At 35.1% G+C, this 54,551-nt stretch carries 46 protein-coding genes and 1 pseudogene; 16 read left to right on the forward strand and 31 right to left on the reverse strand.

What is annotated here, in order from left to right; genetic code table 11:
• Positions 1 to 218 precede the first annotated feature (218 nt).
• From BT1A1_RS13890 to BT1A1_RS19110, 3 genes are all read right to left on the reverse strand, one after another.
• Entirely contained in the window at positions 219 to 710 is a 492-nt protein-coding gene (locus BT1A1_RS13890) for a GNAT family N-acetyltransferase (RefSeq protein ID WP_034772327.1), read from the reverse strand.
• Between the two features lie 95 nt (positions 711 to 805).
• Positions 806 to 1,087, reverse strand: a complete 282-nt coding sequence (locus tag BT1A1_RS13895; protein WP_156103247.1) for a hypothetical protein — start codon at positions 1,085 to 1,087, stop codon at positions 806 to 808.
• A 5-nt stretch (positions 1,088 to 1,092) separates the two neighbouring features.
• Entirely contained in the window at positions 1,093 to 1,257 is a 165-nt protein-coding gene (locus BT1A1_RS19110; RefSeq protein WP_162835741.1) for a hypothetical protein, read from the reverse strand.
• A 343-nt stretch (positions 1,258 to 1,600) separates the two neighbouring features.
• On the opposite strand from BT1A1_RS19110, the gene BT1A1_RS13900 reads away from it, so the two are divergent.
• From BT1A1_RS13900 to BT1A1_RS13910, 3 genes are read left to right on the forward strand one after another with little or no spacing between them, the layout of a single operon-like run.
• Positions 1,601 to 1,975 (forward strand): GntR family transcriptional regulator, encoded by a 375-nt coding sequence (locus BT1A1_RS13900; RefSeq protein ID WP_034772329.1) that lies wholly within the window; start codon positions 1,601 to 1,603, stop codon positions 1,973 to 1,975.
• Positions 1,972 to 2,844, forward strand: coding sequence for an ATP-binding cassette domain-containing protein (locus BT1A1_RS13905; protein ID WP_034772331.1), 873 nt, complete (start codon positions 1,972 to 1,974; stop codon positions 2,842 to 2,844). The genes BT1A1_RS13900 and BT1A1_RS13905 overlap by 4 nt, the downstream gene beginning before the upstream one ends.
• Positions 2,845 to 3,621: a hypothetical protein gene (locus BT1A1_RS13910; RefSeq protein ID WP_034772333.1), complete on the forward strand. Its 777-nt coding sequence runs from the start codon at positions 2,845 to 2,847 to the stop codon at positions 3,619 to 3,621.
• A gap of 145 nt (positions 3,622 to 3,766) precedes the next feature.
• On the opposite strand, the pseudogene BT1A1_RS13915 reads toward BT1A1_RS13910, so the two are convergent.
• Positions 3,767 to 4,401: pseudogene (locus BT1A1_RS13915) on the reverse strand (LysE family translocator).
• A gap of 293 nt (positions 4,402 to 4,694) precedes the next feature.
• Here BT1A1_RS13915 and BT1A1_RS13925 point away from each other — a divergent pair.
• From BT1A1_RS13925 to BT1A1_RS13940, 4 genes are all read left to right on the forward strand, one after another.
• Entirely contained in the window at positions 4,695 to 6,149 is a 1,455-nt protein-coding gene (locus BT1A1_RS13925) for a MocR-like pyridoxine biosynthesis transcription factor PdxR (protein WP_034772337.1), read from the forward strand.
• A gap of 279 nt (positions 6,150 to 6,428) precedes the next feature.
• Positions 6,429 to 6,746, forward strand: a complete 318-nt coding sequence (locus BT1A1_RS13930; RefSeq protein WP_034772338.1) for a DUF6442 family protein — start codon at positions 6,429 to 6,431, stop codon at positions 6,744 to 6,746.
• A gap of 5 nt (positions 6,747 to 6,751) precedes the next feature.
• Positions 6,752 to 6,961, forward strand: coding sequence for a helix-turn-helix transcriptional regulator (locus BT1A1_RS13935; RefSeq protein ID WP_034772340.1), 210 nt, complete (start codon positions 6,752 to 6,754; stop codon positions 6,959 to 6,961).
• Positions 6,962 to 7,985: 1,024 nt separating this feature from the next.
• A complete protein-coding gene (locus tag BT1A1_RS13940; protein WP_034772342.1) occupies positions 7,986 to 8,861 on the forward strand; it encodes a DMT family transporter in 876 nt (291 codons plus the stop codon).
• A 159-nt stretch (positions 8,862 to 9,020) separates the two neighbouring features.
• Here the strand turns inward: BT1A1_RS13940 and BT1A1_RS13945 are convergent, their stop codons facing one another.
• From BT1A1_RS13945 to BT1A1_RS13975, 8 genes are all read right to left on the reverse strand, one after another.
• A complete protein-coding gene (locus BT1A1_RS13945) occupies positions 9,021 to 10,157 on the reverse strand; it encodes an ABC transporter permease (RefSeq protein ID WP_051989151.1) in 1,137 nt (378 codons plus the stop codon).
• A 58-nt stretch (positions 10,158 to 10,215) separates the two neighbouring features.
• On the reverse strand, positions 10,216 to 10,389 hold the full coding sequence (locus BT1A1_RS18775; RefSeq protein WP_141227971.1) for a response regulator: 174 nt from the start codon (positions 10,387 to 10,389) through the stop codon (positions 10,216 to 10,218).
• 142 nt (positions 10,390 to 10,531) lie between these two features.
• Positions 10,532 to 11,149, reverse strand: a complete 618-nt coding sequence (locus BT1A1_RS13950) for an NUDIX hydrolase (protein ID WP_034772343.1) — start codon at positions 11,147 to 11,149, stop codon at positions 10,532 to 10,534.
• Between the two features lie 76 nt (positions 11,150 to 11,225).
• Entirely contained in the window at positions 11,226 to 11,513 is a 288-nt protein-coding gene (locus BT1A1_RS13955; protein ID WP_034772392.1) for a nucleotidyltransferase domain-containing protein, read from the reverse strand.
• Positions 11,500 to 11,958, reverse strand: coding sequence for an HI0074 family nucleotidyltransferase substrate-binding subunit (locus BT1A1_RS13960; RefSeq protein WP_034772345.1), 459 nt, complete (start codon positions 11,956 to 11,958; stop codon positions 11,500 to 11,502). Before BT1A1_RS13960 ends, BT1A1_RS13955 begins: the two co-directional genes overlap by 14 nt.
• A 194-nt stretch (positions 11,959 to 12,152) precedes the next feature.
• A complete protein-coding gene (locus tag BT1A1_RS13965) occupies positions 12,153 to 12,641 on the reverse strand; it encodes a hypothetical protein (protein ID WP_034772348.1) in 489 nt (162 codons plus the stop codon).
• A gap of 98 nt (positions 12,642 to 12,739) precedes the next feature.
• On the reverse strand, positions 12,740 to 13,501 hold the full coding sequence (locus BT1A1_RS13970) for an HAD-IIB family hydrolase (protein WP_034772350.1): 762 nt from the start codon (positions 13,499 to 13,501) through the stop codon (positions 12,740 to 12,742).
• Positions 13,502 to 13,799: 298 nt separating this feature from the next.
• A complete protein-coding gene (locus BT1A1_RS13975) occupies positions 13,800 to 14,255 on the reverse strand; it encodes a hypothetical protein (protein WP_034772351.1) in 456 nt (151 codons plus the stop codon).
• Positions 14,256 to 14,720: 465 nt separating this feature from the next.
• On the opposite strand from BT1A1_RS13975, the gene BT1A1_RS13980 reads away from it, so the two are divergent.
• The 5 genes from BT1A1_RS13980 to BT1A1_RS14000 all read left to right on the forward strand — a co-directional run bounded on the left by BT1A1_RS13980 (position 14,721) and on the right by BT1A1_RS14000 (position 21,487).
• The gene (locus BT1A1_RS13980; RefSeq protein ID WP_034772353.1) at positions 14,721 to 15,392 is read left to right on the forward strand and encodes a response regulator transcription factor; all 672 of its coding nucleotides are present in this window, start codon (positions 14,721 to 14,723) and stop codon (positions 15,390 to 15,392) included.
• Position 15,393: 1 nt separating this feature from the next.
• A complete protein-coding gene (locus BT1A1_RS13985; RefSeq protein WP_034772355.1) occupies positions 15,394 to 16,395 on the forward strand; it encodes a sensor histidine kinase in 1,002 nt (333 codons plus the stop codon).
• 233 nt (positions 16,396 to 16,628) lie between these two features.
• Positions 16,629 to 17,396: an ABC transporter ATP-binding protein gene (locus BT1A1_RS13990; protein WP_034772358.1), complete on the forward strand. Its 768-nt coding sequence runs from the start codon at positions 16,629 to 16,631 to the stop codon at positions 17,394 to 17,396.
• Complete coding sequence (locus BT1A1_RS13995; protein WP_034772361.1) at positions 17,389 to 19,365, forward strand: FtsX-like permease family protein; 1,977 nt, start codon at positions 17,389 to 17,391, stop codon at positions 19,363 to 19,365. Before BT1A1_RS13990 ends, BT1A1_RS13995 begins: the two co-directional genes overlap by 8 nt.
• A gap of 373 nt (positions 19,366 to 19,738) precedes the next feature.
• Entirely contained in the window at positions 19,739 to 21,487 is a 1,749-nt protein-coding gene (locus BT1A1_RS14000; RefSeq protein WP_034772363.1) for a methyl-accepting chemotaxis protein, read from the forward strand.
• 252 nt (positions 21,488 to 21,739) lie between these two features.
• Here BT1A1_RS14000 and cas7c read toward each other — a convergent pair whose 3' ends face one another.
• From cas7c to BT1A1_RS18780, 12 genes are all read right to left on the reverse strand, one after another.
• Entirely contained in the window at positions 21,740 to 22,663 is a 924-nt protein-coding gene (gene cas7c / locus BT1A1_RS14005; RefSeq protein WP_034772365.1) for a type I-C CRISPR-associated protein Cas7/Csd2, read from the reverse strand.
• Between the two features lie 3 nt (positions 22,664 to 22,666).
• Positions 22,667 to 24,343, reverse strand: coding sequence for a type I-C CRISPR-associated protein Cas8c/Csd1 (gene cas8c, locus BT1A1_RS14010; RefSeq protein WP_034772367.1), 1,677 nt, complete (start codon positions 24,341 to 24,343; stop codon positions 22,667 to 22,669).
• Entirely contained in the window at positions 24,344 to 24,991 is a 648-nt protein-coding gene (gene cas5c, locus BT1A1_RS14015) for a type I-C CRISPR-associated protein Cas5c (RefSeq protein WP_034772393.1), read from the reverse strand. It abuts the gene before it with no gap.
• A 3-nt stretch (positions 24,992 to 24,994) separates the two neighbouring features.
• Positions 24,995 to 27,130, reverse strand: a complete 2,136-nt coding sequence (gene cas3, locus BT1A1_RS14020; protein WP_231553341.1) for a CRISPR-associated helicase Cas3' — start codon at positions 27,128 to 27,130, stop codon at positions 24,995 to 24,997.
• Between the two features lie 812 nt (positions 27,131 to 27,942).
• Positions 27,943 to 29,856, reverse strand: coding sequence for a BglG family transcription antiterminator (locus tag BT1A1_RS14025; protein ID WP_034772395.1), 1,914 nt, complete (start codon positions 29,854 to 29,856; stop codon positions 27,943 to 27,945).
• A 233-nt stretch (positions 29,857 to 30,089) separates the two neighbouring features.
• Entirely contained in the window at positions 30,090 to 31,526 is a 1,437-nt protein-coding gene (locus BT1A1_RS14030) for a 6-phospho-beta-glucosidase (RefSeq protein WP_034772372.1), read from the reverse strand.
• A 151-nt stretch (positions 31,527 to 31,677) separates the two neighbouring features.
• Positions 31,678 to 33,033 carry a PTS cellobiose transporter subunit IIC gene (gene celB / locus BT1A1_RS14035; protein ID WP_034772373.1) on the reverse strand — a complete coding sequence of 452 codons (1,356 nt, stop codon included), beginning with the start codon at positions 33,031 to 33,033 and terminating at the stop codon, positions 31,678 to 31,680.
• A gap of 21 nt (positions 33,034 to 33,054) precedes the next feature.
• Entirely contained in the window at positions 33,055 to 33,558 is a 504-nt protein-coding gene (locus tag BT1A1_RS14040) for a hypothetical protein (protein WP_034772375.1), read from the reverse strand.
• Positions 33,559 to 33,905: 347 nt separating this feature from the next.
• Positions 33,906 to 34,229, reverse strand: a complete 324-nt coding sequence (locus BT1A1_RS14045) for a PTS cellobiose transporter subunit IIB (protein WP_034772377.1) — start codon at positions 34,227 to 34,229, stop codon at positions 33,906 to 33,908.
• Positions 34,230 to 34,393: 164 nt separating this feature from the next.
• Complete coding sequence (locus tag BT1A1_RS14050; RefSeq protein WP_034772378.1) at positions 34,394 to 34,729, reverse strand: PTS lactose/cellobiose transporter subunit IIA; 336 nt, start codon at positions 34,727 to 34,729, stop codon at positions 34,394 to 34,396.
• Positions 34,730 to 35,535: 806 nt separating this feature from the next.
• Entirely contained in the window at positions 35,536 to 36,948 is a 1,413-nt protein-coding gene (gene pepV, locus BT1A1_RS14055; protein WP_034772381.1) for a dipeptidase PepV, read from the reverse strand.
• A 266-nt stretch (positions 36,949 to 37,214) separates the two neighbouring features.
• Positions 37,215 to 37,367 (reverse strand): hypothetical protein, encoded by a 153-nt coding sequence (locus tag BT1A1_RS18780; RefSeq protein WP_156103248.1) that lies wholly within the window; start codon positions 37,365 to 37,367, stop codon positions 37,215 to 37,217.
• Between the two features lie 689 nt (positions 37,368 to 38,056).
• On the opposite strand from BT1A1_RS18780, the gene BT1A1_RS18785 reads away from it, so the two are divergent.
• From BT1A1_RS18785 to BT1A1_RS14060, 3 genes are all read left to right on the forward strand, one after another.
• The gene (locus BT1A1_RS18785) at positions 38,057 to 38,299 is read left to right on the forward strand and encodes a hypothetical protein (protein ID WP_156103249.1); all 243 of its coding nucleotides are present in this window, start codon (positions 38,057 to 38,059) and stop codon (positions 38,297 to 38,299) included.
• On the forward strand, positions 38,265 to 38,423 hold the full coding sequence (locus tag BT1A1_RS18790; RefSeq protein ID WP_156103250.1) for a hypothetical protein: 159 nt from the start codon (positions 38,265 to 38,267) through the stop codon (positions 38,421 to 38,423). The genes BT1A1_RS18785 and BT1A1_RS18790 overlap by 35 nt, the downstream gene beginning before the upstream one ends.
• Positions 38,424 to 38,688: 265 nt before the next feature.
• Positions 38,689 to 39,531 (forward strand): aldo/keto reductase, encoded by an 843-nt coding sequence (locus BT1A1_RS14060; RefSeq protein WP_034772382.1) that lies wholly within the window; start codon positions 38,689 to 38,691, stop codon positions 39,529 to 39,531.
• Positions 39,532 to 40,118: 587 nt separating this feature from the next.
• On the opposite strand, the gene BT1A1_RS17480 is transcribed toward BT1A1_RS14060, so the two are convergent.
• From BT1A1_RS17480 to BT1A1_RS14095, 7 genes are all read right to left on the reverse strand, one after another.
• Entirely contained in the window at positions 40,119 to 42,107 is a 1,989-nt protein-coding gene (locus BT1A1_RS17480) for an SEC-C metal-binding domain-containing protein (protein ID WP_072012704.1), read from the reverse strand.
• A 921-nt stretch (positions 42,108 to 43,028) separates the two neighbouring features.
• Positions 43,029 to 44,543: a TniQ family protein gene (locus BT1A1_RS14070; protein WP_034772384.1), complete on the reverse strand. Its 1,515-nt coding sequence runs from the start codon at positions 44,541 to 44,543 to the stop codon at positions 43,029 to 43,031.
• Positions 44,544 to 44,641: 98 nt separating this feature from the next.
• Positions 44,642 to 45,760 carry a TniB family NTP-binding protein gene (locus BT1A1_RS14075; RefSeq protein WP_034772385.1) on the reverse strand — a complete coding sequence of 373 codons (1,119 nt, stop codon included), beginning with the start codon at positions 45,758 to 45,760 and terminating at the stop codon, positions 44,642 to 44,644.
• Complete coding sequence (locus BT1A1_RS14080) at positions 45,757 to 48,423, reverse strand: TnsA endonuclease N-terminal domain-containing protein (RefSeq protein WP_156103251.1); 2,667 nt, start codon at positions 48,421 to 48,423, stop codon at positions 45,757 to 45,759. The genes BT1A1_RS14075 and BT1A1_RS14080 overlap by 4 nt, the downstream gene beginning before the upstream one ends.
• Positions 48,410 to 49,774: a TniQ family protein gene (locus BT1A1_RS14085; protein WP_051989153.1), complete on the reverse strand. Its 1,365-nt coding sequence runs from the start codon at positions 49,772 to 49,774 to the stop codon at positions 48,410 to 48,412. The genes BT1A1_RS14080 and BT1A1_RS14085 overlap by 14 nt, the downstream gene beginning before the upstream one ends.
• Before the next feature lie 606 nt (positions 49,775 to 50,380).
• Positions 50,381 to 52,204 (reverse strand): ATP-dependent helicase, encoded by a 1,824-nt coding sequence (locus BT1A1_RS14090; protein WP_034772388.1) that lies wholly within the window; start codon positions 52,202 to 52,204, stop codon positions 50,381 to 50,383.
• Positions 52,197 to 54,203 carry an ATP-dependent nuclease gene (locus tag BT1A1_RS14095; protein WP_197057106.1) on the reverse strand — a complete coding sequence of 669 codons (2,007 nt, stop codon included), beginning with the start codon at positions 54,201 to 54,203 and terminating at the stop codon, positions 52,197 to 52,199. The genes BT1A1_RS14090 and BT1A1_RS14095 overlap by 8 nt, the downstream gene beginning before the upstream one ends.
• A 111-nt stretch (positions 54,204 to 54,314) precedes the next feature.
• Here BT1A1_RS14095 and BT1A1_RS14100 point away from each other — a divergent pair.
• Positions 54,315 to 54,551 (forward strand): UPF0236 family transposase-like protein (locus tag BT1A1_RS14100; protein ID WP_034772389.1); only part of this gene is annotated, 237 nt, incomplete at its 3' end.

Here is a 54,551-nt window from a genome sequence, read left to right on the forward strand (position 1 = left end):
ATGAAACAAGATATAACAGAAATGAAACAGGAGCAGCAACAAATTAAATTAGCCGTTCTTGAAACGAATGAACGGACAAAGGAAATTGCAGCGAAACAAGATGAACATGAGCAACTCATTCATTTATTAGGAATGAGATCCCTTAAACAGGAAGCAGAATTAAATCGGATGAAGTAATCGTCATTTGACGGTTTTTTTTGTAGTTTTTATAGAGTTAATTATAAACCCATATACAAAATCTCCCCTGGTAGGCCATCAATTTCACATAACTTTTCTGATTGGAAGCCGCTGTTAATTAATATTTTTCTAGAAGGAATATTTTTCGGATCGATTATGGCGGTTAACCTTTCTATGAAGTTATTTTTCGCTTTTTCGATTAATATTTTGGCAATCTCAGATCCGTAGCCTTTCCCCCAATGTTCCGGAAGCAGCATATAGCCGAGTTCCGCTTCAGAGGTTTTTTCTTCATTTAAAATTAAACTTCCCAGCCCGATGAATTCATTTACATTGTTACTTGAATGGTAAACTTTAAAAGTACCAAATTGGTCAAATTTCTCATTTCTCCGTAATACCTTTGCAAAATTAACATATGCTTCTTCCAATGGAATCGATCGTTCCGTAATCATCGCCATCACTGCTTCATTTGACACAAGCCTAAAATAATCATGAAAATCTGTCGCCATGAACTTTCTCAAAATTAGGTTATACACTCCGGGCCCCCCTTATATTTTTACAACCATAATCATACCATTTAAAATAGACCTTATCAAAATGTTAGAGCATCTGCTTTCTTTTTAATAAAAATTTAGCCAATAAGACCTTTTATCAGTTCCGATAATCGGATCATTCCCTTTTCAAGATCTGCCAATGAGGCATAGGAATAAGACAACCGAAGATGCACTTGATCATTTTTGTCATAGATACTTCCGGGATTAATTAAAATGCCTTCCTGAAGGGCTAAATCAAATAGTTTTCTTGTGGATATACCGTCCCGCAATTCAAGCCAAATATAAAATCCGCCGGCAGGGATATTCCATGATGCAATGTCAGAAAAATACTTCGCTAATAATGCCAGTGCAAGATCCATGGTTCCTACTTATTCAGTTTTTTCAGCAGCTCAATTATTTCTTCGTTTTGCTTGACCTGAATCTCACTGTTGATTTTAATTTCGCGAATCCAAATTAACATAAAAGCAATGACGACCGGTATTACGATATACTTAATCACAAATGCAAAAGTCCCAAAAATACTTATCATCATATTCCACCCTTTCATTTATTTTTACACAACTTCAACCTTTTGAAAATTAACGCCCAATCCTTTTCAGCATTCTAGTATAGAACCTTATCATTGATGGAACCAAACAAAACTCCTACCTTATATGAAAAATACGAATGACCAATAACAAAGTTTCACAACATGTTTAAAAAGTTTGTTATAACATTTTGAAAAAGAGCTTTTAGGTACAAACCATTTTTTATTAAATTTATTGACAGAAAATTATTTTCCATATATACTTATATACATAGGTATATAACTATATTAGCAGTAAACTAATCATGGCATTGAAAAATCCCGGCAATTTAAGGTGGTGAAATGGGTGAATAACTTAGATAACAATAAGCCGATTTATTTACAAATACGGGAAAAAATTGAAGATCAAATCGTAACCGGCTTGCTGAAAGAAGGAGATCAAGCACCTTCTACAAATCAGCTTGTGAATTTTTATAAAGTCAATCATGTTACGGTAGCAAAAGGTGTTAACCAGTTAGTGGATGAAGGAATCCTTTTTAAAAAGAGGGGTGTAGGGATGTTTGTTGCTGAAGGAGCGAAAGAAAAATTGATTCAACAACGGAAGGAAAAATTTATCGAAGACCATTTAATTAAATTAGTTGAAGAAGCTAATATTTTAGGAATTACCGAAGATGAGTTAATTGATTTAATAAAAAGAGTGAAGGGAAGGGGAATGAAGTGAACAAATTTATAGAGGTTAATAACCTATGCCTTTCATACAAAAACCAGCAAGTCATAAAAAATATCTCATTTTCATTAGAACAAGGGAAAATATATGGGTTAATAGGACGGAATGGAGCGGGAAAAACCTCGCTTTTATCACTGCTTGCCTCTTTTAACCAACCGACAGCCGGGACAATTAAAATTGATGGCGAGGTTCCGTTTGAAAATGCACGGATTATGCAAGAGGTTGCCTTTATTTATGATCGTGACTTTAAAGATGAGAGCAGTCCAGTAAAAGAAATGTTTGATACATTAAAACGTTATCGACCAAATTTTGATGAAGAATATGCAAAATATTTATTGGACCGTTTTGAACTACCGTTAAAAAAACCGGTTAATAAATTATCAAAAGGAAAGAAAGCGGCCTTAAATGTGACAATAGGGCTTTCCAGTCGGGCGCCAATTACGATATTTGACGAAGCTTATTTAGGAATGGATGCGCCAACAAGGACATTTTTTTACAAAGAATTATTAGAAGACCAAGCAAGGTATCCGAGAACGTTTATTTTATCTACTCATCTTGTGTCGGAAATGGATTATTTATTTGAAGAAGTCCTCATTATTCATCGTGGTGAGCTTGTTTTTCATGATGATTTTGAAACTTTAATATCAAGGGGAGCTGCCATTACGGGGGATTTTTCTAAAGTAGATCAATTTGTCCAAGGAAAGAAGAAATTAAGTGAACAAACTTTAGGGCGGACAAAATCTGTTATGATATACGGAAATTTAACGGAAGAGGAAAAGGAAAAAGCTCGTTCCATTGGTTTGGATATCGGACCGGTAAATTTACAAGATTTATTTATTTATCTAACGGAGGAGGGGAAATAAATGAAGAAAAAATCAATTCGAACGAAACTTGCTATCGATTTATTTACACTGCAAGGAAAATGGACAGTATGGTTTCTTAAAATCATGTTTGTCGTTTATATCGCTCATATTCTTTATCCATTAATACATAATGGGGAATCGGTAAGAGCGGTAGATGATTTTTATGCGAGAAGTTACATTTTCGGTAATATTTATATGTTAGTTATCGGGATTATCACGTCAATCAGTTGTCTTCCCTATTACGTTCAAAATGGGATTACGAGAAGGGACTATTTTTTCGGTGCAACGATAGGTACATTAGGATTAGCCATTATTATTCCACTCGTTGCATTAATCATTCATTTTCTTACAAAGGGAATGATTGATTGGACAAACTTGCCGATTGACTTAAAAGGACTAACGGAAGCCAGCGCTGCAGAAGAAGATCCATTCATTGCTCAAATGATTTTGGCAGTGATTTATGCACCATCTGTGGTAGAAATAAGTGGTTTATCAATTCTAGTATTTACGGTAAATCTATTCTTTTATTATGTAATCGGTTGGATGATTGGGGCAGGGTTTTATCGATTTGGTGGCATAAAAGGTATGATGTTTATTGTCCTTGCCCTTGCGATTTTCTTAATAAATTCCGGTATTTGGGGAAACCCTGTACCCGCTTGGCTGCCAATTCCGGATTTAACCCTGTCCTTCTATGCAATCATTGGTACAGTTTCACTAATTTTCATTGTACTTGGAATTATTAGGCTGGTAACAAGAAATATGCGAATCAAATTATAAGTGATATTGCTTGAAGGTACGTACCTGTTTCCCATGATTCAAAAGATGTCCCTTTCCCTTTAGTCGCTTAGAACCGCTAGCATTTTCGCCATTTTTGGCGTTAACGCTAGCGGTTCTTTCCATCAATTTATGATCATAGAACTTTCTATCCTATCTCAAAGACACTTTTAAAAAATTCAACAGCAAAATAAACGGCAAAACCAATTAACAGAAACCCAGCGGTAACAGAAATCCACTTTATGATCGTCCGATTTAAGAAGACTCGTGTTTTTGCGATAATCGTCATTAAGATTAAATCATGCATTAAGATACCTGCCAAAATTCCAGCTGCGACCACAAAAAACCGGAATTTCCAGTTGACTTAAAAGAGTTTGCCAATACGGTTCCAAAAACTCCAAGCCAAAATACGACACTTCCCGGTGAGATGGCAACAACAAATCCGTTTAAATAGGATGACTTTAATGATTTCTCCGGTTTCTCATGTCCCAAGTGAATGTCTTTTTCAGCATTTTTTATACTGTCCCACCCGATAAAAAATAAAAAGAGACTTCCTATTAGCCACATCAAGCTTTGGACAACAGGCAAGGATAAAATTGGTGCAAGCCCAAAATACAGTAACATAATTAATATAAAATCGACCGTCATCCCGCCCAAACCGACAAACCAACCATGCAAAAAGCCATTTTTTAACCCCTGCTTTGTCATTTCAATCGTAATCGCTCCAACGGGCAAAGCAATGGATAACCCTAAAAATACATATGTAAAGAAAAGAGAAACCATGATTTTCCTCCTTGTTAGTGGATTTCAAATGATATTAAGAAAGCTGTGAAGAAGGGGTTCCCCTTGCTAATTGATGTCATACTGCTTCCATTTCAATTGTTTGGCCCCCATTTTATAAAAAAACCTTTGTGCGACATATCTATATCAAGGCAAAATAATGTCATAAAGCCACAAGCTTTCTCATTTCATCCACCCCTTTATCATGTTATAATCTATCATAATCACAAATTGACCCTAGTAAAAGGGACAATTTTTTATAATTATATAGGGACAGATATTTTGGAGGGATCAAAATGTTTGAAATAACCCCGAATTTGAATCCAAATGACCAAACACCACTTTACATACAGCTTTACCAATACTTATTAAAAGAAATTGAAACAGGAAGAATCCCTCAAGGAACACGATTGCCGTCCATCCGCAAATTGGCCGACCATTTGGGAATTGGCAAAAATACGGTTGACGCCGCTTACCAACAACTGATTGCAGAAGGGTTTATCCTTAGTAAACCGAAAAGTGGGTTGTACGTCGCCGAATTTGATGAACAATTTTTTACGCCATCCCAAGATTCCGGCTCCCAATTTTCTTGTTTGGAAGCAGTTCAACCTTTGGAATCAAATTACCCCTTTGATTTTCGACACGGACACATCGACAAAGATCATTTTCCAGTTACCATTTGGAGGAAATTAACCAATCAAGTCTTGTATGATCAAGCAATTTTTTCATATGGAGACAGACAAGGCGAACCTGAACTGCGGGTGGAATTAGCAAAATATTTGTACCAATCAAGGGGTGTTTCCTGTTTACCGGAGCAAATTATTATTGGCGGCGGCATCCAGCAACTACTCAGCTTACTTTGTTTCATAATCAAATTAGAGAATCCGGAATGTGATGGTAAGAAGTCCGGTCAACAGCAATTAAACCATTATGGAAATGTTGCAGTTGAAAATCCGGGATATGATGGTGCAAGAGAAGTTTTTCGTCAGCACGGTTTTTCAATCATACCAATAGAACTAAATACTGGTGGAATAGATTTAAAAAAATTAGCTAAAAGCAATGCCCGTATCGTTTATGTTACGCCATCCCATCAATTTCCAATGGGAATGATTATGCCGATTGCGAATCGAATGAAACTAATCCAATGGGCCGACCGCGTAGACGGATACATCATTGAAGATGATTATGACAGTGAGTTTCGATATAAAGGTAAACCCATTCCTACTTTGCAAGGAATTGACTCGTTTGGTAAGGTCATTTATTTGGGAACTTTTTCTAAAGCATTATTACCTTCCATTCGATTGGCATATATGGTTTTACCGGAGCAACTTCTCAAAAGCTTTCAAACAAATTTTCAATCCTATGAGCAACCTGTTTCGAAAATTTTGCAAAAAACGGTTGCCTTATTTATGCAAGAAGGTTATTGGCAAAAACATTTGCGAAGAATGAGGCATATTTACCAGAAAAAGCATGAAACCTTGCACCAGTCCATTCGCAAATTTATGGGCGAAAATGTAAAGATCATTGGCGAGGAATCCGGCCTACATTTACTCATAGAAGTGAAAAATGGGGATACCGAGGATACGTTAATTGAAAAAGCAAAATCCTCGGGGGTAAAGATATATCCGACAGCTAAGTACTGGATGAATCAAAATCAGGCAAAAGACCCTCTATTATTGGTCGGGTTCGGCGGTTTAAGTGAAACAGAAATTACCGAGGGAATCAGGCGATTGAGTGAGTCTTGGTTTTAGGAAGAAAATTGCATGGAACCCACTTAAGTGGCGAAAAAAACCGGTCGTCAAAAAGAAGGTGTTCTGTTGCAAAGCCGCCATGACCACGTTCATTAGTCCAAGCGCCTGCCAAAAAATGAACCGACAGTTTTTTTACCGTGTTTTATTTACTGTTATGTCGGTTTTATGACAAGTTTTATAGATGATATGTAAAGTTTTATATTCTTTTTGACAAGTTTTATTTGCATTTTTTTAATTTTATGTAGTATACTTTATTCATAAAAGAAAGGTGGAGTTGTCATGGAAAAAGAAGAAATTTTAGAAAAAAGCCGACGAGAAAATCGTGATATGGATGAAAGAGAACAGAAAATTGATGATGATTCTGTCTATCATGGAATGTTGGGGATTTTTGTATTAGTATTTTTCTACCTTTTCTTTAAAATGTTCACGAATCAACCCGTAACAGATATGCTCTCAATTTTGACAGCCAATCTAACAATTACTTCTTATTACAAGTATAAAAAAATACCAGACAAAAAGTTTTTTCTAATTAATACAATAATCGGAGCTATCTTAACAGTCGGATTCATCATCACTTATGTAATTGGGGTGATTTAAAAGAAATGAATGAACATTTGGTTTTAAAGAATAGGTTAAGAGTTGCAAGAGCAGAAAAAAAATTATCGCAAGGAGATTTGGCTAAGATGGTCGGTGTATCTCGGCAAACCATTAGTGCAATCGAAACCGGTCAATTTAATCCCACAGCAAAATTAGCGCTAATCTTATGTATTGCACTGGATAAAAAATTTGAAGACCTGTTTTATTTTGATTAGTAATATAAAAGACGATTGGCACTTAAAAGATTATTTTTCTAAAAAACTCACAAAACGGGCATTTTATTGGACAGTTTTGAATGATTGACTTTATATTTTGTCCATTAGGGCCGGTCTATTGGACAGTTTTTGCTTGTTGACTTCAAGTTTTGTCCATTAGGGCCGGTCTATTGGACAGTTTTTGCTGGTTGACTTCAAGTTTTGTCCATTAGGGCCGGTCTATTGGACAGTTTTTGCTGGTTGACTTCAAGTTTTGTCCATTAGAGCCCGTCTATTGGACAGTTTTTGCTGGTTGACTTCAAGTTTTGTCCATTAGAACCGGTATATTAGACAGTTTTTGCTGGTTAACCTTGCATTTTGTCCATTAGAACCAGTTTATTGGACAATTTTGAATGCTTGACTTTATTTTTTGTCCATTAGAGCCGGTTTTTTGGACAGTTTTAACTGGTTGGCTTCTTATTTTGTCCATTAGAGCCCGTCTATTGGACAGTTTTATCTGCTTGACCTCATATTTTGTCCATTAGAGCCGGTTTAGACGAGAGCTGAGCCGTAGTCAGCGAAAATACATTTTCGCTTGCGAGGTAATGCTACCGAAGCTTCTCTAGTTCACCGGAAAAATATAAAATTTTTTCGGCTGCGATGTATTCCCGCGAAGATTTCCTTGTGCACTTATGCGTTGGGAAAGTAGAAATTGAAAAATTTATACTTTCCTGCTATTAGCTAACAAAAAATTCGAATTTTCCTTTATAATAAAATGTATATTATCGGAATGGTTAGCCCAAATAGTTTCGATTGCTAAAAAACTTTAGCAAAGAGCACAACATTATGTTTCTAGCAAATAATTAATGCCATCTTTTTTGGTGCTAATCTTGTCTTTAGATGAACCGGGGGTGATTTCGAATGTATTGTACTCCATTATTTGAAAATGACGTACCAAAAGGACCCTTCTGCTCTTAATGGGGGAAGGTGACTGTTCTCTCCGTTAGGGGCATTCGACCTAAAGAAAAAACGGAGGGTACAATAAATGAAAAATACTTTATTAGGTTCATTATATTTAATACTCGCATCAAGTATATGGGGCGGTATGTACGTTGTTGTTAAAGTTGTCGTATCGGTTATACCGCCACTGGAACTTGTGTGGATGCGCTATGTTGTGGCGATTTTCGCATTACTCGTGATTGGTTTCATCACTCGACAAAACTGGCGTATTGAGAAACGTTATGTTTTCATCATTATAGCCATTGGAATCATTGGTAATGCCATTTCCATCGTTACGCAGGAAACGGGTACAATGTTATCTTCAGCACAAATGGGAGCGATTATTACTTCATCAACGCCGGCATTTATGGTTGTATTTGCTCGTTTCATCCTAAAAGAAAAGTTAACGTTAAAAAAGGGACTTTCTGTTTGTTTAGCGACCATTGGAGTTTTTCTCATTGTTGGAATTGGAAATATGGATTTGTCCAGCAAACTTGGCGGCCTTTCCTTGGTTACTGCTGCTTTAACATGGGCATTGATGTCTGTACTGGTAAAACTTTTACCGAGTGCTTATTCTCAAATTGTCGTAACGACCTATTCCATCATGGTAGCGCTAACCGTATTGACCCCTTTTGTTTTGCCACGGTTACACAAGATTCCTTTTTCTGAGTTGACTCAACCGACAATTTGGGGCGGAGTCTTGTATTTGGGTATTATCTCAACGGCATGTGGATTTCTTTTTTGGAATCGTGGATTACAAATGCTTAACGCCTCAAGCGGGGGAATCTTTTTCTTTTTTCAGCCCGTGGTAGGAGCATTACTTGGATGGCTGATTCTTGGAGAAAGCTTAGGTATCATGTTTTGGATCGGATCCATCCTCATTTTCATTGGTGTTTTATTCGTCATCTTTGAGAAAAATTAGCATGCAAAAACCCCTTCGCCCGCTTCTGAAGGGGTTTTTTAGTCAGCATTTTAAATTCAGCGTTTTGAGGGTTTTTAATCAGTATGTTAAAAATAAATCCGTCATACTTAAACAAATACGTATGATTAAAAAACAAGAATGCTAAGTCATTGTATTCATTTAAATATTTTCTTGTTTGAGATCATCAATAATGTTTTCCTTTTTCACCTTACTGCTGGAATAAAGCATGGTCACTCCAACGATGATAAATACTCCCAAAACCGTTACGAGAAGACTGACCCAGGGCAAATTAAATCGATACGCAAAACTGTTACTAAACGATCTATACATGAGATACATAATTACCAAACTAATGGGTAATCCATATAATAAAGCCTTCATCCCATAAAAGATGCTCTCATAATTTAACATCTTATTAAATCCTTTTGGTGTCATACCTACCGATTTCAACATGGCAAATTCTCGTTTTCTTAATGCTATGCTGGTAGAGATTGTATTAAAAATATTTGCTACGGAAACTGCCGAGATTAGTAATACAAAACCATATACAAATACCTGAATGATTCTACTCATCTGTTCATCCTGAATACGAGAATGATACACATTATATATACTTGGCTGAATGGAAAGATTCATTTCATCAACTTGTTCTTCTGTTTTTATTGGATCTTTACTGTTTAAATATAGATAGTAGTAAGATTCATCAATAATATTTTGGTGTTCAGCAAGTAATTTGTTTAAAGTATCCTCTGAAACAACGACATGAATTTCTCCGGGGGATATCATTTTTCTTAACCCCATTGGTTGTTTATCCGTCAATGCAACAATTTCAACTTTATTTACATCCTTTATCTTCCCGGTATCCAAATCCTCGTATTGCAAATCTAATAAATCACCGACTTCAACATTTACGGCTTTCTCTTTCACATACTGCTTTTTTTCGATATCCTGATAATTATTTTTATTAATAACAATCGCCGGCAATTTATTTTCTTGATTCAACAAATCATCATTAACACCAATTTGCTCAGCATAAGCTTGTAAACTCGATTGATCCAAAGCATGAAGGATTACTTGAAACTTTATTTTTCCATTTTCTGAATGAATGACATAATTGCGAACACTATCTGGAACTTTTGCTTCGTCAATTTGCGAAACAAAGGTAAAATCTTGCATTATGATACGTTCTGTAACGCCATCCAGTTCTGTTATTTTTTCGAAGGCTTGTTTTGCTTCACTGCCATAATGTCCATTGAACAGTACACTCATATCATAATCCGGACCATCTTGAGTCATTGAAAAAGATTCTTGCATCGTTTTTGTAAAATACGAGACCGATAAAAACAGAACAATACTAATCACTAATGAAATGACTGTAGCTTAAATCAAACTGTTCTAAATTCAGTTCAATCAGTGTTTCTGCAGATTGGAAATCACTGCATATTATTGTCTCATATTGTTCTTGTTGCAAGGTATACTCAAGCCCGGCAGCAATTGTATGATCATCTTCAACGATAAGAATTTTCATCTGAACATCTTCCTTATTCATTCTCTAATTTCATAATCTCACTTTTCCAATATTAAACATTCAATCTTTAATTAGCGAAGAACGAAGAACCTAATTTCTTAGTGCCTCTTTGTTAAAAATATCTCATTAACAGTATTTCTAATCAATCAAAATAAACAGGTTCCTGAGGATTATTAACTTGCCGGAATAGCATCTCAATTTGGGATCTTGTGTTTCGACCTTCAGACAATTTTGGTAACTCATTCTCGGCAAAAAAGCCAACAGCAGTTGTTTCAATTCCCGTTTGAGGTCCGCCCCCAATAATTTCACATTGGATAAATATTTTGTAAACATGATAGGGGGACGGGGGATGGGGATGACACTTTTTATCAAGTACCCCTAACAGCTTGACCGGTTTTACATCAAACCCCGATTCTTCCTTCACTTCTTTTATAGCAACTTCACTTGGTGTTAATCCAATATCTGCCCAGCCCCCGGGCAAAGACCAACTATCATCACTGTTTTCCTTAACTAGCAAAATTTTATTATCCTCGAAAATTACTGCTCGTATATCCACTTTAGGCGTTGGATAACCCGTTTCATTTGCAAAGAGATTTTTCAATACGGACTGGTCCACTTTCGTATATTGTGACATAATTTCCATACTGATTTCTCGGATTTGTTCAAATCTTTCTAAGTCATATACATCTCTTGAATAGGTTAATCCTGCCTGTGCAATTGATTGCAGTTCTTTCGCCCATTCGAGCCATTTCGGTTCCATAGAACATTTTCCCTTCTTTTTGTTTTATCGATGAAACGTGATACTATCAGCGAACAAAGTCCTTTAATATAAGCTATTATTTTTCATAAATTACCTTGCCGTCACGTTCAATTTGTTGCTTAATTTCCGTATTTAAAGAATCGCAAAAAAGCACATCACAGGAATAAATACCTACAAGATCATCAATATCACGAATCACCTTTCCCTTTTTCGTTCCTGAATAATCAATGCATAAGTCAATATCAGAATTGAATTTTGCCGTATTTTTAGCACGTGAGCCAAATAAAATGACCTTTCGAATTTCAGTGTCACTTTGAAAATAGGTCATAAGACGCTCAAATACTCGTTCACTAATTCCATACATCATTGTCAATCACTTCTTCTTTAATTTTTTGAAGCAATGCTTCGAGTTGATAAACGTATTCATTGACAATTTTCTGCATAATTTTTTCGTAGTCATCTTCATTATAGACATGTGCAGTTGCATTTCGTGAACTTAAGATATCATCCCATATATCAATTTGTTCAATCCATCCCTCAATAAACGCTTGTCGATAGCACGCTCTCGGACTATTCAACTCCAAACCGGATGCCTTAAAAATTTTAGACAACAGTTTCCAAAGCTGATCTTCAAGAATTTCATATTTTTTTACAATCGAATCTCTGTACACTTCTTTCAATAATTCATTCCCGGGTGGAATTATTTGTTGGGAGGCTGAAATCACATTTTTTAAATGTAATAATAATCGAAATGCATATTGGTACGACAACGTGATGGACTCCTTATATTTAGCAAATAAGTCATTCATGAGAACCCTCTCCTTAACCATTTGTTTATTTCCATTTCCTCAACTTAGGTAAAAAATAGCAATAGTCATATGTATTATTATACATGTTTATCATACGTTTACATATACAGGCTGATTGATGGTTATTAATATAAAAACTTACCAAAATGAATTGTCGATAGCCAATAAGTCTTTCTACATGCTCATGTCAATTATCATAAATTCTCTATCTCACATTCCTTCAAATGCTGCCATTGAATTCCGATATGACCGATTCCAAGAATAATAATAGAGATAATAAGCCAAATCACCTTCCAATAAATCCCCAGCAGCAGAAATGCCAATACCGGTAAAAGGGCTCCTGGAACCGGGATTCCAAAGAGGCTTCCATAAAAATCTTTTAGCGTATGTTTACTTTTAAAATACCGTATCCAGAAAACTCCATAAATTATCATCAAAATAAAAGATATAATTAGCCATAAACTCCAATGGGAAAATGGTTTCAGATTAAAGTCATTGAAAATTAAAACCACGCAGGAAACAGCCACCTGTCCAACACGTTCCAGCCACAATAATATCTTATTTTCATTCGAGACGATATTCTGGTAATTTACAGGTTTAAACTTTGTCCAGAGAATATTCGGAATGAACAGCATCAATAGATAAATAAAACCCACATATGAAAATCCAAAGTGTCCGAACACGGTAGCGTCCTCCAATAATTCTTTTTAAATTGAGTTCACATTCTTGTATACCACTTTGATAAACATTTTTTATCAAAATTAACAAGAAATCTTATCTATTAATGAAAAAATCTCGCCAATTCTTCCACTTTCTCGGTTATATCTTTTTCTATGTCATCATGAATGGGTAACTGTTCCTCTGCAAACGGCTTAAGCTTGGAATGGTCTCCAATCATCACCGAATGTTTTGCATGTTGAAACATGGATACATCATTAGCATCATTACCAAATGCAATATATTCTCCTTCGATAACGCCTAACTGCTGTAATCCTGACCATTTATTAATTCCTTTTGGACTGATGTCTAGCACCCCTTCATTGCCATGGACGTTAACGACCACATCCAGTTTGGCAAGGTCCTGTTCTAATAGACCAATATTTTTGGAAGTAAGCATGAGTATTTTTACAATTGGGTTTAGTTCAGTTAATGGTCTATTAATTGCAAGTTTTTGCGGATCAAGATTATGTAAAATGGGATGATCTGCCGGTCCTGTATAGGCATAATCCCAAGAACTATCGATTAAATAGGTAACCTCATATAACTCTATTAATCTTTTAATTTTTAAAAGCGTTTTGGTGTCGAAATGTACGGTTGAAATAATTTCACCATGATTTGCAACAATTGCCCCGTTTCCACCAATCATTGGATAAGTATGAAACCTTTTATCAAGCACGGGAAGTAAATCACGAATCGGCCTTGCAGAAGCGAAAATCACTTGATGTCCTTGTGTTTCCAATTTTTCTAGCGATTTCAGGATTCTTTCTGAAACGGGTTGACCTTTAAAACAAATCGTACCATCCAAATCAAATACAAATTTCAAGAAGACCACTCCTAGTAAGTTTTCCTTGGCTAATAGGAAAGTAAAAATTTTTCAATTTCTACTTTCCTAACGCATAAGTGCTCTTGCGGCTCTGTCGTCGCCTAAAGGATCGGCAATTGCCGAGTTTTCTTTATCATTATTATAGTACTTTATTATGGGACATTTCAAATGGTTTTGTTTCATACACGGCTTATCGATCGTTTCTATAGGGCAACTCTCCTCCTTACTGGACATTTATACATAAACGAACAAAAAACCCAGCCATTTTAAGACTGGGCTTTGCAAATCATTTTTTATATTATACAGGTACAGTGTTTAGTTCCTTTAAGGAATAATGATTTAATATAATCCCTTTTGTTATTAAGAAACGTTCGAATAGTTCATCCATATAGTTATTAAAGGCTTCTTTTTGAGCATGATTAGAGTGAATCATTAATTCCATATGGTAAGGTTTATAACTGGTTATCCCCCCATCTTGTCCAGTTTCAACCATATATTTCAAAATGTTATAGCCATCCTGTTCAAGTTGGGAATTCAGTTTATTCATATATTCTTTAAAAGCGATAAGATTTTGGTCCTTTGCTTGAAAGTCAAGAACTAAAGCATAGTCTTCTTCAGCGTTTGGATTAAGCTGTTTCTCATGATAGTCGGTTTCTGCGTTGTTCCCCTCAAACCATAAATCACAACTGGGACAATAATAAGCATCATCGATAAAACGATAATACATTTCGTGTTTACAGACAGAACATTTCATACCGGCACATCCCTTTTCTTTTAGATATCACCCCTATTATAAAGGAGAAAGCGTAGTATGAATCTTACAATTCTGTTACGGTTTTCACAAACATAAATTTTAAGCAGTTCACTACAATACAGCCCAATTTATATGTTAATATCCTAAGAACAAAGTATCACTTTAAACATTAATCAAACAAATATGAATCCAGTTAGAAGGAAGGTTTTTCACTCCGATAATCGTTAGTTAAACCAGTTACTTTTTTCGGATAACTGCATCCTCCCTCAACAAAACAGAATGGTAATTTCCTATTTGCCTACTTATGACAGACTATTATAAGATAAAATTAACTAGTAAAGGTAGTGAGCATATTTTTGACAGAGCAATACATACACAAATTGATTGTAGACAACGTTTGTTTCAATAATATAATTGTCAAAATTTTTGCACACAACAACATAATGAACGAATGGAGCATGTATCATGTACAAAATATTAATTGTTGAAGATGATATGGTGATTGCGAAAACGGTAAAAACGCATCTTGAATCATGGGGTTATGAGGTTGAGTATATTACTGATTTTCAAAATGTCATGTCTCATTTTGTTTCGTATGATCCGCAGTTGGTTTTATTGGATATCTCCCTCCCTTTTGTGAATGGGTTCACCTTATGTAATGAAATTCGGAAATTGTCCAAAGTTCCGATTATTTTTATCTCTTCCGCTTCCGATAATATGAATATTGTCATGGCGATTAGTATGGGAGGGGATGATTTTATTGCCAAACCATTCGACCTGACCATTCTCACATCAAAAGTACAGGCATTGCTTCGGCGTACGTATGATTTTACCGGACAAACAAATTTATTAGAGCATCGTGGGGCGATTGTAAACACAAATGACGCCACATTAACCTATAATGGCCAAAAAATTGATTTAACGAAAAACGACCAAAAAATTTTGCATGTTCTTCTTGAAAATAAAGGGAAAACCGTTTCAAGAGATGTCTTGATGACTCGGCTATGGGAAACGGACAGCTTCATCGATGACAATACATTAACAGTAAATATTAATCGGCTTCGTAAAAAATTAGAAGCGATCGGGCTCCATGATTTTATAAAAACAAAGAAAGGACTCGGCTATTTGGTGGACTGATATGAAGAATCATAGAGAAAATCTGCTGCTGCTATATTTACATAAAAATTGGAGACCGCTCGTATTGTCCACCCTTTTTGTCTTATGCTTTACCATTGTTTTTTCGCTTAGTCATCTGCCCCTTGCCCCGATTCTTTACGCCGTCCTTTTATGTCTATATATCGGTCTCATCTTTTTTATTGTTGATTTTTTAAAATTTATCAAGCGGTACAAAATGCTAAAAATTGCACACAAAACGATAACGGTGCAAATCAACCAATTACCTGTTCCTCAAAATGCGATTGAACGTCAATATCAAGAACTACTTCAAATTTTATATAAACATAAAAATGAATTAACCATTCAAGCCGACAATAAGCAAAAAGATTTAGTTGACTATTTTACCCAATGGACCCATCAAATCAAAACACCCATTGCGGCGATGCGGCTGCTTCTCCAATCGGACCAAACCGAGCAAAATTCCGAGTTGGAAATGGAATTGATGAAAATTGAGCAATATGTTGAATTTGTTCTGCAATATCTTCGTTTAGAAAATATGTCCAATGATCTTGTTTTAAAAAAATATGATTTGGATGGGATTATTAAGCAAGCGATCCGGAAAAATGCCAAATTATTCATTCGCAAAAAAATTAGCCTCAACTATGCCGGCGTTAATTTTACAGTGTTAACGGATGAGAAATGGCTGCTCTTCGTCATTGAACAAATTCTCTCCAACGCATTAAAGTATACAAAGGAAGGTTCGATTTCGATTTATACGAAGGGAAAAAGGCTGATTATTGAAGATACCGGCATTGGTATACGAGCGGAAGATTTGCCGCGAGTTTTTGAGAAAGGCTTTACCGGATACAACGGACGAGCCTTTAAACAATCGACCGGGATCGGCTTGTATCTTTGCAAACAAATTCTAGCAAAGTTGTCACATGATATATCCATCCAATCCGAAGTTGGAAAAGGAACTAAGGTCATTATTGATTTAGAGATGAAGGAAATCGGGGTGGAATAAGTCCTCCCTATGAGTCTGTCCGATGAAGGCCACAACCGGTATAGCATGTATCAATCGTCCGATTAGCGATACATTTATTCAAGTCTATGCGGTGGTTCATGGACAGTCTTCGTTTTTTTCACCTTACAAAAATGTAAGAATGAAGGCGAATCTGTAAGCAAAAGTTATGTCTGAACTGGTGGAATCATTGCTATACTGAACATGTTAATTTCGATAGAGACGGAGGAATTTGCATGACATTACTTGAGGTAAAAAATCTTAAAAAAATATACACAACCCGGTTCGGCGGCAATCAAGTTCAGGCACTCACAGATGTCAGTTTTTCAATAGAGGAAGGCGAATATGTTGCCATTATGGGCGAATCCGGTTCCGGAAAAACGACACTGTTAAATATTTTGGCCGCACTTGATAAGCCGACAAGCGGAGAAGTTTTACTTGAAGGAAATAATATTGTTTTGATAAATGAAAAGGAAATATCCGCTTTTCGTCGGCAAAATCTCGGCTTTGTTTTCCAAGACTTTAACTTACTCGATACGTTTTCATTACAAGATAATATCTTTTTACCCCTAGTTTTATCCGGAAAAGCGTATCAAGAAATGAACAGTCGATTACAGCCGCTCGCTGAAAAGTTGCGAATTAAAGACATTTTAACAAAATATCCTTATGAAGTTTCCGGCGGTCAAAAACAACGGGCGGCAGTTGCGAGAGCCCTGATTACCAATCCAAAGCTTGTGCTTGCCGATGAACCGACCGGTGCGTTGGATTCGCGCTCGTCTGATGATTTGCTGCAAATTTTTTCGCAAATTAACCAAGAAGGACAAACGATTCTTATGGTTACCCATAGTACAAAAGCCGCCAGCCATGCCAGTCGCGTCCTGTTTATCAAAGATGGGGTGGTATTCCATCAAATCTATAAAGGATCTTTATCTACTGAGGAGATGTATCAGAAAATTTCCGATACGTTAAATATCATTGCAACGGGCGGTGCGAGAAATGAGTAAATTTTTCTACGCAAAGCTGGCCATGACGAATATTAACAAAAATCGAAAAACCTATATACCATATATTCTCACGTGCATCAGTACCATCGCCATGTTTTATATGATGCATTTTATTTCCGGAAACCCGGGTCTGAAAAAAATGTCCGGTGGGGAATCTCTGATTATGATGTTAAATCTGGGTAACTATGTCATCGGGATTTTTTCAGTTATTTTCCTATTTTATACAAACAGCTTTTTAATCAAACGGCGAAAAAAGGAATTTGGACTATTTAACATTCTTGGAATGGAAAAGAAGCACATCATCACAATTATTGTTTGGGAAACCTTCTTTGTCACTGTTATTAGTCTTTTTATTGGATTAATAAGTGGAGCCGTCATAGGTAAATTAATGTTTTTACTCTTAAATAATATTTTACATTTTGCAGTGCCGTTCACATATTTTGTTTCGATAAAATCAATGGGAATGACTGCTGTTCTTTTTATTGGTATCTTTGTCCTTACACTGTTGAACAATTTACGACAAATTCATTTGGCCAAACCGATTGAATTGTTGCGCGGCGGACAAGTCGGTGAACGAGAGCCAAAGACGAAATGGTTTCTTGTCTTAATCGGCGTGGCAACACTTGCTTATGGCTACTATATCGCACTTGTTACCGAATCACCATTAGCTGCGATCAATAAATTTTTCTTAGCCGTCCTGCTCGTTATTGTCGGGACATATGCCTTGTTTACAGCCGGGACTATTGCTCTGTTAAAATTATTGCGGAAAAATAAAGGGTTCTATTATCAAACAAAGCATTTCATCAGTGTTTCCGGTATGATTTATCGAATGAAGCAAAATGCAGTTGGTCTGGCTAATATTTGTATTTTATCCACAATGGTATTGGTCATGTTATCGACAACCGTATCTCTTTACATTGGAATGGAAGATGTATTGAAGACCCGGTATCCGAAAGAAATTGATGTAACAGCCAATAATCTTTCAAAAGAAGCGTCACAATCCGTGGAAAAAATGATCAAGGAGGAAGCGGAAAAATACCAAGTCAAATTAAAAGATCCGGTGTCTTATCGCTCGGCGTCATTTCCTGCAATCAGAAAAGGAAATACGTTTACAACAAACGAAGATACCTTGAAATCATTTACAGATATTTCCATGATTGAACTAATCCCGCTTGATGAGTTCAACCAATTGGAGAAGCAATCCGTTACCTTGGAAGATAATGAAGTACTACTTTACACGCTTAAAGGTAAGCCAATTAAACATTCAATTATAATCGCAGGACAAAATTTTCAAATTAAGCAACAGTTGAAAGACTTAACAATTATTGGCGATGCTTCTGCCATGATGACAGATAGTTATTTTGTCGTTGTAAAAGACGAAGATACCATTAAATCTTTGTATCCTACTGAAGAACTGGATGCTGTTGAATGGAAAGATTTATCCTATTTTTACGGCTTTGATGTAGATGGGAACGTAAATGAGGAAATTGCTTTGACAAAGGCATTGGCTAAAAAATTGAATGAAGCTTCCATCGACGGTCAGGCAGAAGGTCGCGAAGAAGCGAAAGAATCTTTTTACTCCATTTATGGCGGCCTGTTTTTCCTTGGTCTATTCCTCGGTACATTGTTCATCATGGCAACCGTCTTGATCATGTACTATAAACAAATATCAGAAGGCTACGATGACAAAGAACGATTTGCAATTATGCAGAAAGTTGGCTTAAGTAAAGAAGAAATTAAAAAATCGATCAAGAGTCAAGTACTGATTGTCTTCTTCCTGCCGCTTGTCGCAGCTGTTATTCACATTGCTTTTGCCTTTAAAGTCATCACCAAATTATTGGCGCTGTTTAACTTAACAAATATTGGGCTGTTTGCCATCTGTACAGCCGCAACCATTCTCGTCTTTGCCATGTTTTATGCTTTGGTTTATTCATTAACGGCAAGGGAATATTATAAGATTGTCAGTTAACAATGGATTTTCATTAAAAAAACTCGGTGATTGCCGAGTTTTTTTATTCTATGAAAAAGATATTTACAGCAAGTACCGGGTTCTCTTTTAAGAGTATAAAGCAGTACAAAGCTTATCCATGATTTTCAATAGCACTCTACGGTAAAAAAAAAATACGATACCAAAAATTAGTGTTTTTTAATTGTTTTTCTACTTCAATAATATACGTCGATGTCGATATTAATTATATGGAAAAAATATGTTATTCGTATCTCAATATATACAGTTACAATAACCCGACTTCCGGTTATTAGTTTACTCCGCCTAGCCAACCTATATTTGTGATATATTTAACAAACTAACGTTTAAAAATAATAATTGAGGTGTAAATTAAGTGAAGAACAGCATATCCTTTAAAATCATGTTAATTATCGTACTTATTGTTGCCTTAACAGGTATGACAGTTGGTGGAACGGGATACTTCATCGCAAAAAAACAATTAACCAATGAAGGTAGAAACCAGTTGAAACAAATTGTCGACAATTCAATTGTCCTGTTAAATGAGTTAAATTCACAGGTGGAGAATAATGAGCTAACACTGGATGAAGCAAAAGAAAAGGCACGTGTTTTATTATTAGGGCCAAAGTTACCTAACAATAAGGGCTACGATATCTCGAAATCCTCCTTCTCTTATAATAATTCGGGCTATTTATCTGCCTATGGTCCAGACTATTCTTCTCAATTACATCCGACCAATCCGGTAGGTTTAATTCCTGATGATACAACGAATCGAAAAGGAATGGTAAAAGCCGCAAAATCTAATAACCCTGAAAAACATTACTTTGTTTTTCAAGATGTAATAGATGAGAAAACAGGTAAGAAGGGAAATAAAGTTTCCTATATGGAAAATTTTGAACCTTGGGATTGGAGCATAGGGATTATTGTTGTAGAGAGAGAATTTTACAAAGACCTCTATGTCGTCCGTACATATATTATATTAATTACAGTTTCAATTGCTTTATTAAGTATTTTTCTGTTTTACTTTGCTAGCAGGAAAAAACTTCATCTACTAAAAGCTATTACTAACGCTTCATTAAATATTTCTGAAGGTAATCTGGCAATTGCCCGTCTTCCTGAGTCAAATGATGAAATCGGTCAATTAGGATACGCCTATAACAAGATGGCCAATCAATTAAAACAACTCATTAGTCGTTTACAAAATACAAGTAATCAACTTCTTGAATCTGCTAGTGACCTCTCCGCAGTCTCTGAGGAAACAACAGCAACGAGCCAGGAAATTGGGTCTACCATTTCTGAAATTTCTTCCGGAGCAACTGCGCAATCAAACGATCTCAACGGTATTGATAAAAGTGTTGTTTTACTTAATCAATCGATTTCAAAGATTCATGAACATAATAACTCAATTAATGAGATGGCAAATAATTCGGAAACAGCAACATTACGAGGGAACAAAATCGTTAAAAAGTTAAAAGAAACAAATTCAATTGCTGTTCATGCTTCCGCCGAGGCAAGTAAAGGCGTGACAAATCTCTCACACAAAATACAAGATATTTCTCATATTACCGATACCATTGAAGACATCGCATCAAAAACAAACTTGCTTGCCCTTAATGCAAGTATTGAAGCAGCAAGAGCAGGAGATAATGGTAAAGGCTTTGCCGTCGTTGCAAATGAAGTAAGAAAATTAGCCGAACAATCAAATCAAGCAACAAAACAAATTCAAGAGATGATTTCATTGATTGAAGTAGAAACAGAAAAAACGGTGTTATTAATGGGAGAGTCAATTAACCAATCACAGGAATTGAGTAATTCCGTCAATGCAACCGAAAAGGAATTCTTCCAAATTTCTACCGCCATTTTACAAACAAAACAAGCTGTCGATTCACTAAGTCAAGAGCTTGAAAGTCTAACGAATCAAAGCGAAAACATTACCGATTCCATAAATAATGCAACAAGTGTAGCGGAACAGTCTGCCGCATCAGTAGAAGCAATTTCCACAGCTGTCGATGAACAAATCGTGGCCATTTCTAACATTGCCACATCAGCTGAAAAACTAAATAATTTAAGCTATGAAATGACTGAAATGATTCAACAATATTCCGTTAAACAAGAGATCGAATAAAATTTAGGGGTCTGTCTCTCAACTATGACTACTTTTATGCAGAGAGGAGCAGACCCCGTTATTCCTGAATTATGCCATTCATTCAACTATAATTTTTTTTACTCCTATACTCCCGATATTATGTTTCAATCCACACACTCACGAGGAGTGTGACCAAGGAGGAATAAACCATGGAAATCAATCATGGAGTTTCGCATCTGGTAAGCGTCAGAAGTGGCACTGAAGTAAAGACCTGTATCCAAAAACAACAACTCAGTTGACAACTTTGGTATCTTTAAAGAAATTCACAATTTTATGCAGAGTTACTCCATCCGGCATTTTTTCATCAAAAACAATGACATAGTCTTTATATGATCTTGCAACCTTACTTCGATCACTTCTATGGATTTCAATCTTCTCAAATAACTGATTAGATGGCGCATTGCCCAAATAACTTTCATGCGAAAACACATATAATCCACGGCATGCCATCCGGCCGCGTGATGCCGAATGATCTATGTCCCACATGTTAATAAGCGACTCCCATAGTCCTTTTAAATCCTCTTCTTTTACTCCTGTCTGGACCCCAAATGAGGGCATATAAAACCCATAGGCGATATATAAACCGTATGGGACATAGGCTTTTCTACCCATTTGGCCTGAACGTGCCTCCTCATCAGCAACTTTGCCGTTTTTAATATCATCGGCATTGGTTAATGCAACACGAGTAATGCTTGATTCCGCAGGGAAAATTGGATCCACCGAGCGTGCAAATGTCAGTTGGACGGCTCCCCGTACTTGACCTGCATTAAATTTTTTGGTGGACATGACAGCGCCAAACATACGTGTATCAAAATAATGTTCGCACATCCATTGCCGCGCATCTTTCACTGTTTTAGGACTAGTGTCATCTTCTGGTTTTCCTAATTGCTCATAAGCTTTTTTCTGCTCATTTGTAAGAATCCCACGATGCTTGACATAAATATCAAAACCTTCCAGATTTCCTCTAGTGAAATAAATATAGTCCCTTATTTTCCTTTTAATTGCAACATCCGTTACAATACCTTGCATTGTTTCCGGATCAATTCTCGGCAGATTGCCTGCATCCGGATCGCCGTTTGGATTTCCATCCGTCACATCAAAAACGAGCACAAAATCATAGCGTTTGTTTGGATCAATAATTGAACTTATGTTCATGTATTACTCCCCCTCAACAACAGTTTTATTTAAATCACTTATATTGGCAGCATCAGCAGACATATTTTCTTTTTTCTTGTATATATCTTGTCTTTCATGATAGTAGCCTAGTGCAAACTCAGCCTGTCCTTGCAAATCAAGGACAGCCGGGAATTCTTTCAATTGGCCGGTTATTAATTGAATCCTTTGCTGATAACGAACTTCATATCCTTTGTTTTCTTTACTAATTTTACTTAAATGCCATTTGCTATTTCTCATTAAAAGCCCGAAAATTGTCCTTGGAGTAGATGAAGCTGCCGCATAGAACCTTGAAGCAATCGTATCGTTTCCCTTTACTGCTTCGTATTGTACCGCTTCCAATACCGCAAACAACCTGCCGCACAAATAAGGCGGCGTGATTCTGGCTTGATCCAAATCCACTGTCCATTCCTCCTTTTTTTGACTAATCAGCCAGCTTTTTATTGCTGCTGCATGTATCCATGCCATACCGCCTCTTGCCTGAATTCTTTTTACCATTTTTGCTATAATCCGCCCGGAGAGCCTTTTCCCGTAAATGGCCCAATTCATCCAATCTTGGACATCTTCCTTCTGCATCTCTTTTCTTCCATCACGGTACATGCACGCCGCCAATAAATAAATGCTGGCCGGTTTTGGCGCTCCCACAATTTGTTGTGCATCAAAAAATTGCCGGATTTGGTTTTTCACCTTCCATACAGGCGGCTCTGCATAGTCGCGGACAACCATTCTGGCCTTGTTTGCTGAAAGTGCTAAAATACATATACGATCTAAAGAACCGTGATTTTCGGCCCTTTTGAATGGGGAAGATAAAATGCTCCGGACTGCATCAGGATCCGGGTCGGATAGAAACGTAAACATGCTGGTCGTTTCCGGATCGTTTTGCCTTGTCCAATACACGTATGTTACATTGCTGATTTCCATCATATGCGGGCCACCGTGCTGCTTTTTGTTTGTATATTTTCTCAATAAGTACGAGAGCGCTTGCCCGTATTTTTGCTCACATTCAAAACAAGTAGGTGCAATCTCCGAGTTTTCCAGTCCGTATGAAAAATAGGCACTTTCATTGGCCGAAATAAGCTTTGTCCTCTCTTTCCCCAAAGAAAATTCAATGGTATGGCGTTTTACTGCCGGTGCAGAACGTCCGCAAATGAAGCAAACACTATTGTTCTCTTTCTTCGAGCTGCTATTAAACAGAAAATCTCCCCAAAACTTTTTTACTTTATTATCTTCGTGGGGGAACTCACCTGCTTCCGTCCGAAACAAGATCACGTCAGTTGACTTCATACCGTCTGGAAGCTGCCAGTTTTTCTTTTCCAATATCTGCACGATCTTTTGAACAACTTCATTGCGTGTGGCCTCACAGCATTCTTTCAATAATTTCAGATATGCTAGGTGGCATTCCGCTGCTCTTTTTGCATTGGTGGGATTTTTAGGCAGTTGAAATACATACTCCGCCTTGTCAGTAAGCAAAATAGGCGACACACCCGATGCACGGCTGCGATTCGGGATAACACGCTGTTCACCTCGCTCAGCCTGAATAAACTCAAAACGGTCATCATGTGTAATTACAACAAACCATTGATAGCTTCTCCGGGCATATCCGACCGGCGGCAAATCATTGGCATGCTGTTCGGCAAACTCCACCAGTCTGTGCATATACATCTAGCCATCCACCTCCTTATACAGATATTCGGGCACATGCAATACACCCCGGTCCAATTTGGCATCAAAGAAATAGGGAATGGCACGCGCATTTTTTTGTCCGGGATCTGCGGGATATTTTAAGTCGAATAACATTGGGCCAATATCCATTGTATCGGGTATTGCCTGATCATCGTCTTCAGGCAGAGAAAAGTGAAGCGAACATTCCCTTGTCCCGAGATAAGGGCGATGAAAGCATTGCCCTTTGTTCACTCTCCGCAAAAACATAGATGAGTACTTTATTTGATTTTCCATCGTCGGGTTTACTAGCCGCATTTCTGCCGTTATAATATAGGCAACGTCACGCAACATGATTGAATGGCGTAACTGCCGGTCATCATCTGTGAAATAGTCCCGCTTGCTTGTGGCAATATTACTGGGTACAATTGAAGCAACTTCATTCCGCAAAATGGAATAATACTGAATGGGCTTTAACACGTGAATGCTTTTTATTCGCCACTTGAATTCTGGTTTCCAGAAAATTCCTTCTAAAATACCCCTTGCTGCAGACGGAGTCATTACTGGATAAGATACCCTTTCCACTTTCGCTTCCACCCTAGTAAACAGCGCATACTCGCCCCAGACTTTCAGCCGAAAAATTTGCCCCATCAATCAATCTCCTCCCTCGTCCATATCCTTAATCCCGGTTTTCATGTCATAATCCCCGTGCCAAATATACCAACCTTGCGATATCTTTTCCAACTGATTTTGATTCTCTCTAAAAAAACTGCTGTCCACATATTCATCTACAGCAAATAACTGTGCTTCACGATACCATTCCTTTGTTAAATATGGAGCTTCTTTGTACATCCGAATTAATCTTTCAATCTGTCCATCTTCATCTTGGTAATTTTTGCAAAGGATGGATACCGTATTCTGATCAATCATTTGAAACAAGCGGCTCGCTTTCTCAAATGAAAAAGGTTTAAGGCTTGTTATTCCATATGAATCCAGCAAGTCGTCTCCACCGAGGGTATATAAACTTCGATAATATTTTTCGAAAATCCAAGGCTCATGCAATACAACGGTGCCGTGATGATTCAATAAAATCCTCGTTTGCTCCGTTCCTTTGCGGTACATTCCGCCAGGCATCCCCCCTCCAATCAATTCGAAAATAAACACTTTCCCTTTGTCCAGTTTGCCTTCTCTGTTGCTCCTTCCTGCAGCCTGAACAATTGAGTCAATCGGGGCCATTGCGCGAAACACTGTCGGAAAATCCAAATCAACTCCTGCTTCTACTACTGTTGTTGTAATTACAAGAATTGGCTTTTCTTTTTGTAAATCCTCTTTGATTTGTTTGATCACCTTTTTCCGGTGGTCAGGACACATCCGATTCGATAAATGATATAATTTCTGTCCGTTCGCCTTTTGGCGGATTGCTTCACGGTATACATAGAAAGCATCTTTCCTCGTATTTAGGATACAAAGTGCTGCAGGGTGTTCCTTCATTCTGGCGACAAGCTCTGAAACAGTAAGCGGCTTTTCAATCTGGCTATATTCAACTCGTTTCATGCTTGCAAACAGTTGATTGCGGTTTTCATAGATCTCTACTGGCGTACCCATATTTCCAACCAATTCAGTATTTTTGAAAGACAACGGTGTTGCGCTGCATAAAACGACAGTGACATTAAAATGTTCCATTAATATGTGCAGAGCTTGAAAAATAGGTGCAAGAACATGGATGGGCAGTTTTTGAAACTCATCCAAAATGATGACGCTGTTTGCTAAACGGTGAAGCTTTCTCACTTTGCTTGTGCGGTTTGAAAATAAACTCTCAAACAATTCCACTGTCGTTGTTACAATAATCGGAAATGAATCCCAGTTCTCTGCTGCCAACCTTGCTCGCTCCATTGACTCACCTTTATCATCCGTATAACTTAGCTGTGAATGCTGTTCCAAAACGGATGCTTTCCCGAAAACCTTTTGATACTGTCTGGCTGTTTGATCAATGATGTTCACGAGCGGCAATGCCACAATCACCCGTTTTTTGTTATATCTTTTTGCGTGCTCAAGTGCAAAAGCTATTGAAGCCAGCGTTTTCCCCAGCCCGGTCGGCACCACCAGCGCCCGGAAAAACAAAGGTTGTTTCGCCGCTTCTCTGCAAGCCATATATACTTCATTTCTGTATCTATTTATCTCTTTATCCTGGGCTTCCCTGCGCAACTCAAGCATATAGTTCTGTAATTGTTCATCCAGTTGTTGTATACTGAATGCTTTTCCCTGCCGTTTTATACTCTTTCCATAATCAAAATAACGTTCTGTATCCAGAAAATCAGAATCGACAAGGGCCGAAAAACACATTCTCATCAGCATTTCTTTATAGGCAAATGAAGATTTGCTATCAGATTTCCCTCCGAGCGGCAATCCCGGAAACCGTTTCAATATGTCTTTAATCATTTGCATTTCCGTTTGCGACAACTCCGGAATCGCTTTCAAATATGGCGGAGCGTCAGGGATCTTTTCATCAAACACTGTATTCAGATCCGGCATTCCTGTATGATGCCCCGCTACGATTGCAGCCGCCATAATAATACGTTCATCCTGCACCTCTTGTAGAATGTCACGAAGCGCAATCACACCACCAATAGCATGTTGGACTGACCCGCGAATTTTTTTGTCTGCTTTTAAGTATTGTACAAACGCACATGACTTTTTCCCCAAGTCATGTGCAATAGCAGCAATGGACGTAATTCCATATCGATCAAACGTATGGCTAAAACGCCTTGCTTGAAAATACGTCCCTTTCATATGTTCATCCAAATAATGAGGCTCTTGTTTCTCAGATGCAGAAAAATGGGCAATGTATCTAATTTTTACCACCTTCTGTGAATTGGATATTTAACTATAGATTAATTATAGTAAAAATTTTCTTGTTCTGCAACATAAAAATTTGAACATTTAATATTTTGTAAAGCCCGCATAATAAGTGACAAGTTCACTAAAAAAGTATATTTATTCCTTCACATTTGTTTCAGTTTTTTAATTAAGCTTAAACACGGCTTTTTTAAAAAGAATTATCTCACATCAATGGTAACCATTCGTTCTACTAATAACAGTGAAACGAATAAAAGCCAAACTATCAGGTAATACCCTAGTAGTTTGGCCTACGCCATAAAAATCAAGAATAGCGTAAATTTCCAAGTCACAATTTCAATCCACGCACTTTCATTGAGTATAGCAAGATTTAAACAACACATCAAACCATCAAACGTGTTACTGTTTAAACCTTAATTCACTCAAATAAAATGCGAATACACTATATGAGGAGTTTATCAAAGATAATTAAAAAATTCAAAACATCTGTGTTCAATTTATAAGGCTCAAGCCTCTCAAGAATACTCGTTATCAAACTGTTATCCAGAAGCTAACCAAGTTGTTGCATTACGTCCGGACTTATTTATACCGCTTCATCTAATCCCTCCAAGTCGTTTACACGTCGGACAGACGTATAGGCTCTGACCCTCAGTACGTTAAGACTTTAATGTAGTGTGGGTCAGAGCCTGATGTAATGATAAGAGTGACACTTCATTTTAGGAGTTCGTACATTGGTAACAGGTCGATTACTTTAATAACTCGATTAACTCATCAACTGATTTACTTTTGATGATTTTTTGCACAACAGATCGATTTTCAATAATGGAAATTAGCTTCTTATACATACCATCTAAATCCGTTTGCGTGTCTTCTTTAATATTTAGCAAACAAACAAATTGAACCATTTGCTGTTCATGCCAATGAATAGGGTTTTTTAACGTACATACTGTCCAAAAAGTCTCTTTCGTTACCGGTACCATTGGATGAGGAATTGCTACTAGATTTCCAAAACTGGTTGGTGTAATCGACTCCCTTTCTAAAACAAGATTCACGTAATCCTTTGGTACAAGCTTTTGTTTATATAATTCACTACATAAAAATCGAATAACACTTTCCTTATCTTGTAAATCCTGTTGGAGGAAAATTCTTGATGGGTGTAAATATTTTGCTATCTCATTTTGCGTCGTAGATAAAATACGCTTAATTAAGTTAATGTCCTTATCTTCCAAAAAAGTATTAACAACTTGGACCGGTATTCCTAAATCTTCTTTTATGGGGATTGTGCTAATGACGAGATCGATGATAGATAAGTCATAGGATGATAAATTGTAATAATTAATCGTATCAATAATTTCAAGTTCTTGACTAAACAAATTTTGTAATCTGTAAGAAAGTAATTTTGCACTACCAACACCAGACGCACAAACGATTAATACTTTTTTTATTTTTTTCTTGTTTAATTTCATTCGTTCAAGGGCAACACCAATATGTAAAGCAATGTAGGCGATTTCGTCCTCAACCACTTCCATTTGCAAATAATTTTCTATACATTTACTGGCAATAATCGCCCCTTCAAAAGCAGCCGGGTATTTTTTCTTTATATCATTTAATAATGGATTTCGAATGTTCATTTTATATCGTAACCGATTCATTGCAGGGCGAATGTGCAAAGTTAATGCTTGAATAAACTCACGGTCTTGACTAAAGTCCCAATTTAATTCAGACTTTAATCTTTCTATCATACAGTTTATAATTGTCCCGGCTTCATCAAACTTACTAAACTCGACAAGCTCTTTTTTGTGTAAAAGTTTGGTTCCAAGTAAATGAACAATAATATAGTCAATTTCTGTATCAGGAAAGGTTAATCCGGTGAAATCTTCAACCTCTTTCGTTATTTCGTTGGCTACAATTTTTTCAAATGGATAATCATCGACTAGAAGATCAGACAGCTCTTCAATAACAAAGCCTTCCTGAATTCTTCCACAAGCAATGGCAATGTGTGTTGCTAGATTTTCTAGAGATATATCAGAAATTTCAATTTTATATTTATTGACCTTTTGAATAATTATTTTTTTAATCTTTTTAAATAATTTTGGATCAATGAGTTGTAAAGAATCCTCCTTAAGAAATGCCTCTTGATTCCGCTCTAATAACAAATTTGATAAACATAAACGTTTCATATACTCGTCACCTACGACTCTTGAACCATAATGCGGACGGTTTATTAACTTTAAGTTATATTTATCGAGAATTTCCTTCACCATTTTTAAGTCATTTTGCAATGTGGACAGTGAGACGAACATCTCCTCTGTAAAGCTTTCAAGTTTAATGAAACCTGTTTCTAACAATAGACGTCTTAAAATATAAAGAACTCTCGTGTCTTTATCAGCAAAGTCGCCCGCCAAATTATTCTCTTCGGTAGAAATCTCATTAAGAATATTGGAAAATAGTTCAGCATCTATTATTTTTATGGTGTACCCTAACCCTCTTGTCGATTTAATTTGAAACCCAACTGACTCCGGATTTTGTTGCATTAACTTAATTTCATTTCGGATTGTTCGATCACTGACGCCTAATTCTTTTGCTATCCAACTTGAAGTAACGGGTTCTTTTGACTTAGATAAAAGGATCAATATATCTTTCTGACGTTTTGATCGTATAGTAGTCACTGTCAACAACTCCCCTTTTCGTTATTTCAAAAGTAAGCAGCCATTATTCACCCCTACAGTTATGCATCTGCGAAGAAACAAATTTTTTACAGTCATACTTACTTATAGACTATGAATGTCAATGATATGAAAAAATGGAGTTTTATTCCAACCCCATTTTTTCCGCAATCATATGCATTTCATTTTTCTACGTGAGGAAAAATCGTGTTTTTGTCCAACGAAAATTAAAGTTCTTCTCCATTTGTTTCAATGACATGCTTATACCATTCAAACGATTTTTTCTTTCTTCTTTCTAATGTCCCATTCCCTGCATTATCTTTGTCTACATAAATAAAGCCATAACGTTTTTCCATTTCCCCGGTTCCGGCACTCACCAAGTCAATACAGCCCCATGGTGTGTAGCCCATTAAATCAACGCCATCCAGTTCCACCGCTTTTTTCATTTCAGTAATATGATCACGGAAATATTGAATACGGTAATCATCATTTATCGTACCATCTTCTTCAACGACGTCCCTAGCACCGAGGCCATTTTCAACAATAAATAAAGGAATATTATACCGTTCATATAAAACATTTAACGAATAACGAAGACCGACCGGATCAATTTGCCAACCCCAATCACTGGCTTGTACGTATGGATTGCGAATGGTATGACCAAATTCTCCATCAGGTTGGCTGCCTTCTACTTCACGCGCGCTGACCACTTTAGACATATAGTAGCTAAATCCAATATAATCTACGGTCCCTTCTTTAAGAATTTGTTCGTCTTCCTTTGTATATTCAATTTCAAATCCATTTCTTTCCCAGTATTTTTTTGTATAGTGAGGAATTGTACCTCGAACATGTACATCACCAAAGAACCAACGATTATGCATCGCTTCTGTGGCAAACATCACATCATCCGGGTGACAAGAATATGGATATACAGGTACAAAAGCAAGCATACACCCAATCTTAAAATCAGGATTAATTTCGTGACCTAATTTAACAACTTTTGCACTGGCAATTAATTCATAAAGAGCTGCCTGATACATGGTTTGTTCTCGATTTTCACCTTCCTCATATTTTATACCTGAATTTGTAAAACTGGCGAAATCCATGCTTGTATCTGCTTGATTATTGATTTCATTAAAGGTCATCCAATATTTCACTTTATCTTTATAACGTTTCATCACTGTCTCAGAAAATTTAACGAAGAAATCAATACACTTCCGATTTCTAAAACCACCGTACTTTTTCACAAGATGATAAGGTAATTCAAAATGAGAAAGGGTGATAACAGGTTCGATATGATATTTTAATAATTCATCAAATAAATCATCGTAAAATTGCAGGCCTTCTTCATTTGGCTCCTGATCGTCCCCGTTCGGAAAAATTCTTGTCCAGGCAATCGAAGTTCGGAAACATTTAAACCCCATTTCAGCGAACAGTTTAATATCTTCTTTATAACGGGAATAGAAGTCGATTGCTTCATGGTTGGGATAATAGTAACCTTCTAATACACCATCCGTAATTTGCCGTGGAACACCGTGTCTTCCTGCTGTCATCACATCCGCAACACTTACACCTTTTCCGCCTTTATTCCAACCACCTTCCAGCTGGTGAGCTGCTACTGCCCCACCCCATAAAAAGTTTTCTGGTAAAACACTTTTTAACATTGTAAGTAAACCTCCATTTTAAAATTCTTGTCAATCATATTGGTTCATTATTAACAAGTGAAATAAGAAGACGATTTTTCTATGAAGAACCGTCTTCTTATACTTACCTTAGCGCAAAGTCATTATCATGGAACATTATCCGAGCCTAGTATCAAAGTACGGATTCTCCACCTTTTTCTTGCTCAACTAACTTCTTATCATATATTCGAATGAACGGAAGATATATGAGAAATGCTACTACACCACAAATTAATGATACAACTACTGCCATGATGTCTCCACCTGTTCCAATGAAAGCTCCGATCCCTATTGGAGTTGGCCATGGTACTTGTGCAATAAGCGGTGCAACAATGTGCAATTTGATTGCAAAATAACCAATTGTTGCTGTGGCCATAGGTGCCAAGAAGAACGGAATAGCCAAGTATGGATTATAAACAATCGGTAATCCAAACAATATTGGTTCATTAATATTAAAGATACCGGGAGCAAGGGATGCTTTTCCTAATATTCTTAATTGCTGTGACCTAGCTAAAAATGCAATGAAGATACATAATCCTAAAGTCGAACCAGAGCCACCCATAATGACAAATGAATTTTGGAACTCACCTGCGAATGGAATATTTGCTCCATTAATGTTTGCTTCCAAATTTGCCAAAGTAATTGGCGTTAGGAATGCTCCGATAATATTTGCTCCGTGGATACCTACGATCCAGAGAGCATGGATTAAGAAGTAAATAACCATTAATCCTAGCCAACTGCTTGCAATATGCGTAACAAAACTAAATGGTATAGCAACTACTTTAAATATATCCGTACCTAAAGCTACAAAAATACCATTGATGATTAAGATCACAAAAGCAACTAAAAATGCTGGGATTAATGCTGTGAACGATCTGGATACGCCTTCCGGAACGGCTTCCGGCATTTTAATAATCCAATTTCGTTTTACACACATCCGATATAATTGGACAGCAATAACAGAAACAATAATGGCCGTAAATATACCTGAAGAACCTAAACGGCTTACACCACTATCCCCCATTTCCCAACCGAAAATAATATTAGTAGCATCATCAATTTTGTGTACAAGTGAAAATTTTCCATCGCCTGAAACTAATTGAGGGATCGTCATAAAGAAAGCAAACATTGATAGTAAAGCACCATTTAAAGGGTTTACATTTATTCCTTCTTCTTCAGCATATATTTTTGTATACTCATAACCAATAACAAGGTTGAAATATAATGCTAAAATTCCCATTGTTGCTTTATTCGCCAACATATACAAGTCACTAATTCTAAAGAAAGTGTTATCGAAAAAGCCTTGTAAAAATGTTAAAGTCTGCGGTAATACATTCAACACTAAGAACATTGACCCTACGATTGTAAATGGAATCGATGCCATCCCAGCAGCCATTACTGCCCGGACAAAACGAAAAGATGCAACTTTCCCCATTGGACCCATTAGATACTTTTCAAGAAAAGTAAATGCCCTATTTTGTTCCGACATAAAAACTCCTCTTTTCCGTTATTAATTAATAGCTTTTTCATATTCCTTGATACGTTGATAATGCTTATCTTCGTCATGCTTAATTTTGTTTAATCGATAAATTATGAAGGCGCTTAATAATATCCCGGTAATCAAAATAACTAAAATCAATATTTTTGACTTATTTTGATTTACTAAAAAAGGATATAATTGAGCAAAGGACGCAGAAAAACAAGTTAATAATAGTAAAATAACATTTGTAAAGAGCAAAGTTATAAAACAAAATTTTGTGTATATCGCATTATTTGTTGGGCTGCTATAGATCTTTACTTGTTCCGCAACACTCAATATTAAAATGATGATTAGCGCCAATGGTATAAAATATAGTGATGAATCACTAATTACCAATGAAATTAGCCAATATATATTTGTAAAAAAGAATATTGCGGTAACATATCTGACAAGTAAATACCGATTATAGTACATAGCTTTAAGACTTTGTTCTTTTTTGTTTTTTTCTAACAACACTCTTTCTTCGTAATTCATACAAATCCCTCATTTATTCATCTGGCTCTTCGTTACTTGTAGAACTTTTGCAACTGGCTAATTAAAAATTGAAAAAGGGAAATACGATGAAAATCATGAGTAACCAATGCTTGTTCTCACCACTAACCTAATAACCACTTTCAATGTATAAAAGGTTAATAGAAATGACTTCCTTTAAAAAACTCTCTAAATCCATAAGCTTGTTGAATGACCACCCCCTTGCCTCAATATAATAAATTTTAATATTGTCGGGTTAATTCACTGTAATAGTGAAGAACCATTTTTTAATGACTACTCACTTAAGTTTCGGCCAAATTTTTTCTTACAGAAACATGAACCTTAGCAGATTACTCTTTTGGAAGTTCTTGTAAGATTAAGTTTCCTAATTTTTCAACACCCATTGGAATTGGGATATATGCTTGCGGTGGGATGTTCACAACTGGCTTTCCTACCCGTTCACCGGCTTCCTTAAACTTTTGAAAATACATCTTTGTTTGAGGGCTAATTAAAAATAAATCAAATTCATTCTTCTCAATCATCTTATTACCTTCATTAGCTGAAACGGCATCCACTTCAATTTCAAGACCTTTTGTTTTTAAAAATTCCGTTGTCTTCTTTGCCATTAAAGAAGATGACATACCAGCTGCACAAATAATTAATGCTTTTTTCATAATAAATTCCTCCATTTTATTAAAGTTATTTAAACTTGCCTATAAATGTATTTTTAGAAAAATGGATTTTTGGGGTGTTAAGCATACCATGTTCTCCATAATTCCATTCATAGGACTTGATCATACATTTTTAAACAGAATAAAAATTGAAGCTTGATAATTTTTTAACTCTTTCGTAGTTCTCGTAGTTCCAGTTCATTCGTTTTTTTATAAAGTTCTATTATTTCTTTTGCAAGGTCGATAACTGTCATTGCATTCATTAAATGATCCTGTGCGTGAATGAGGATTAAACGAATCTCTACTTTTTCCCCACGAGCTTCCCCCTGAATAAGATCTGTTTGAAAACGGTGAGCGATTATCATCGCTTCATTGGCCTCTTCAATTTTTTGCTCAGCTATGTCAAACTCACCTGCTTTAGCATAGTTTATTGCCTCCGCAGCTAAACTTCGAGCGTTTCCTCCATTTAGTATAATTTGAAAACTAATTTCTTCTATGTTCATCAAAATCACCCTTAAGTTAAAATATTATGAAACACTAACTTCTACTGGTGGAGCTTAGTTTTCTATTTGAATTTTGTAGGGTATGCCTACCATTTTTTGCTCCACGGAAATATATTATATACCGCACTAGTTTCAAAACTTTGTTAAAATTTCCTGTTCCTAATAAAGCTCAAGTTTGAAGTCTTCTGTGTTTCGGGAACCTGTATGCACTTCAGCTTATATTTTTTTGGTTCGTCCCTACTGTATTGAACTTTATTAACTGTTTGGTGCTTCTCTTTATCAACTACCTGTCTTTATCTTAATATGAAAACGATTTCATGTTAATCCAAACTCTTTCCTAAGCGCAACGGAAAACATTACTACTAAAAATAAAACAACGGAAACTACCAAGTTGGTAATATAAGAGATAATATAAAAAAACTAATTGAGATTATTGTTAGATGTACATGGACAATTTGATTATTTTAAAAACGGTGCTTTTTATGGCTGAAATGAAGATGTTTAAAGTTTGAAGACCTAATATATTAGGCGCCTTCCAGAGATACGTCGGTTTATTTCTTCCGATCCCCATGAAGGCGCCTTAAAGCATTTTGCAGGTTACTTTTATTTTCTACAAGGAACGTAATTGTTCACATATGCACATTCTAAGACCTAACAATTTCCCATCCTGTATTCAAAAACTTGAGGATATACTGAGGATCCAAGTTTGAACAATGATGCAACTTTATGAGGTCCACTTTAGTTTTTTCACACTCATTCGCATATCTTGCCTTGATTGCCAACCGTTTAATTTCAATACTCAACCCTTAAGCTTTTGCCAATTCATAGATGGCTTGAGCGTAAATGGCAGTTGCTTTAAGCAAATCGTCCACATAGGCGTATTCGTCTTTTTGGTGCATTACATCTTCACGTCCCGGGAACATGGCACCGAAAGCTACACCATGTTTTAATGCTCTGGCATATGTACCACCGCCAATAGCGAGGAGTTCTGCTTTTTCACCGGTTTGTTCTTTATAAACTTTTTGCAACGTTAGGATTAACGGGTCGTCTGCTTTGACATAAGTCGGCTTAGAATCAGTGAATTCCGCCAATTGAAACCCTATTTCTTTTACCAATGCTTCAATTTTTGCTTTTCCTTTTTCAATATCAAAGGTGACCGGATAGCGCATAGTGCACCCAATCTTTCCACCGGTTTCTTTTTGGTAACTCATGATCCCCACATTGATAGTCAAGTCACCCGAAACGTCATCCGTATATTGAATATCGAATACTTCTCCACGGCTTTGGTCAAAAAATTGGGAAACAGTTGCGACAAATTTTGCTCCGGATTCATCCAATTGAAATTCATTCAAAAATTTTGCCATAAAAATTCCCGCATTTTTGCCGTTTCGTGGTTCGGCACCATGGGCACTGACACCAATCAAGGTCAGGATCCGTTCCTTACCGTTTGTAGAAATATTCCCTTCTAAGTTCGCTTCATTAAGAAATGCTTGGTAACTATGTTCGAGGTCAACCGTTTCATCTTGGACATGTACATGCACTTCCGCAAAATCAGGGACCATATTGTATCTGCGTCCGGATTGAAAAGATAATAATTCAATTTGTCCGGTGGCTTGTCCTTCCTGTGCCGGTTGAACGATATCAAAATTGGAAATTCCCTTTTCTGCATAAATAATTGGAAAATCCGCATCCGGGACAAATCCGATTGTCGGCATTTCTTCATGTTTAAAGTAGTGATCAACACAACGCCAGCCGCTTTCTTCATCAGTTCCAATAATCAACCGCACTCTTTTATTTAGTGGCAGACCTAATTCTTTTACAATTTTCATCCCATAATACGCAGCCATTGTCGGTCCTTTATCATCACTGGAACCGCGAGCATAAATTTTCCCGTCTTTAATCACCGCACCATACGGGTCAACACTCCAACCATCTCCCTCCGGTACCACATCGATATGACCTAAGATACCAAGAAGTTCTTCTCCTTGACCCATTTCCAGATGGCCGGCCAAATTACCGACATTCTTACTTTTGAATCCATCTTTCTCTCCCAAATCAAGAATATATTCCAGAGCTTTCTTAATTCCCGGTCCGAGGGGAGCATCTGCTGTTGCATGCTCTTCATCGAGTACACTTTTGATTTGTAAAAAACCTTGTAAATCTTTAATCAAGTCATCCTTTCTTTTTAGGACTTCATCCAGCCATTGAATCTCACTCATGATGTCATTCCACTCCTTTTTAATCCCGATTAATACTATACTATTTTACTCCTTTATTAGAGAATTTAAAATGAAGGGATTAAATATTTGAAGCAAATTAATAGGATGCCGATTTTATATTGCCCTTTTTTTTTCTTATGATAATGAGGCTAATACCATAAAAGCAGCAACCATCAAATGATTGAGTAGTCTTGTCGGCAAAATATGGTGTTTGTCGCCTTAAAATGGTGACAAGATCGGGTTCCGTCGTCAAAATTGAGCTTTTTTCACTTCAAAGTGGCGACGAGAATAGGGCTCGTCGTCAAAAAATTGAGTTTTTCGCCCAAAAAAGGTGACGAGATTGAGGCTCGTCGCCAAAAAATTGAGTTTTTCACCCAAAAAAGGTGACGAGATTCGGTCTCGTCGCCAAAATAGGGCATTTTTCACTCCAAAATGGTGACGAGATTCGGTCTCGTCGTCAAAATTGAGCTTTTTTCACTTCAAAGTGGCGACGAGAATTAGTCTCGTCGCCAAAAAATTGAGTTTTTCGCTCAAAAAAGGTGACGAGATTGAGGCTCGTCGCCAAAAACAAGCATTTTTCACTTAAAAACGGTGACGAGATTGAGGCTCGTCGTCAAAAAATGGAGTTTCTCACCCCAAAATGGTGACGAGAACGGGTCTCGCCGCCAAAATTGAGCTTTTTCCACTTCAAAGTGGCGACGAGGTTGGCTTTCGTCGCCAAAAACAAGCATTTTTCACTTAAAAAAGGTGACGAGATTGAGGCTCGTCGTCAAAATAGAGCATTTCCCACCTCAAAATGGTGACGAGAACGGGTCTCGTCGTCAAAATTGAGCTTTTTTCACTTCAAAGTGGCGACGAGATTGAGGCTCGTCGCCAAAAAATTGAGTTTTTCGCTCAAAAAAGGTGACGAGATTGAGGCTCGTCGCCAAAAACAAGCATTTTTCACTTAAAAACGGTGACGAGATTGAGGCTCGTCGTCAAAAAATGGAGTTTCTCACCCCAAAATGGTGACGAGAACGGGTCTCGCCGCCAAAATTGAGCTTTTTCCAACCCAAAATGGTGACGAAAACGGGTCTCGTCGCCAAAACAGAGCATTTTTCACTTCAAAGTGGCGACGAGAATAGGGCTCGTCGTCAAAATTGGGCTTTTTTCACTTAAAAACGGTGACGAGATTGAGGCTCGTCGTCAAAAAAGAAAGTTTTTCACCCAAATACGACGACGAGAATTGATCTCGTCGCCAAAAACAAGCATTTTTCATTTAAAAACGGTGACGAGATTGAGGCTCGTCGTCAAAATAGAGCATTTCCCACCTCAAAATGGTGACGAGAACGGGTCTCGCCGCCAAAATTGAGCTTTTTCCAACCCAAAATGGTGACGAAAACGGGTCTCGTCGCCAAAACAGAGCATTTTTCACCCCAAAATGGCGACGAAAACGAGTTCACCAATTTATTGGTTTTCCATGGTACAATACCTAAGTGTCCTTTTTCGCTCTTTGGGTGTTTCTTACTATGTCATCATTACATTTCAAATTTTTTTCAGATTCGTATAAAATAATTATATAAACCAAATTCCGTACAGCGTCTCATAATTTGTTCTGAAAGCTAAAATCATAGTAAATTGATGAACAGACTTCACAATGTTTCAGTTTTACGTTAAGGCGAATACGCAAAAGATTGTTGACAATACTTTAAACAGCTACATTTATATCACGTGCGGAATATGGGATAGAAAGGAGAGCGTATGATGAATCAAGTACCGGAGATTACTTTAAATGACGGACTTACTTTACCGGTTATTGGTCTGGGTACATACAAATTAAAAGGTAGTATGGGTGTCAATGCCATCACGAGCGCAATCAACATCGGTTATCGCTTAATTGACAGTGCCTATAACTATGAAAACGAAGGGACGGTTGGTGAGGCTGTTCGACGTAGTTCTGTTCCAAGGCAGGATCTTCTCATTACATCCAAATTGCCTGGTCGCTATCAATCCTATGAACTAGCTATTACAGCCATCCAAGAATCTTTATATCGTGCTCATCTCGATTATTATGATTTATATTTAATTCATTGGCCAAATCCAAAACAAGACAAATATGTTGAGGCGTGGCAGGCATTAATTGATGCAAAAAAATGGGGATTCATTCGGTCCATCGGTGTTTGTAATTTTTTACCGGAACATCTTGAACGTTTAGAGAAAGAAACCGGTGTCAAACCAAGTATTAATCAAATTGAATTACATCCATTTTTTAATCAGGAACAACAAAGAAAATATCATCAAGAACATCATATTATAACCGAATCATGGAGCCCTCTAGGGAGAGCCAATGCTGTTCTCGAAAATGAAACCATAAAACAAATTGCAAACCGCCACCAAAAGACCGTATCTCAAATTATTTTACGTTGGCATTATCAATTAGGGGCAATTTCCATACCAAAATCTGCTTCACCAGAGCGGCAATTGGAAAATTTCTCTATTTTTGATTTTTCCCTAGATGAATCAGAAATGCAAATGATTAATGGACTAACAAGGCCTGATGGCAGGTTACAAAACCAAGACCCGGCCATTTATGAAGAATTTTAATCATCTCGATAAATAATTGTTAACTATATCCATAAAACTTTAAAAACTTAGTTATGCCGATATCCAAAAGATGCATGGAAAAAGCAAGTCCATGCACTTTTAATATTTAGAGTGCGATTTATTAATGTTTTATTCATTGCCGTTCTCTAATCCCTGTAAACAAAAACAACTAATTTTTCCCATAATATATAAATTTCATTCGATGATTAGCACCAAAATGTTATTTTGAAAGATTTAAGACTAATAACACATTACCTAATTTTACCATGAAAAAATCTGAAATTTTCGGGTTTTAACTTAGCAGCGAGACCAGTCTCGTCAACAAAAATATAGAGTTTCTCACTTCAAAGTGTTGACAAGATTGGATCTCGCAGATAAAATATGCAATTTTCAGAGGCTACGAAAAAACCGCTCGAAATAAGTCTAAGAACACAATATAAGTACGATTAACCACAATGATACGTCTATATATGGATGTAATTGAATATTTTGCTCTTTTTCATTGGATTATAATCTTCACTCAGAACTGGACGATTTTCGGCTTGGTCGACAAAAATAAGAATTTCCCTCGCAAGAAACAAGATTGCTTACTTACCTTTCTTTAGAAAATCCAATAATTTAGGATTACCTGCCCATAAGGTCCAATGATTATCAGCGTAAATAATGGCTTCTGATTCACTACCTAATTGATAGTGGCTAGGCAGATACATCGGTATATCCTTTTTCCCCAATAAATAATCGAGCACATATGGATTTTGCTGTTTTGCTTTTTTCAGAAGTTGTTTTGCCTTATTCGTCACACCATTTTGTAAAAGTTCAATCAACACTAAATTATAGGCTCCGTTTGCTGTTGTTGTTTCGTTATATTTCTTTAAGAGAGCCTCTGCTTTTTTAAATAATCCCGATTCCACATAGACAATAAATAACTCGTAGCGAGCACCTTGATTATCATTTGGATTTAATTCTAAGAGGTCTTCATACTGGCGAATCGCCTCTTCAAACCGTTCATTTTCATGTAAGAAATCAGCATAATTGAATTTCGCTCTCATATAAGGTCTAGTACTAACAATTCCCCAGAAGTATCCCTTATTTTCTTTAATAAAATCTTTTCCTAGTTCTTTTTCTCCAACCTCTATAGCCTTTAGTAGTAGTTGCTCTTCCTTAAGCGGATTTAGTTCCAATTCAGCTAAAATATTATAAGCATCCGGAATGTTCGGATATAATTTTAAAGCTTTTTTTGCCAATTCTATTCGCTTTTTACCGGTTGAATCGTAAGCATCATATATTAAATCCTGTGCTTTTTCCTTATTGGATAAAGGTTTCTTGACACTTTGTTGATTTACTTGTTGATTTAAAAATGTTTGGATATCATCCATTGTTTCAAAATCTCGATTGCTCGTTTCATTTTCCAATCTCAGAAGTTCTCGCTCCATGCTAAATCTCGAATTGATGAAGGAATCCTCTTCCTCGGCAAAGTTCTCCACCAAAAATTCATCATCGCCCTCATGTTGAAAATCGTCATACATTTCATCAGCACTATTAGCAAGTTTTTCCTCCAGTTCATCCAATTCTTCTTTGAGTACCTTTTCCATATCTCGGTACTTGGCAGATAAACTACTGCTGGAAATTTCAAACTCCTCAGCTAATTCATTTTGCGTAACCCATTCTCCATAAGGAATGAATTGATCGATTAAATATCTTAATGTCGCAACATAGACACTTGGTTTCATAACTTTCGGATTTTTCTTCAAACAATATTGGTGCCAGAGGTAGACACCCAACTTTATAATGACTTCATCATATATATCTTCCATATAATCCTGAAATTCTTGGGCAACTTCTAAATGTTTTGGGGATAACCATTCTAAATCTTCTGCAGCTGGATTTGGACCAAATATAAAGAAATGAAGGATTTCAGGATAAAAAGTAGATAAAAATTCGTTTGGATTCCCTTCGTCACTTTTTTCAAATAGTTGATATACCCCTTTCTTGACTTTTTCTGTTAAACCAGCCGGTAAATCAATAAATGAAGTAAAGAAAATAAATATTTCACCTGCAGGCAAGAGAATACCAACCACAATTCCACCCGTTTCTACCGGATGGTCCTCCAGTACCTTCACTTTTTTTATTTCATTAGTAAAAATATCTTTTAGCGTTAACAGCTGATTTTCATCTTGCTCTTCAATGATGGCAACGGAAGGTTTTGCTTGACTCCATGTTGGTAAAATATTCCTTATCCTTAGACGATTCCATTTCGAACCTTTTTTATCAATAAAATGTTCAAGTATTGTTTTTCCATATATTTCAAAATCGGTAATCGCCCATACTAATGTAAAAAAGTAAAACATCTCAAGAGCTTCCTCGGGAATATCCAAGTCTTCTATCCAATCTGCAATGAATTCATTCACTTCTTCTTCATAATTTTCAAGTGCAAACTTAAGAAGATCCACCTGTACATTCATTAATTCCTTCTCTATTAAAGATTCCATCGTAATAACATTACTCTTTCCACAGCAGTTCTTATATTTCTTTCCACTGCCACACGGACATAAGTCGTTCCTACCTATTTTTTTCATTGCACTTCATCCTTTAATTGTTACTGAGTTTACTTTAAATTTAGTATACAATTATATACATTTGATTTAAAGGTATGTAATCCATTTTAATTAAACAAATACGCCTCTTTTTAATCAATAAACCGTTAGCAACCAACGAAACAAATATGATAGTTTACATTTTGTCTAGTTTTGTTATTCTTTGTAGATAACTTTATTTTTTATCCTTTTTTTAAAAGTAACTTCATTCTAACATATGGTAATAGTTTTTTTAAATAGAAACAAATAAGCTATTTAACAATTATGTAAACTAATTTTAAAAGTAAAACTATAGTTCTCGACATACTAGAACAAAAAAACCTTTTCTAAAAGTAAACCAAAAGTGCTTAAGATCCTGGTTTATACTCAATCACTATGAATCAGTTACTCCCAGAAACGGGAAGTATGATTCGAACCAGTTGAGAAATAAGCTTCTCTTTGAAGAAAAATTTTTTCAAATAAAATAGACCAGCCGCTATGACTGGTCTGTCATTGTTTATTCGGTTATCCAAATTTCAATCCTCATATTGGTTGTGACACCCTTATCATTTAAATTCAGAAATACCCTTTACAGAAGTAAATAAACAAAAAGCTAAAAAAACAAAAATGTGACAGAACCCATATAATTTCCAAAGTGTTACCCATATAATTTCCAATCTTACAGCCGCAAGGGATTAAGATGTTTTAAGGGTTTTTTTTATTTTTATAGAGCTTGTTCAAAATGAAATTGAGGAGTTGTCCTCTATAATTTTGTACTTTAGGAAGCTTTATGAGTTATTTTTTTACTTTAGGAAATTTTATGGGTATTATTAGGATTATTTAATTTTTTTCCAAAAAAATTAATCTAATCCCTCGTTTTTCCGTATTATTTATTCATTCAGAATAATTTAGCAAAGTCACATATTAGTATCCTAGTGACTCAATGATTTCTCTCCATTTATCTCTATACACACCTTTAATAAATATATTGGGATCTGAAATTTCCTTTTGAATTCTCTTAATACTTGGATATACGCCTTTACGATGTAGCGCAATTGCAATGTCTTTAATCTCAGTAATGTTTTTTTCTATTCTCTCTCTTTTTTGTTCCGCTACATAACTTTTATACCTATCAACCAACTGTTTACATAATTCTGGTGCATACCTTTTAGCAGTAGCTACTGGAACACCATATACTTTTGAAAATTCAGAAAGGCTTATAGGAATAACTTTTTTAAAGGCGTCTATTAACTTGTTTTCTATATCTACTTGTTTCTTTTTTATTTGTTCCTTTTTGTATGAAGAATAATTTCCAGTTATTATTTTACAAAGCTCAGGAAAATGTTTTTTTGCCGTCATATAGTTAAAATTATACTCTCTTGAAATTTGATATATACTCTTGGATACTTCTGATTTAATTTCCTTTTTTAGAATGTATTCTATTTCTTCTTTTGACTTTATCTTATTTTCACCTTGAATATCAACAGTCTTCACTGCATTCTTCTTTATATTAAGGCTCTCTTTATAAAAATATTCATAAATGGTTATATCAAGTTTTTTTACAATTTGAAGTAATGATTTACGGGATGGGATGTGTTTGTTACTCATCCACATACTTAAACCTGAACTATCCACTTCTAAAAACTTTGCAAACTTACTTATACTATCAAAACCTAACATCTCCATTATTCTTCTTAAAATTATACTACTGGAATTTTTTGTAGGAAATGAAAGTAAACTCGGTGCCATTTTAATTAATTGTTGATAATTAACGTGAATAAATTTTTCTTCTTCATTCAATGGTTCCTTTTTACTTTTACAATCCCCTAACCATGTTGAACAATATGGACAGTGACCTGCTGTAAAGTTACTATACATAAAATCTAATCGTCTCTTACAATTAGGACACTTATCTTCTAATAATGTGTCATGTACATCACATTTATTTATATCAGCTAGATACCAAATTAAAGGTTCATACACCTCTTTAGATTCAAAAATCATTTTATTCAAACAAACAGGACACCATTTTCTATAATTTCCAATAATATTTTGTGAAAAAATATCTGTCCAACTAACCATTGTAAGGTAACAGATATCATTTCTACCTGTTAATATTTCAAATACTTTTACATAATCTTGACTAACTTGACTGTTTCCATTTATATATTTAGGTGTACTTCCAAATACACCTTCACTAAGATTATTTTTTAAATATTTCTTATCAGCCATAGGAACAACCGTACCTTTAAGAAGTGAAGATACAGTAACATTATGGGTAAATGCTAATCTTGAAATATAACTTGTTAGACTCTCCACATACGGTGTTCCTATTCCAACTGGTTCCAAATTATATAATACACTTCTTGTGGATAAAAGGTGTTCCAAAAAATCTGTATATTCCCCATTTTCTAGTAATCTATCTAAAATAGCATTCATTGCAGTATTCCCCTCTCTTTATTTAAAATAAAAACTGAGTAGTAAAACCACTCAGTTTTTGATTAATAATATTCTTTTATATGATTCCGATTTAAAAGTTAGCCAACGGCATCTCTTTCAGGTTTTCTCTTTCCGGGTGTAGCAGTTCCCTTTCTCGTTTGTTTTGTTGTTTTGATTTCTTTTGTTCCTAATAACGCTTTTAATTCCTCTCTATCTTCTTTACTTTCTATAAAATCTAATTCACCACTATTAGCTTCCTTAGCCAAAGTGAGCAATTTTTTAGTATTCATTGCATTTCTTTCTAGATTTTTAATTGTAATTGACTCTTCATTATTATCAATTGCTTCTGAAAGACATCTTTGCAACCAATTTTTTACGATTCCTGCACATCCTATAGAGTTTTCATAAATATACTCATGAAGTTTAACAAGATTTGGTTCTTCTTTTATAGGTAATGCTCTTTGGAAAGAATATAGCATATTTTTAAACATTTTAATTTCTTCAGCTTTACTATAATCGTATCTTGGAAAGTGAATTTCATGAACCCTTCTAGACAATTGCCCATCTAGATTTATTACTGCATTAAGTTCATACGTACCAAATAGGACAATTTTTGTATTTGCCATATTTGATAATGATTTTATTGAATTAAACTGCCTTTGCATTTTAACTGCTGTACCAACATCAAAAAAATGTTGTGCTTCATCAATTAGTAAAGCTTTAGTTTTTCTATTTAGAAACGCTTTTTCTATAGATCTACGTAATTCAGGTGCGGTTTCAGCCTTTTGAGTATCTACTTTTTTCTTATTTTTATTTCCTACATTTTTATGAACATCTATTTTACAATCAATAAGTGGTTCTTTTAAAGATGAAAGAACACGATAATAAAAATCTTTCCAATTAAATTTTCCCAAGTCTGGATTCGGTAACTCAATCCCAGTTATTGGAATGATACTTCTATCTTGTTCCATTTCTTCTGCCATATCTTTTGAAACTGATATTAATGTTTGCTCAAATAATCTTGATTTTCCAACTCCTGAAGGACCAACAATCATAATTACGTTAAAATTTTCAGGTGAATATATGGATTTTTTTAATTCTATTAGTGCTTTTTCTAATTTTGGATGTGAAACTGTATAGTTATTAAAGAAATCAAGTCTTTTTTCCTTCGACTCTAATAACAGCCCTTCATTAAATTTTCTATTACCTTTTGTCATATCGATAACTCCCCATAATCCACTAATTCATCTTCATCTATGTCCTCATCTACATTAATTTCCTTTTTACTATAATCCTTGTCAACATCATTTTGTACTTCAACGACCTTAAAGTCTCTTTTTACTTCAGCTACTTTATTTTTTTCTTCATTTAATTTTTCTTCTATTGACTCAGATTCTATAATGAATCTAGCAATCATTTTAGCAGTTATTGAATTGGATCTTGATTGTACGCTCTTTTTCTTTCTAATTTCTTCTGCGATTAATTTAATTTCCTTTTCAGTTTTTCCATGTAAATATTTATATTCCTCTGATAAACATTTGACCCATTCATTGTTTATGAATGCATAGGCAATACCGATATTAAACGGATCATACTTAACTTCTACCTTTGTATTTTCGATTTTCGGATCTCGGAATTCATTACACCAATAATACGAATACAATAATTTTATACCTTGTCCCGGATGAACCTTACGCACTTTTCCACTTGGAGAAGGTAATGTCATTAAAATAAATGTGTCATTATATGGAATATAGGTATTTGGTCGACTACCTGAAATCGCAATTGATTCTTCAAAAGCTTCTTTTGGCGTTTGACCAAGTGTTGGGTTTTCCATGTTGTCATGTACATTTTTTATCCAACTATCTATTCTTTCATGTAATAATTCAAGTGTCCATACAGCATGATTTTTTGGATTAACAGATTTAGTAACTTGTCTTACATTTTTTGATATTTGAGTATTACCTTGTAAGTTATGAATAAAGAACTTGTTTGTTATCCCAAATACCCTTTCGACAACATTTCCAAATCTTGCTTTTGCTGCAGGCCTTTCTTTTTTATGAACTTTATGAAATGCAAGCAAGGATTCAAAATATACACTATTAAATTCTTTTCCTCCGTCAACCACAATATAATTTGGCAATCGATTATAATTTTTTACACATTCTCGAATAACCATCATGCAGGAGCGATAAGACGGTGCCTCGAACGTTAAATAAAAAGCAAGAATACGGCGAGAAAAAGCATCAATCATTAATGTGAGCCACGGTCGTGCTGACTCCTTACCATTAATGTCTAATTCGATGTCTAATTCTGTATGATCAATATGTGCTATATTGAAAACTCGTTCTCCATGTTTTGGAGTAGTAAATTCTAATTCAAAATAAAATTCTTCATATTTATAAGAAGCTCTTCGGCCCTTTCTAGCTCTTTCTATATCATATTTAGAACGACGCTTAATCGCTTTCCAAAATGCTTTATATGATGCATCGGGTATTTTTAAGTCCTCACATTTCACTAAAAATTCACGATAAACCGCTCTTGCAGATTTAGACTTGATAGTTGCATAATTTTCAGTGATCATTTGTTCCATTAAATCTTTCGTTTCTTTAGGAAGTTTATCTTCTCGGTTACCTCTATATTTTGTTTTAGGTAAGAGGCCTACAAAACCATTTCCATGTAATTCCTCTGCATCTTTATATTTTTTTACCCAATTTCGTACAGTTCTTTGTGTTACATTTTCCGGCTTTACCTTTTCCCCATTTAAAACTTTAATTACGACTTCATATCTTTTATTTGCAGTTTCTAAATCTTTTTCATTTGCTTGAGTAATTAATTCTGTAACCTTATCATTATTAGAAACGTTATTATTAATCCCCTCAATATAACCATCGGAAATTAATGATTCAAATACTTCGAGAGGCATTTCTTTATGCTCTTTTTCTCCATCTTGAAGTAAAAAGATAATATTGTTACTTTGATCATAGTGTAGAATTTCCCAGACCGTATCTCCCCACAAAATCTTTTGCCCGCTCTTTAAATCAATCTTACTTGAACTTTTACTTTTTCTGCTTGACTTTTCTACTATTGAGAATCCTTTAAACTGTTCTTTATTTAAATACACAGTTACATTTTCAGGTTCGGAAATTAAGTCATTATATAAGTCAATATAGATAGTATTATTTGCAATTAAGGCGTATATATCATCAGCAGTAAATTGTTCCTCTCCAAGTTGAATAAGTTCTAGTAATGTTAAACCCGGTGCTGATAATATTGACTCCTTAATTTTCAGGATAGTTGAATTTTCAAGTATATGCTCATTGATAATATAATCCTCCAGAAATTCAAGATTTCGTTGAAGTATCCAATTAATCTCTGAATTCGAGCGTACCAGAAAATCTAAGTCAAACTGTGTAGCATAACTTTTTCCGGGTGCAAATTCCCATCGACCATCTTTTCTATAATATCTATCTGGTTTTTCTTGTGACTTTTTAACAAGCTCTTCTTCTGTTTTCCACTCTACCCAGTAGGCTCTTTCCTTTTCAATCACAAAAAAATCTGCTGTGTACCAATAAGCCATTTTTCTATTTTTATGTTTTTTACTTTGAAAATAATTAACTTTTATTTGGGGAGGCTGATCATAGTATTCTAGAACATCATCATTGAATTCCATCATATAGATGGCTGGTAATTCAACCTTATGACTTTCAAATTGAATGGTCACACCCATCTTTTTACTACTGTATCTTCCACTAACATTATATCTTCCTCCCCCGACACGTCTTGCAGGAGGGGACTGTCTAATCCGTTGAATTTCCAATTTTGCCTCCTCCGATAATTTCAATCTTTCAGCCCATTCATCAAACTCACTTTGATTCATCAATGTTATATTTCCTCCTTTTCTTCTCCTCAAAACCACTTTGTCTTAAAAGAACTTTCCAATAATCTTGCAATACTTTTTCTCTTAAAACTCCATTCATACCAAGCCTTTTTTCAATTTTCCTACGGCTCGGATATATCCCTTCATTTGTTAATTCATTGAATGCTTGCATAATTTGTTCTTCTAACCGCATAATCCTTCGCTCTGACATTTCTTTTACATAATCGTTATATCTTTTCGATATTCCTTTACAAAGCTCTGGGAAATTTCGGTACAACACCCTTCTATCTCTTCCAATAATTTTTGCAGCATAATTCATAGATATAGGTGTTTCCGTAGTAGAAAGTTCTATTAGTTTTTTCTTGATCACATCGTAATTAAGTGGCTTCCGAGTGTGCTTCTTTTTATTATTAATGACCTGCTTGTCATTAATTTGAAATATATTACCATTCAATTCTTGAGATTCTAAGAGAAAATCTAAAATTTTTTTGTTTAATTTAAAACAAATTCTAAGTATATTATCTAAACAAGGGAAGTTTTGACCATTTAGCCAATATCGGAGAGTACTCTTTGGAGTATTTAGGTATCTTGAAAAACTAGCAACATTATTTTCAAAATATTCCTCATTAATTAAGTTTAATTTAATTAAAAATGAATATTTAAATCTCTGTGTATCAATTTTATTTGGATTTATTTTTATGAGATCCTCCAAATTTTCATAAACAAAGATTTCCCAATCCATTTCTACTAGATTTAATCTTTGGTTAATATCATTGGATAATGTAGAAGAACAATTGGGGCAACAGCCGGGAATCATCTCTCTACGGAGAATATCTATTGTTCTATTACAAACAGGACATCTATCAATTAAAAAGCGATTATGTTCTTTGCAAATCCTTACTGGTTTTAAATGCCAAATCAGAGGATAGTAAATCACCTTTTCATTCTTTTCCCAAATACTAATGCAGTCAGGACACCAAACTAGCGAATCATTCAATAAATTTCTTAGTGGTATAAAGTCCTTTAGTTTATATAAAGTAAGATTATATAGGTCATCTCTGGAAGTTAACCCTTCCATTATCCTCGATAGTTCAATTGCATTTTCCATAAATCCATTTATTGTTTTTGATCCTTCGTAAAAGCGATTGCCGCCATAAGTAGAACTTCTTACTAAATAATTCTTATTCATTTGTGGAAATATCATCTTATTAAATAAATCCCCCACTAAGATGTTATGTTCATATGCTACTCTAATCAAATAGCTGCTAAGACTTTCAACCAAGCCTGTGCCTAAACCAATAGGTTCTAAGTTGTATAAAACACTTCTTGAATTAAAACTTGTTTCATACATCGACTATCACCTCATTTCATTTATTACCCACCTCCATTATTGACAGTATTAGTAACGATACATTCAGTTTATCCATATCAGGTCGATTTAGGGTCATGAATGGTAGATTTGAGGGTTTATTTAAATTTTTTGATTGGAAATAAATGACAATATAAAAAAGGCTTAAATATTACGGGAGCAGGTATATTTAAACCTATATGTATGAATTATAAATTTTCTGGATAGTATAGTATCGTTGTTAGTGCAACTTGTAAATCAGACAAAAAGGAGGAAGTGTTATCTTCCTCCTTTTTTACCGCTCCCATTCTTGTAGGCAATCTGGGCATTGCCAACGTACAACCATATCCTTTTCCAAACTTGAAATTCCTATTTTTCTAGAAAAATGAGTAGCTCCATAATCAATTTGTTGTTCCTTTGGTATTGGATTACCTTGAAGATTACTATTACAATATGGACAATACTCCAAATTATCATTTAAAAGCTTTTTTCTACTAAAAATCTATATTCCCCCTTTTGTCTAACCTTTTTATCAATTTGTGAATTTCAGAAAAAACATTCCAAAATATATAAGTTTATGTATAAAAAAATCAATTCCAATCAAAAATGTTAATTAACAGTAGTACCCAAATTCTTCTTACTTTCATATAATTCTTCCCAAAACATTGACGGTTTGTAGTTAAATGTTTTATATCCAAACCTAGTTTTTCGAGTGTATTTTTTTGAACGAAGCAAATAACATACCCGCTTTGCTCGTGAAATACTTACAAAGAATACCCTTCTCTCCTCAGCCAACTTTTCTGGGTCATTTTCATTTTTATAATAAGGAAAGTTACCTTGTTCCATACCTAATAATATTACTACTTCAAATTCCAGACCTTTTGAACTATGCCTAGTTGATAATGTTATTTGGTTTATTGGCTTACCTAAGTTGGCAAATCTTGTAATATCAAAATCTCGAAAACTTCCATCTTTTGCAACCTTAATTAACGCATTTAAATTATCTACTTCATCAGGATATATATCAGAATCATATAAAATCGAATGAAGTTTTAAATTTTTGATTAAAAATTCTAACCATTTATACAAAGATTTAAAGTGCTTAATACTTTCTTTTAATATTGAATATAATCTTTTTCTTTCCAATATATTTCTTTCCGCGGTTATTGTTTGATTATGTTTTTGTAATAGATTATTCCAATAATCAAACAAACTAGAAAATGATACATTAGAATTTGATATAACCCATAAAGCACATTGCTCAAGCCAAATTACTATATCACTTCTTTTAAATTCTAATTTAGAAATATAATATGGTATATTAGCTTCATCCAAAATTTTCCTCATTGACTGGATTTGTTTTTCACTATGAACTAGAACACAGATTTCCTCTAATGGAATACCTTTTTGTTGACAACTGGGAATAATACTGTATGCCACTTCCTTATACTGGTCATCCATTTCTTCCTCACAAGTTATAAAATGAAACTCTGCATCTTTATCAAACCTTTTACCTGAAACATAGTTGCGATTTTGCTGGTTTAATCCAATTATTGATGCATTAATAATATCCTGATGACTTCTATAATTTGTTTTTAATTCTATAGCTTCAATATTTGGACTTGAGTATAGCTCATTTAAATAGTCAGGAATCGCACCATTAAATCCATAAATCGATTGATCTGGGTCGCCCACTGCAAATATTTTTATATTTGTTTTATGAAATAATGAAAGAACCATCTCATGTAAAGGCTTACCTAAATCTTGATATTCATCAATTAATATCCAAGGAAATTTGGCTTCTAAGCATTTTCTTACATATTCCTCTTTTTGGATGAGTAAAGTGGCATATTTTACAATATCAATAAAGTCAACCATTCCCATTGCGTGAAGTCGATTTTCATATTCTTTAGCAACTTTTAAGCCAATATCATAAGGTTCAACTGAAACACAACTAATCCCTTCGATACCTAAGGTTCTTTCTTTGTCCATATCAATTATCTTAATTTGATTAGGATCATAATTAAGTTGTATAACCGTATCTTTAAAAAGTTTATTTTTTTCTTTTTCTGATACAATTTTTAATGGCAAAGGAATATCATAATCATAAAGGTGAGCAAACGGGCTGATTACCTCCGCAATACAAAAAGCATGAACTGTTCCTAAAAAGACATTGTTTCTTTTTACATATCCTAATTCATATAATCTATTCGTAAACTCCTTAACCGCTTCCCTATTATAAGTTAAGCAAGCAAGACCTCTTGGATATTTAATTTTATCATTTAATAGTTTCATGATTTTTAAAGTTAAAACCGTCGTTTTACCGCTACCCGGCCCAGCCTTAACAACTGTACTACAATTGGAATTAAAAGCTGCAAATTGATCTTTATCTTTCTTAATCTGTTCTAGCTTTTCTAGATATGTACTATTCATACTTTCCTACCTCTTCTATCTTGCTATATATATAATCAATTGCATTTTCAATATATTTAGGAATATGATCTTTTATACACATCAATGATAGTCTTTGAGCAAATCTCCCTTTTCCTACTTCGTTTTCACAGTTTTCAATTTTTCTTAGACAAGACCAATAATCTCCAGAGTTTAATTCCCTTTTAAAATTTTCCTTTTGACGTTCTCCACCAGTTGTTAGTTCATTGAAAATATTACAAATTATATCTTTTCCCTGATTAGATTCGGAACAAGCATCCATTATATCTACTTCCATTGTGTAATATCCAATAAAAAATCCGTTCTTTGCAAAAAGTTCTTCCTGTTCATCCAAATCTTTAGGTAAACTAGAATTATTGATTTTTTGCAATTTTACAAGCAAATCTCCTATTCTTTCTAATCCTAAATACCCATTTGAAATGTGTGAATCGTCAACCACAATATGATATTTTCTTTTTGGTTCTTCTTTTTCTTTTACCCAAGCATAATAATCTCCATCAGTAATACATACATATGGGATGCCTAGCATATCTAAGAATTTAACATATGGATCGAAATTAGTAGAATTAATGTTGCAACAAATAATACCTTTTAAATCTAACGGTTTTCCAAGTATTTCTGCAAAAGCTGGAATCAAGTATTCTTCTGCTATGCCTTCTACTAGAATTACACCCTTACCAAAGTAAATTTCTCCCCGCTTAACATCAATATAACGTTCAAGATCTTGTTTTTCTTTATCTGATAAATTTAAGTCTGCAGTTGTATTAATTATCGTTCCTTCTTGAGTTGTCCGTAAATGAACAATAGAGTTCAATGGGGCAACAGATGTTATGTATGGAGAATGGGTTGTCATTAATACTGATGTATTATTTTTCATTACGTCCTTATAAATAATTCTTTGAAAAGATGGATGTAAATGGGCTTCTGGTTCTTCAATTGCGAGTATTGTAAAACCCTCTTTAGAAAGGGAATAATTATCCATAAAAGAATATAGCTTCAACATTAATCCATCATCTAAGTTATCTTTCAAAAAATAATTACCTTTTGAACTTTTCACATAGCATTCCTCTAGTATTTCACTATCGCTTTCCTCTGATAGTTCAATATAATTTTCTTTTTTTAATAAAGTAGGAATGGTTTTATCCTCTAATGATATAAGAATTAATGAAATATATAAGATGTTATTGATTCCTAGACTTGTATCACTTGTTGGCCTTTGCTTTTCTTCACCAATCATTAATTTTAATGTATTTAAAATTCTATTAGGATCTACATCTATCGTTTCTAAAGAAATTTTTGAAAAAGATTGATTACCCATTGTATTTATAAATCTATTATTAATTTTCTTTTCAAGGTCGATTAATTCGTCAATTGATAATATCTCATTACTTTGTTCTTTTAATTTGGCACCAATGTCTTCGAGTTCATCCTTATCAAATTCATAATCCCTTAACAAATTTTTAATAGGTGATTTACGTGAATTCCTCATTTCACTTTCAACATCGCGGATTGCATTGATAACCTTAATATTTAAAAATTTTCTATGAAAATGTGTAAACTGTACTTCTGGCCTATCCCCTTGAAAAATAGTGTATGTATACTCATTTGTATCTTGTGATGGAAAGAATTTATAGGTTAGACGTAAGGTAGGCGGATTTTCTGATATTGTTGCATCAGATAGCATTGATAAAACGGTTTTATTGTGTTCATATCCCCGTATCTCAATGATAATTTCAATTATTTCACCATTTTTCATTGGTTCCACTAAACCATCATAAAAATCTGATTCATTCAAAAAACGATCTTCATCTGAAAATTTCGGGTCTAAAATAATTTGGATAGCCTTTAAAAAATTTGTTTTCCCCACATTATTCTCACCTATAATAACTTGCTTATGACTTAAATTTACATCTATATCTTTGAAGTTTCTGAAATTTTTAATTTTCACTCTTGATATATATGGGGATTTAATTTTAGTCATAAATTCACCCTCTTTCAATTCTTTATTATATCAATATTATATACTCTTATTTAAATATTTCGTTAACAAATGTACGCTAGTAGGCGAATACATTTAGAAAGAGGTCTTCCTATGGATATTATATCAATAATTGCTAGATTATTAAAGGATACAAAAAGTCTTATTGAATTTGAAGAACAAGTGAAAATTCTGATCCAGAATGCCTTTACGCAATGGGTTGGAGAAATATTTGAGACGTTAGATAAAACAATTAAGCAAAAAAAGCTGGAGGATGGCTGGGAGTACTGCCGGAGTGATAACAGAAGCATTCAGTTTCTATTTGGAAATGTGACCTTTAAACGCTCACTT

Source organism: Caldibacillus thermoamylovorans, from assembly GCF_000751775.1.
In the GTDB taxonomy this organism is placed as follows: Bacteria; Bacillota; Bacilli; order Bacillales; family Caldibacillaceae; genus Caldifermentibacillus; species Caldifermentibacillus hisashii.

Coding starts and splice junctions, on each gene's coding strand:
- BT1A1_RS13895 (WP_156103247.1), bottom strand. CDS start 1,087: ATGGATCTTGCACTGGCATTATTAGCGAAGTATTTTTCTGACATTGCA.
- BT1A1_RS19110 (WP_162835741.1), bottom strand. CDS start 1,257: ATGATAAGTATTTTTGGGACTTTTGCATTTGTGATTAAGTATATCGTA.
- BT1A1_RS13910 (WP_034772333.1), top strand. CDS start 2,845: ATGAAGAAAAAATCAATTCGAACGAAACTTGCTATCGATTTATTTACA.
- BT1A1_RS13925 (WP_034772337.1), top strand. CDS start 4,695: ATGTTTGAAATAACCCCGAATTTGAATCCAAATGACCAAACACCACTT.
- BT1A1_RS13930 (WP_034772338.1), top strand. CDS start 6,429: ATGGAAAAAGAAGAAATTTTAGAAAAAAGCCGACGAGAAAATCGTGAT.
- BT1A1_RS13935 (WP_034772340.1), top strand. CDS start 6,752: ATGAATGAACATTTGGTTTTAAAGAATAGGTTAAGAGTTGCAAGAGCA.
- BT1A1_RS13940 (WP_034772342.1), top strand. CDS start 7,986: ATGAAAAATACTTTATTAGGTTCATTATATTTAATACTCGCATCAAGT.
- BT1A1_RS13945 (WP_051989151.1), bottom strand. CDS start 10,157: ATGACTCAAGATGGTCCGGATTATGATATGAGTGTACTGTTCAATGGA.
- BT1A1_RS18775 (WP_141227971.1), bottom strand. CDS start 10,389: ATGAAAATTCTTATCGTTGAAGATGATCATACAATTGCTGCCGGGCTT.
- BT1A1_RS13950 (WP_034772343.1), bottom strand. CDS start 11,149: ATGGAACCGAAATGGCTCGAATGGGCGAAAGAACTGCAATCAATTGCA.
- BT1A1_RS13955 (WP_034772392.1), bottom strand. CDS start 11,513: ATGTATGGAATTAGTGAACGAGTATTTGAGCGTCTTATGACCTATTTT.
- BT1A1_RS13960 (WP_034772345.1), bottom strand. CDS start 11,958: ATGAATGACTTATTTGCTAAATATAAGGAGTCCATCACGTTGTCGTAC.
- BT1A1_RS13975 (WP_034772351.1), bottom strand. CDS start 14,255: ATGAAATGTTCTGTCTGTAAACACGAAATGTATTATCGTTTTATCGAT.
- BT1A1_RS13980 (WP_034772353.1), top strand. CDS start 14,721: ATGTACAAAATATTAATTGTTGAAGATGATATGGTGATTGCGAAAACG.
- BT1A1_RS13985 (WP_034772355.1), top strand. CDS start 15,394: ATGAAGAATCATAGAGAAAATCTGCTGCTGCTATATTTACATAAAAAT.
- BT1A1_RS13990 (WP_034772358.1), top strand. CDS start 16,629: ATGACATTACTTGAGGTAAAAAATCTTAAAAAAATATACACAACCCGG.
- BT1A1_RS13995 (WP_034772361.1), top strand. CDS start 17,389: ATGAGTAAATTTTTCTACGCAAAGCTGGCCATGACGAATATTAACAAA.
- cas7c (WP_034772365.1), bottom strand. CDS start 22,663: ATGAACATAAGTTCAATTATTGATCCAAACAAACGCTATGATTTTGTG.
- cas8c (WP_034772367.1), bottom strand. CDS start 24,343: ATGTATATGCACAGACTGGTGGAGTTTGCCGAACAGCATGCCAATGAT.
- cas5c (WP_034772393.1), bottom strand. CDS start 24,991: ATGGGGCAAATTTTTCGGCTGAAAGTCTGGGGCGAGTATGCGCTGTTT.
- cas3 (WP_231553341.1), bottom strand. CDS start 27,130: ATGAAAGGGACGTATTTTCAAGCAAGGCGTTTTAGCCATACGTTTGAT.
- BT1A1_RS14030 (WP_034772372.1), bottom strand. CDS start 31,526: ATGTTAAAAAGTGTTTTACCAGAAAACTTTTTATGGGGTGGGGCAGTA.
- celB (WP_034772373.1), bottom strand. CDS start 33,033: ATGTCGGAACAAAATAGGGCATTTACTTTTCTTGAAAAGTATCTAATG.
- BT1A1_RS14040 (WP_034772375.1), bottom strand. CDS start 33,558: ATGAATTACGAAGAAAGAGTGTTGTTAGAAAAAAACAAAAAAGAACAA.
- BT1A1_RS14045 (WP_034772377.1), bottom strand. CDS start 34,229: ATGAAAAAAGCATTAATTATTTGTGCAGCTGGTATGTCATCTTCTTTA.
- BT1A1_RS14050 (WP_034772378.1), bottom strand. CDS start 34,729: ATGAACATAGAAGAAATTAGTTTTCAAATTATACTAAATGGAGGAAAC.
- pepV (WP_034772381.1), bottom strand. CDS start 36,948: ATGAGTGAGATTCAATGGCTGGATGAAGTCCTAAAAAGAAAGGATGAC.
- BT1A1_RS18780 (WP_156103248.1), bottom strand. CDS start 37,367: ATGCCCTATTTTGGCGACGAGACCGAATCTCGTCACCTTTTTTGGGTG.
- BT1A1_RS18790 (WP_156103250.1), top strand. CDS start 38,265: ATGGTGACGAGAACGGGTCTCGCCGCCAAAATTGAGCTTTTTCCAACC.
- BT1A1_RS14060 (WP_034772382.1), top strand. CDS start 38,689: ATGATGAATCAAGTACCGGAGATTACTTTAAATGACGGACTTACTTTA.
- BT1A1_RS17480 (WP_072012704.1), bottom strand. CDS start 42,107: ATGAAAAAAATAGGTAGGAACGACTTATGTCCGTGTGGCAGTGGAAAG.
- BT1A1_RS14070 (WP_034772384.1), bottom strand. CDS start 44,543: ATGAATGCTATTTTAGATAGATTACTAGAAAATGGGGAATATACAGAT.
- BT1A1_RS14075 (WP_034772385.1), bottom strand. CDS start 45,760: ATGACAAAAGGTAATAGAAAATTTAATGAAGGGCTGTTATTAGAGTCG.
- BT1A1_RS14080 (WP_156103251.1), bottom strand. CDS start 48,423: ATGAATCAAAGTGAGTTTGATGAATGGGCTGAAAGATTGAAATTATCG.
- BT1A1_RS14085 (WP_051989153.1), bottom strand. CDS start 49,774: ATGTATGAAACAAGTTTTAATTCAAGAAGTGTTTTATACAACTTAGAA.
- BT1A1_RS14090 (WP_034772388.1), bottom strand. CDS start 52,204: ATGAATAGTACATATCTAGAAAAGCTAGAACAGATTAAGAAAGATAAA.
- BT1A1_RS14095 (WP_197057106.1), bottom strand. CDS start 54,203: ATGACTAAAATTAAATCCCCATATATATCAAGAGTGAAAATTAAAAAT.